We start from the raw sequence: 57671 nt of genomic DNA, 5'->3' as shown, positions 1-57671 counted from the left end.
TAATCTGCAGTTTTAAACAGATCTTTAGCCAGGCGGGTATGCAAGGAATCAACCCGATTGGTAAACAGCTCTTCAATAAAACCATTAGCTACCAATACCCTTGCGGTAAAGTTTGATGACAGCGGAATCTTTAAACCATTTTGATCCACATAAAAATCCATATCGTAATGGTTCATGATACGCAATATTGGCTGGCGCTGGCTTACTTCAACCCTCAGCACACCGTCCATCTCTGTGTAAACTTTGGCAAACTCAATAAATGGGTTAGCTTTCAGCTTATCCTCTAACTCCTGGATATTAATGTGCTCGATAGGCCTGCCTACCAATGAGTGACTGGTAACTTCAATAATGTGATCAACTTCCTGCTTGTCAATAAAATATTGCCCACCAGGAATGCTCACATTTACCGCAGTACACTTAACACCCGCTTTTTTTGCTTCAATAAAACTCATGAGCACCACAAGGCCACCCAGGCTTATTACCCAGGCACAACCTATCAGCAGGCGCTTCCAAATGAGTTTTTTATTCATTGCTTAATACTTGTTTTAATGGCTCCACCAGCGTATCAATATCACCGGCGCCTACCGTTAATAATAGTTCGGGCTTTTCGGCAGCTACTGCCGCTACCGCGGCCGCTTTACTCAGTATTTTTTTATTTTGCAATTGCATACGGTTAAGCAGCATCTGCGAGTTAACTCCTTCTATCGGCAATTCACGGGCCGGATAAATTTCCAGCAATATCAGCTCGTCTACCATATCCAGCACTTCGGCAAAACCATCGGCAAAGTCGCGGGTACGTGTAAATAAATGCGGCTGAAAAATGGCCGTTAACTTTTTACTCGGATATAACCTTTTAATTGATGATATACAGGCCCTCAGTTCTTCGGGGTGATGCGCGTAATCATCAATGTAGATATGCTCCGGCGTTTTAACAATGTATTCAAACCTGCGTTTAACCCCTTTAAAGGATGCAAGTGCCTCTTTAATATCGGCCGGGGCAATATCCAGTTTCAATACCGCTTCAATAGCAGCAACAGCATTCTCCACGTTGTGGGTACCCGCTATGCCCATTTTTATATCAGTGATGTTTACCGCCGCACTGTTGTAATCAAAATAAAAATCACCATCAATTATCCTCACGTTTGAAGCATGCGCATCGGCAGTTTCGTCTTCAAATGCGTAGGTATAACCCCTGTCCAATGGCAAGCCTTTTTTGTGCACCAGTGTACCGCCCGGTTTTATCTGCGAAGCAAAAAGCTTAAACGACTCCGTCAGATGTTCATGATCGCCATAAATATCCAGGTGATCGGCATCCATTGATGTGATGATGGCCACGTCAGGATACAGGGTAAGGAACGAGCGGTCATACTCATCAGCCTCAACTACCATTACGTTGTTTTTACCATAGAGCACATTAGTTTGGTAGTTTGATGAAATACCACCCAAAAATGCAGAGCAATCATTACCCGATGCTTTAAGCAAATGCGCCACCATAGTTGATGTGGTGGTTTTGCCATGTGTGCCTGCCACAGCTATGGTATATGAACTTTTGCTGATCAAGCCTAAAACCTGCGAACGCTTAAACAGCTCAAAGCCCTGATTTTTAAAATAGTTTAATATATGCGAATCCTTTGGTACAGCAGGCGTGTAAATAATCAGCGTATCGCTGCAAGGTTTCTGGAAACTCATGGGAATATAATCCGCATGATCTTCAAAAACAACCTGGATCCCCTCGTTGTGCAATTGGTTAGTTAAATCAGTCGACGTTTTATCATATCCGCAAACAATACAACCCAAATGATGGAAATAGCGTGCCAGGCCGCTCATACCGATGCCGCCTATGCCTATGAGATAAACTCTTTTTATGTCGTGCAGTTCCATTTTTAATTTGTTTAAAAAAGGCCCTCCTCCCTTTGGAAGAGGAGGACCATCATTCTAATTGTTACTTATTATTTGGATAAGTTCCTTTGCTATAACTTCATCGGCATTTGGCATGGCCATTTTACCAATGTTATTGCTCAATTTCTTTTGCAGGTCGCGGTCTTCCAATAATTCAAGCGCCCTGTTAACCAGTTTTGCTTCGGCATCACGGTCGGCCACAAAAACAGCCGCGTTTTCATGCACCAGGGCCAAAGCGTTTTTAGTTTGATGATCTTCGGCCACATTGGGCGAAGGCACCAGGATCACCGGCTTTTTAATGGCACACAGCTCGGCAATGGTGCCGGCCCCGGCCCTTGATATAATAATATCAGCAGCGGCATAAGCCAAATCCATCCGGGTTAAAAACTCCCTGATCTGCAAATCGGGGTGATAATTTTCACCCAGCTTTTCGATGATGCTTTTATAATAAAACTTGCCGGTTTGCCATATCACCTGTACATCGGCAGCCAGCAGTTTATCAATACCGTTCATGATACTGTTGTTCAGCGTACGTGCCCCAAGACTACCGCCGGTTATCAGTATCGTTTTTTTAAAGGCCGAAAGATGGTACAATTCCAAAGCCTGCATGTGTTTGCCGGCAATGTTCACTGCATCCTTGCGGATAGGGTTGCCCGTTTTGATGATTTTAGCAGCAGGGAAAAATTTCTCCATCCCGTCGAAAGCAACACAGATCTTTTTGGCATGTTTACCCAACCATTTATTGGTAATACCGGCATACGAGTTTTGCTCCTGTATGAGGTACGGAATATCTTTTAACGATGCCGCGTACAACAACGGCCCCGAAGCATACCCGCCAACACCTACAGCGGCGTCAGGTTTAAAATCTTTAATTATCTTGATAGCCTTGCGCACACTATTGGCAAGTTTAACAGGGAACATCAGGTTTTTAATGATAGAGCCGCGCTGGATACCCTGGATATCCAATCCGATGATCTTATAACCTGCCGCCGGAACTTTTTCCATTTCCATACGCCCGTTGGCGCCTACAAACAGGATCTCGGTATTGGGATCAATATTTTTTAAAGCATTGGCAATAGAGATAGCCGGGAAGATATGCCCTCCTGTTCCGCCACCGCTTATAATTATCCTTTTCGACATGCTTTTTATATTTAACTTAATCCTATTCTTAACTTCGATTATAACCGATCTCCAATCACCACTTACCCATCTACGCCACACTAATCTCCCCTACAATGATTTTATTAGGCCCGCTGTTATCTGTTTCCTTCTCTTTCTTCGCTTTAGGTTCTTCTATATCCTTGCTTACTGAAAGTATAATGCCAAAAGCCACACTGGTAAACAATATTGATGTACCACCCATACTCACAAAAGGCAGCGGCACACCCGTCACCGGGCCTAACCCTACAGCTACCGCCATATTTGCAAATGCCTGTATGGCCAAACTGAAGCTTAAGCCGCAAGCCAGCAAAGCCCCAAATGCCTTTGGTGCCTTAGTTACTATTTTAATACACCTGTATAGCAAGAACAGGTAAATACCCACCAATGCTACCCCTCCTACCAAACCGTACTCTTCAATAATAATGGCATAGATCTCATCTGAAAACGCTTCGGGCAAATAATTTTTTTCGGTACTGTTGCCCGGGCCTTTACCAAATACTCCGCCCGATGCTATGGCTATTTTTGCGTGATTGGCCTGGAAAAGCTGATCTTTATCTGCAAGCTCCGGATGAAGAAACACTTTCACCCTCGATGCATGCGTTCCTTTCCTGCCGCCGAAGGTTAACATACCTGCAAGTAATACCGCGCCTGCCAGGCACACTACCGCAATTTGTTTGATACTGATACGGCCTATAATAAGCAATAGGATACTTACACCAAACAACATTAACCCCGTTGATAAGTTGGCCGGGCCAATAAGCGCAAATACCAAGCACACCGCTCCCATGATTGGTATAAACGATTGCTTAACATCCTTTATATTTTCCTGCTTGCGCGATAATGAACGCGCCAGGTAAGTAATAAGCGCAAGTTTGGCCAAATCCGAAGTTTGAAAACTTAAGCCTGTTCCGGGTATGGGGATCCACCTGCTTGCGCCGTTGATGTGCGCGCCAAAAAACAAAGTATATAATAACAAGGGCACTGTAATGATCATCAGCAATTTTGAGATTCCCGCATAATAGCGGTAATCGAGCTTGTGCGAAAAGTACATGATGGCAATACCTCCAATCATCATAAATACGTGCTTCATCAAAATGATCTCCGCCCCCTTACCCTGCTTAAATGCCAGCGTACCAACCGAACTATATACTGCCAACAAGGATATAACAGAAAGCAATATGACAATGAGCCATATCCAGCGATCTCCTTTTGTATTGTTTAATATCCTATGCATTTTTTTGTGATTTCACCGATTTATTTTGATTTCACCGATTTATTTCTGCCGGATCAATCTTCAAATTTTCAAATTGACACATCTTCAAATCTCTACAATTCCTTCACAGCGTCCTTAAACTGCCTGCCGCGGTCTTCGTAGTTTTTGAACAGATCGAAGCTGGCACAGGCCGGAGATAATAATACTGTATCACCTTTGGTTGCCAGATGGTAGGCCACCTGGGCCGCCTCCTGGGCCGATGCTGTATTTACAATAAGGTCAACATCATCTTCAAAAGCATCATGGATCCGTTTGTTATCCTTGCCTAAGCACACAATAGCTTTTACTTTTTGCCTAACCAGGTCATTAAGTATACTATAATCATTCCCTTTATCAACTCCGCCTAAAATCAACACTACATCGCTTGTCATACTTTCTAAAGCGTACCAGGTTGAGTTGACATTGGTAGCCTTTGAATCATTAATGAAGCGAATGCCGGAGATATTGGCAACAAACTCCAGCCGGTGCTCAATGCTTTTAAAGTTGCCCATGCTCTCTCTCATCGTTTCGTTGCGTAGCTCCAACACTTTTGCTACAATACCCGATGCCATGGAGTTGTAAATGTTGTGTTTGCCTTGCAGGGCCAGTTCTTGAATTGACATTGTAAAATGTTCTTGTTTTGTGTTTATGACAATATTGTCGTTTTCATCGAGGTATGCGCCCGGTTCAATTTTTTGCTGTATGGAAAATGGCAGCAATTGCGCCCCGAACGTTCGTTCCCTCATACCTTTAATGGTTTCAGGATCATCGGCGCAATAAATAAAATAATCGGCCGCCGTTTGGTTCTGCGCTATCCTGAATTTGGATGCCGCATAGTTTTCCAGTTTATAATCATACCTGTCTAAATGGTCAGGCGTAATATTTAATAATACAGCTATGTCAACTTTAAATTTGAACATATCGTCCAGCATAAAGCTGCTCAACTCCAGCACATACCAGTCAAACTTCTCGGTAGCTACCTGGTAGGCAAAGCTTTTACCTATGTTACCTGCCAAACCAATATCCATCCCGGCATTTTTTAAAATGTGGTAGGTTAAGCTGGTAGTTGTGGTTTTACCGTTTGAACCGGTTATACCGATGATCTTTGCATCAGTATACCTCCCGGCAAACTCAATCTCCGATATTACCGGAACCTTTTTTTCGTGCAGCTTTTTGATTATCGGCGCCTTTTCGGGAATGCCGGGGCTTTTGATCACTTCGACAGCATTTAAAATCAGTTCTTCCGTATGTTGTTTCTCTTCAAAAGGAATCTTCCAATCTTCGAGCTGTTTCTTATAATTATCGGCAATGCTTCCAAAATCCGACACAAAAACATCAAAGCCCTGCTGTTGCGCAAGGTAGGCAGCACCAACGCCGCTTTCACCAGCACCCAACACCACAAGGCGAGCCCCCCCCGCCCCCTGAAGGGGGTGCTTTTGATTAGCGTCTTTGTTATTGTTGTGGTTCATTTTTATTTTCTTTTGGGATTTCATCGATTATTCGATGATTTCACCGATTTTTTCTCTTCCTTGCCTCTTTATTCTTGACTCTATTCGCTTCTTGTCTCCTGACTCTTGACTTCTTGCTTCTCGCCTTAACGCAGCTTTAATGTTATCACCGTCACTATGGCCAGTATGATACAAATGATCCAGAAGCGGGTAACTATCTTTGCTTCATGGAACCCTTTTTTCTGGTAGTGATGGTGTAGCGGCGCCATCAAAAATACCCGCCTGCCTTCGCCAAATCTCTTTTTGGTGTATTTAAACCATGATACCTGTACAATCACCGAAAAATTCTCTATCAGGAAAATACCGCATAGCAATGGGAGCATCAGTTCTTTGCGGATCATGATAGCGAACACCGCTATGATGCCGCCAATGGCCAAACTGCCGGTATCACCCATGAACACCTGTGCCGGGTATGAGTTGTACCATAAAAAGCCTACGCACGCCCCCACAAAGGCACCGGCAAAAATCACCAGCTCGCCCGAATTGGGGATATACATAATGTTCAGGTAATCGGCAATAACCGTGTTACCCGATACATAGGCCAGGATAGCCAATGTAATACCGATAATAGCCGAGGTGCCCGTCGCCAGGCCATCAATGCCATCCGTAATATTAGCCCCGTTGGATATGAACGTGATAATGAGTATTACAAAAAACAGGAATACCACCAGTGCGTATTGTTCGTAACCTTTCCCTAAAAACTTCAAAACCTTGGCATAATCAAACTCGTTATTTTTGTAGAATGGCATGGTTGTTTTGGTGGAGTGCACATCCTGGGTATAAACCGGGGTGCTACGCTTCATGTGAAACTCAACCGGGGCATCGTCCTTAACGGGTAATACAACCTCCTGCCGGATGATGATATTACTGTTGAAATACATTGTCCACCCAACAATGAGTGATAAACCTACCTGACCAATAATCTTGAATCTACCCGCTAAGCCTTCTTTATTCTTTTTAAATACTTTAATATAATCATCTAAAAAACCAATAGCGCCCAACCAAACGGTGGTAATGATCATCAGGATCACGTATACATTTTCCAGTTTAGCAAAAAGTAGCGTTGGTATTAAAATACCCAGCAAAATGATGATACCACCCATTGTTGGGGTACCTGATTTTTGCATCTGGCCTTCCAAACCCAAATTCCTTACGGTTTCGCCCACTTGCTTAAAGCGCAGATAATCTATCAGGCGCCGGCCGTAAACCGTAGTGACCAGCAATGATGTGATTACAGCCATCGCCATCCGGAAAGTGATGTATTGAAATACACCTATCCCAGGGATACTGTAATTTTTGCTTAAATAGTTAAACAGGTAATACAACATTGCTCTTCTCTTTTACTATATAGTATCTTCTATATCAAATCTTTGAACCGGTTTTCCAATTCTTCCATATCATCGAAGTGATTTTTCACTCCATTTATTTCCTGGTACTTTTCGTGGCCTTTGCCTGCTACCAGGATAATATCACCAGGATTAGCCAGCATACAAGCTGTTTTAATAGCCTCACGCCTGTCGATGATGCTTACCGTATGACGCTTAAATGCCGGGTCAACACCTTCTTCCATCTCTTTGATGATCTGCGCCGGATCTTCAGTACGCGGATTATCTGATGTCAAGATCACTTTATCGCTCCATTCGCAAGCTGTTTTGGCCATGATAGGGCGTTTGGTCTTGTCCCTGTCTCCACCACAGCCGATTACTGTGATCACCTTTTCGTTTCCTTTACGGATATCGTGGATAGTACTCAATACGTTTTGCACAGCATCTGGTGTGTGAGCATAGTCAACTATCCCTACTACTTTATTGGGTGCAGTTATATATTCAAAGCGACCTTCGGCACCGGTTAGCTTGCTGAGGCTGGTAAGCACCTTGGCTTTATCCTGTTCCAACAACATCGCGGTAGCATAAACCCCTAACAGGTTATAAGCATTGAATGTGCCCACCATTTTAAACCATACTTCCTCACCATCAATTTGCAGCAATAATCCACTGAATTGATTTTCGAGGATGCGGGCTTTATAATCGGCCATGGTTTTAAGGCCATAGCTTTTTTTATGTGCTGCTGTATTTTGCAGCATTACATTACCATTCTTATCATCACTGTTGGTAAGTGCGAAAGCATCTTTAGACAGGCCGTCAAAAAATTCCTTCTTGGCATTCAAATACCTCAGGAAAGTTTTATGATAATCTAAATGATCATGCGTTAAATTGGTAAATACTCCTCCCGCAAACATCAAACTTTCGATACGTTTTTGTGAAATAGCATGTGAGCTAACTTCCATAAAACAATAATCACAACCGCTGTCCACCATTTCGGCAAGCAGGCTGTTCAACTCCACCGGGTCGGGTGTGGTATGAGTTGATGGGATCACTTTGCCATTAATCTGATTTTCGACGGTTGACAGCAGACCGCATTTATAACCCAAATCGCGGAATAATTGGTAAAGCAACGTAGCAATAGTTGTTTTGCCATTAGTACCTGTTACACCTACCAACTTTAACTTAGCCGATGGGTTATCATAAAAATTGGCGGCTACAATGCCTAAGGCCACAGCCGAATCGGCAACCATCAGGAAATCAACTTCACCGGTTGTATGAGCCGGAAGATCTTCACAAATTACCGCTACCGCACCCTTTTTAATGGCCTGGTCAATATAATCGTGCCCGTCTACAAGAGTTCCCTTTACAGCAACAAACATCGACCCGGGAATCACCTTCCTCGAATCAAAAGCAATTGCCGTTATCTCCACATCAGCGCTTCCCTGCAACTCAGTGAAGGCCAGTCCATCAATTACATCGCTTAAATACCTCATTGCAGTTCTATTAAAATTCGTGATCCTTTTGGTATTGCACTTCCTCCGGTAACCGATTGATTGGTAACTATGCCGCTTCCGCGCACAGTTACTTTATAGCCGGCGTTACCTATTACATATAATGCATCGCTAAGTCCCATGCCTGTTACCGATGGCACGGTGCCGTTTTTATATTTTACTTCCTCAAACGGGATCCCGTTGCTGGTATCAACCGTGCTATTGGCCGATGCGTACAAAGGTTTAACACCCAGTTTTGAATAAACCTTTTTCAGGGCTTTCATATTGCCCTGTTTTACCTGCGGCATTACCGTATTACCTACATAATGCGCCTGCGAGGTTTGATTAATATCAAGGTCATTGGCATAAACCCTGTCTGCCACCTCTCTGAACACCGGACCGGCTACTTTGGCAGCCAAATAATCGCCTTGCGTCGGGTTATTGATCACCACAATCATCGAATACTTAGGACGGTCGGCCGGGAAATAACCGCAAAATGATGCCTGATATTTTTTATCCTTATAACCCTTGGTGCCGTTTGCTACCTGCGCCGTACCAGTTTTACCGGCCACGCTGTAAAGTTTATTTTTAATAACATTTTTGCCGGTACCATTAAGGACTACACCTTCAAGCATACCACGTACCTTACCCAGTGTAGCTTCCGAACACACCTGCTCATTGATCACCCGGGCCTGGAATTGCTCGATAGGGTTACCCAATCTTCTGATCTCACGAACCAGCAGCGGCGCAATCATTTTGCCATTGTTAGCCACCGAATTATAGTAAGCCAGCATCTGCAGTGGCGTAATATTCATTTCATAACCATAAGCCATCTCAGGCAAACTGTAATTTTTGTTCCAGCTGCGGTTTGATGGATTTTTGATCACCGGCCTGCCTTCCCCGGGAATTTGTAACTGAAGCTTTTCATTCAAATGATAGCTGTACAATTTATTGATATACTGCCATGGGTTATTATGGTAAAATTTATCAACCAATTTTGCCGCAGCCACATTTGATGATTCTTCAAAAGCACGCTTAACCGACATTTCATAATTATCATGCTCGGTATCGGTAATGGTTGGCCCTTTCGGAAATTTATACCTGCCGCCTTCGGCATTAATTATGGTGCTGGTGTCAATCTTATGCTGATCGAGCATGGTCATGTACGATGCCAGCTTAAAGGTCGACCCCGGGTCGATAGCGTTGCTGATAGCGTAGTTCATCTGTTCCCTGTAATCACCATCTTTAGTGCGGGTGTAATTAGCAATAGCCCTGATCTCGCCGGTAGATACCTCCATAAGCACAACGCAGCCATGATCGGCCGCGCTCTTAACCAGTTGTTTTTTTAATGCATCCTGAGCCACATCCTGGAAGTTTACGTTGATGGTTGAAATAATATCAGCACCATCTTTAGGCGCTATTTCATCATCATCGTCAACCGGCATCCAGATCCCGCCGGGGATCCGCTGCATCAAACGCCTGCCGCTTTCCCCATTAATGTACGATGCATAAGCGCCTTCCAAACCTACCGCGTTCTTCACGTTTTCGTTTTTGTAACCGATAGTACGGGCAGCCAGCGATTGGAACGGCAGGATCCGTTTATTTTTTTGAATAACGATTAAACCACCTTTGTATTTACCCATGTTAAATACCGGGAACTGGCGAATCTTTTTCAGGTCCTGGTATGATACTTTACGTCTGATCAGCAAATAACGTGAGCTATCCCTGCGGGCTTCACGCAAAATGCGCGAATATTCCCTTGCCGATCTGTCACCAAACATACCCGATAGCTTTGCAGCCAGCAGATCGATATTATTATTGAATGCCGTATCAGAAGCTATACCGCCGGCCAGCATATCCATGTGCAGCTCATATTCCGGTACCGAGGTAGCCAGCAAACTCCCATCAACAGAAAATATATTACCCCTTGCAGCCTCAACAGTTTGATATTGCGCCGAAAGATCAGAAGCCATAGCCTTCCATTTATCACCTTGTACAAACTGCAGGCGGCAAAGCTGAACCACAACGGCAATAGCCAAAAGCAAAACAAGCCCAAAGGCTAAATAAACCCTGGCGAGTATGTTGGTTCTAATTCCCATCTTCAACCTCCTTCACTGTTATTTTTCCGGGCGGGTCAACCGATTGACTCAGGCCCAATGTATCCGCACGCTTAGCCACTTCGGTAAGCGTACTTTTATATGCCATATCGGCCTTAGTCGATTTATAATCCCAGCCCAGCTCTTTAACCTCTTTGGTAAGCGCGTCAATTTCACGTACTGATTTTTCGGCATAGTGCATATTACCAATGTACACCATACCCAAAAAAGCCAAAAACAAAACAAAAGGCAAAGCGCTGGTAGCCCTCTCGGTAGTGAGAAAGCCTTTGGTAAAAAGCTGCGTAAAAAAGTTATCAGGCAATTCCCTTGCAGGCCTTTCCTCAATTACTTCCTCAACTTCTTCTTCCTCCTGAATTTCTGTACGTAAACGATTGGTCATTTTTTTACAGCTATTCTTAATTTAGCGCTCCGTGCCCTATTATTATTGGTTATCTCCTCTGCCGATGCTGTTATAGCCCCGCGGCTTACAGCATCAAGCGGTTTATTATCATTTCCATAAAGGTCTTTCTCCACCTCACCGCTAAACTTGCCTTTAGCGATGAAGTTTTTTACCAGCCTGTCTTCCAGCGAGTGGTATGACATGACCACCAGCCTGCCGCCAACACCTAAAACCTCGGCCGACTGTATCAAAAAATCTTTCAATGCCTCCAGCTCCTGGTTAACCTCTATTCTTAACGCCTGGAACACTTGTGCCAGGTATTTATTTTCTTTTCCTTTCGGGATGCGGTTACTGATCACATTTTTCAAATCAGCGATAGTCACTATCGATGTATTTAGCCTTGCCGTTGCAATGGTTTCGGCCAGCGATTTCGCATTTTGAATTTCTCCGTAAATGCCAAAAATCCGGTGCAGGTCGGCAACCGAATAGTTATTTACCACATCCTTTGCAGTTAGCTCGCCCAACTGGTTCATACGCATATCCAACTCGGCATCAAACCGGATCGAAAACCCCCTGTCGGCCTCATCAAACTGATGCGATGACACACCCAAATCGGCCAGGATCCCGCTTACCGGAATAGCCCCGTGTAAACGGCAAAAGTTTTTGAGATACCTGAAATTTTGATCTACAAAAATAAAACGCTCATCATCAATTATATTCCTTTGTGCATCAGCATCCTGATCAAAAGCAATTAGCCTTCCTTTAGGGCCTAAATGCTTCAAAATCTCGCGCGAATGCCCCCCACCGCCAAAAGTCACATCAACATAAGTACCGTCCGGATCAATATTCAGCCCATCAATGCATTCCTTCAGCATTACCGGTACATGGTACTCACTCATTCCTGCTCCTTATTTTTACCACCCATTACCTTTTTTGCCAGCGCACTAAAGCTTTTTGGCTCGTCATCCATCAGCTTACGGTGAGCTTCGGCATCCCAAACCTCAATTTTATTTAACTGGCAAGCCAGCACCACATCACCTTTTATACCCGCATACTCCAACAAGAATTTCGGCAATAATACCCGCCCGGCGGCATCAGGCATAAGCTCAGTGGCGCCACGGGTAAAATATCGTATAAAGGCTATATTATCCTCTTCGTATTCATTAAGTTTGCTCAGTTCTTCAAGCCGTTTATCCCATTCCTTTTTAGTGTATATGACAAGGTACTTTTCGAACCCGCGATTGATCACCAGGCCTTCAGCTTCCAGTTCAGGAAGCTTTTTTTTAAGGCCAGCCGGTATCATCATCCTAAATTTAGGATCAAGCTTACACTCAAATTCACCGGTTAAAAACGACATTGTATGACTTGGGCAATTTTGTAACGTAAAAGTAAATACTTTTACCACTTCTTACCACTTTCCCCCACTAAAAGTTTTCAACAATTTTTAGGTGGGTCTGTTTTATATTTTTTGAAGATTTTTCAGAATCGCAGCCCTACCAAAAACCTCTAACAAACAAGTAGTTACAACTCATTTCAACTATAAATTTTTAAATACTAAAAGCCAGAGGAAAAACCTTTTATTGCAAGGCATTGGCTTTGATAAACCACAATTATTCCACCAGTCGCAGGTACTAATATTTTGTATATTAAGCTGTTGAACTCCATAAACTTCATGTACACCTATAAATATAAAGACCTGGCTTTAGCGTTATATGAAGCCCTTATTCCCGGCCCTTTTTATGTAGAATTGTTACAGAACATCCCGGGCAGTAAGCGGGAAAAGCAGGGATATTGATGGGATATATTAAAGTATGGGAGCCTTTACCGGCCTTGGAGCAAGATTTGGGGGTGAGCGGTAAGATGAATAGTAAGTATTGATACCTCATCCATGATTGCAAGGTGCGAAAAATTCATCGACTTACATTACGAACTTGTAGCGCCCTCACCACCACGTCAGCGCTTTCTACTTATAATGACGTCGTAAAGAAGAGAATCCCTTTATAAGGCCGATGATAAATCCCTTATGACATTGTATTATACCGTTGCCTCAGCAGGTACCACTCTCATTCTGCCGCGAACCGGTTTTTCCTTCTTCCGGGTACGGTTAAGCCACATCATAACGCCCGTTACCGGAAAAATAAGCGAAACCAGCGTGATCAAAAAAGCTAAAACCTGGGTAGGCCAACCATAAATGGAGCCTGTATGAATTGGCTTGATAACCCCTCTGATGCGCTGACCAAGACTTTTATCAGCATATAAAACAACTCCGGTAATCTTACCGCTATACTGATCTATATAATAAGTATCGGTAGCCAGTTCAACAGAACCCTTTTTTAACACGTTAAAAGTGTAAACTGCTGCTGTATCGCGCGGATAACGGATAGTGTAATTTTCGACATCTGTTATTTTGTTGCCTAATGCGCTAACAGCAGCATCTGGCGAGATGGCGGTAATGCCCGGCTGATAAACCGAAAGCGGGGCTTTGAGATCTTCTTTGGCGACAACCTTTGAACCTGTAAGGAAAAACAAAGTGTTGTTTGCCCATTTAAAGGTCATTACCAAACCCGAGGCAGAAATGATGATCAAAAATATTGAGGTATAAAAACCTGTAACAATATGCAGGTCGTGTGTAAGGCGCTTGCCGCTTCCATCCCATTTTATTTTAAGCCGTTGCTTCATAATGGCTTTGGTTTTAGGCCACCAAAGTACCACACCTGTAATCAGTATTATCAGGAAAAACAGGGTTGAAATACTGATCACCCAGTCGCCTATACTATTCTTCCCGCCTAACAAAAAACGGTGAAACATTTCTACCGAGTACAGGAACGTCTGCCTGCGGTTAAACTGGTCAATTATTTGCCCGGTATATGGGTTTACAAAAGCAGTAAGGTTTGAACGCTCGACATCTTTCGGTTTAGCATCCTTTTTTGCATGCGCTCCGGCGTGCTTTTCTGTTTTAGGCGCATCCGCGGGTTTCTTTCCCTTTTTTTCGGGCACAATAAGTCCCACTTCTACCGCACGCGCAGGATCATCATAAACTATAACCGTTGTCAGCTTTGATTTAGGGATCTGTTTTAATACCCCTGCTGTTAAATCAGCCAGCGGCAACCTCTTTTCCTGCGGCTTTACGAAGTAGCGCTGAGGATAAAGCGCCTGCTGAATTTCCTTTTCAAAAACCAGCATTGTACCTGTTAAACACGAACAGAAAATAATCACCCCGGCTGCCAGGCTTAAATAAAGGTGTATGGTGCGGAAAAATGCTTTCATCGGTTGTTATAAGCATAAAAACCGGGTATGAAACATACCCGGTTAGTTTAATCAATTAAAATTTATAACTCAATGTGGTCAGGAACTGCCTTGGCGGTATAGGGTTAATGCTATAGTTTTCGTGCACATTGTAATTAAGCACGTTGCCAATATTAGAGATCTTACCAATGATAGAGATCTTTTTATAAGTATAACCTACCGAAGCATCAACCGTGGTAAAGCCCGGTACATTAACCAATCTTGATATAGTTTGGGTTTGGCCAACTGTATTGGCATTACCCGCGGTACGGTTGCCCAGGTAATAAACCGATGCACCTACCTTAAACCCTTTTAAATCGCCGGTATAAAAAGTGTAAAATACACTGGTGTTAGCGGTATGCTTTGGTGTATTTAATAGCGGCTGCCCTGCAATGTTGCTTCCAACTGCAGTACCTGTTTTGGTGTATTTGGCGTTGGTATAGCTATAGCCCGCCAATACATCCAAACCTTTTACCGGGTGACCCGCGATATCAAGCTCGACACCATCGCTTCTTGTTTCACCGCTTAGCACTTTGATATTGGTGTTGATATTAGGTGTAACCCCATCAGCCTGAAATGGCGCAGTTTGAGCCAGGTTATTATTTTTAATGCGGTAGGCCGTAATGTTTACCGACAAATTACCGTTCAGGAAATCGTTTTTAACGCCAACTTCATACTGGTCAATCAGCGAGGGATCAAGCGGGTTGTTATTTATATCAGTACCGGTATTAGTTACAAAAGAGTTGGAGTAACTTGCAAACAGGGCGGTATTGGCTATTGGCTTGTAAACTACACCCACACGTGGCGAAAATGCTTTATCTTCTTTACCTGCTGCCTGGGTTGCGGTAGCAAGTGTATTATAATTGCTAACCGATGTTGGTGATACATATTGATATGACCAGCGGATCCCGGCAAGTACTTTAACTTTTTCAGACAAACTAATAAGGTCATTAGCATAAGCGCCAAATCGATTGGTAGCCGTTAAAATGCTATAAAACGGGTTCATCTGCGGTTTATCGGTACGGAGCGTGTATTTATCCAGGTCGAAAATATTGATCTTATCATAAATAGCGTTTTGCACGGCGCCGTTTTGGTCAAGATAGCTTGATACTTTATTTACGGTAGCAACGTAGGTATAGGCATTATTACGATACCAATCTGCATCAACGCCGGCCAAAATATTATGCTTAATGACGCCGGTATTAAATTGGCCTGTAATATTAAATTGTCCTGTGTAATAATCTTCAAGCGTCCTGGCTCTGTTCAGGGTACGGCCCCAGTCGCCATTGGCATCTGGTAATACACGCTCGGTAGTTTGGTATGAACGGTTAAAATGTTGGTATGAAAAACCGCCGCTTAACTTCCAAAGGCTATTGAACTGATGGTTAATAGTTGCTGTGGCTGTAGTTTGTTTGGTATTACCGGTTGACCATGACGCGCCCAAATACCTGTTACGCGGAACTTTGGCAATAACGTTATTGATTTGACCGGTTCCGAAATCGGGGGTAAAATCATAGTTAAGGTAATCGCCTTCAACAATTAAAGTTGTTTTATCACTTATTTTGTACAGGAATGAAGGATTGATGTATTCTTTTTCTGATTTTACATTATCGCGGAAGCTTTTGGCATTTTCATAGGTACCATTTACGCGATATGCTAATTTGGAAGATATAGGGCCGTAAACGTCAAACGACGGACGGTAAAGATCATAGCTGCCGTAGATCATTGATACCTGGCCGCCCTGCGTAAATAAAGGTTTTTTAGTTACCATATTCAGGATACCGCCGGGTGCAACGTTTCCGTATAATAACGCGGCACTGCCTTTCAATATTTCAACACGCTCCAGTGAACTGATTTCCGGCACAACGCCCGAGTTAACCCTGAACCCGTTTTTAAAAATGTTATTGCTTCCAAAATTATAACCACGGGCGCCAAATGTTTCCTGGGTATTGCCCCTTCCACTGTACAGGTACACGCCATTTACGTTTTTGATAACATCGCTTAAACGCAATGACTGCTGCTGATCAAGCACATCGCGGCCTATTACAGTAACGCTTTGCGGCAAGTCCATTGGCGATACGTTCATTTTGCCGATGGTTAACTTTTTACGGTTGATAGTTTTTGTTGAAGAAACTACCACCTCATCTAACTGGGCCGAGCTTTCATTAAGTTTAAAGGATACTTCGGTTGTTTTATTTGCGAAAACTGTCACGGTTTGCTCTTCAGTTTTTGTACCAACATATGAAGTAACCAGGGTATATGTACCCGGTTTTACGTTATGGAAAGCAAATGATCCGTTATCGGTTGTGGTGGTACTTTTATTTAATCCTTTAATGGCAACATTTACAAATGAAGCCGGCTTATCATCGCTGGTTTTAACAACACCGGTAATTTTGCCGTTATTGCCTTCGTCATCAGCTTTCAGAATTAGGGTATTTGAAAACAAGAATAAAATTAAAAGAGTGAGTATACGCAGAGAAGAGTAAAGGTTGCTTGCCATTCTATTTAGATTAAGTCTAATTAAGCGCAAAAGTATAAAAAGACTTTCTTTCTGCAAGTTTTATTTATAATTAGTTTAAATAAGAAAGAAAATAAAAACTCACGCAAACCGAAGTTGCGTGAGTTTTTATTTGATGTGGAAAGTTCTAATTAAGCACTATTTGATTAGGGCCCAATACTTTAGATATATGGCAATTACATCCACCTGAAATTTTAAACAGCGCTGTTTGGGTGGCACCTGTTTGGATATTGGTTACAGTAAGTTCTACGTCATCGCCCTCGGTCGAGAACTCGTTTTTATTATTATCTGTAGCGATGGTGTACAAATGCGGCCCAACGGTTGTTGAAGGAGGCCCCGGGTCTCCTTTAGCTATTATGGTTTGTTTGGTACGTAGATTCACCACCTTTACATCTTTTCCAAACGCTATTTGGCCATCCTTATCAACAAAATTTACATATAGCGATGCGAAGTTCAGCGTGCAGGCCTGGCTTGGACAGCCGGTTTGCTGATTATGTTTTTTACAGCCCAATAAGACTGAAGCTATCATAAAAAGGATGATATATTTATACATGGCTATAGGTTTAATTAATAACCTTTACGACATTATGGTATAAAATGCGACAGCCCCATGTAAATACATGAGGCTGTCGTACTTGCATTGCAAGTATTTTATTCCATAACCCTAACCTTTAAGTAACTTGGGTTTGTTTTGGATGTATAAACTTTATGTGTAGCCTTTTTAAAATCGGTATCTTTTGCCTTCATAATATCCTGAAACTGCTGTGTGTTCCTATCAATAAGCGGGAACCAGGTACTTTGTACCTGAACCATCATGCGGTGCCCTTTTTTGAAGGTGTGCAGCACATCCTGTAATTCAAAATTTACCGGCGTTACTTTTCCAGGCACAAAAGGTTCGGGCTTATCAAAACCGTTGCGGAACTTGCCGCGCATGGCCTCGCTGCGTACCATTTGCTGGTAGCCACTCAGGTACACCTCCTTGCCCGCCCATTTGGTATTTTTGGTAGAGTCGGGATAAACATCAATCACTTTAACCACCCAATCAGCATCTGTGCTGGTAGTTGATACTTTAAGATTGGCCCAGATATTACCTGCGATGGTTACATCCTTATCTAAAATATCAGTTTCGTAAGTAAGCACATCAGGGCGTTGCGATGCAAAACGTTGATCGGCGGTCATGTATTCGCGCTTCATATCCATATCAATACTATTGATGAAAGGCACCGGTTTGTTAGGGTCGGATATAAACTCATCAAAAGTATTTGCAACTGCTACAGGGGTTGCGAAAGACAACTTGCCACCGGGAAGCAGGTATAGATTTTTTTCTGTAGCTTCTTTTGGAGGCCAGGTATTATAGGTTTTCCACTGATTAACACCGGTTTCAAACGTTGATACCGGCTTCAGGTCAAAGTCAGCAGTACCTTTTAAATAGTGGCTAAAAAAGGCGAACTCAATTTTTTCACGGTAGAAAGGGCCGGTAGGGCCGCCGAACCCCACATCGCCCAGATGATCCCCGTCACCTCGTGCCCAGCCCCCGTGCACCCAAGGGCCCATAGTAAAGTAAACCGGGGTTTTAGGGTTGTCTTTAACCAGCGTTTTATAGGTATTGATAGCTCCGTATAAATCTTCGGCATCGTACCAGCCGCCGGTTACCAGTACCGCTGTTTTTATATCATGAAGATGGTAAAGCACATTACGGTCTTTCCAATGCTGATCATAGTTAGGGTGATCAAGCATTTCGTTCCATAAACGGATAGTATCCTTATAGTATTTAGTGTTTGAATTTTTTACCGATCCCATCTTCAGGAAAAAGTCATATCCATCTTCGGTGCCTGCATCAAAACCTTTGCCGCGACGCTGGGTTGGTTTATCGTCCTGCCTGTTGGTAAAGCCCGGATAAAAACCAAAGTTTGCTACCAGCATAAAGGCACCGTTATGAAATGCGTCATCGCGATACAGGTCGGCAATTGGAGCCTGCGGCGATGCGGCTACCAGGGCCGGGTGACGGCTTAACAAAGCTGTTGTGGTATAAAAGCCCGGATACGAAATACCCCACACACCAACCTTGCCATTGTTATTGGGGATGTTTTTCAGTAACCAATCGATAGTATCGTAAGTATCCGTGCCTTCATCAACATCTTTATTGGTTTTATGATCTTCCTTTTCTGGGGTCATCTCTTCGTAAATCCCTTCGCTCATCCAACGGCCACGTACATCCTGGTAAACAAAGATGTAACCATCGTGAGCGAATAATGATGATGGCCCAAGGCTGCCTTTATACAGTTCCGTACCATAGGGCGCCACGCTATATGGGGTCCTGTCCATCATGAAAGGATATTTTTTTGACTGGTCCTTAGGTACATATACCGAGGTAAACAGCTTTTTACCATCCCTCATCGGGATCTGGTATTCATATTTCTGGTAATTGGCTTTAATGTAATCAGCATCGGGCGCTTTGGGCTGCGCATACAGGCCTGATGCCGAAAGCAAAAGGCAGAAAATGAAAAGTAAATTTTTCTTCATAAAATTTTTGTCAGTCAATCAAATGTAGCCGAATAAAATAAAAAGGACAACTAACCATACGGCAATTTACAAAAAGCCTCTTTTTTGTTACAGAACAAAGGTTTTTGCTATAGTTAAAATTAAGTGTAATAAGCACCTTTATTAACCATAATAATATTTTTATAAAATAATAATTAAAACCTGTAGGCAATTATACACGTTTAATGGTCTATTACTTTGAACCAAATAACACCGGAGCGAGGACCTAAACGCCCGGTAGCCTAAAAATATTTAAACAGTTTTTTTAAAAGATAGTGACTATCCCTTGGCTATGCCATGGGCCGCCTTTACGCAAACCAATTATGCTAAAACAATTTATCTTTTTATAACCATTTAACAAAAAACAACAATTATGAGAACAAACCTTAATCTGCCCTTTGCAAAAACGCTAACCGGCTTATTTGGCGTAGTCGTCCTCCTCACATCCGCCTGTAAAAAGGAAAAAGCGGCATTGCCTACTGATGCCGGCAACACTCCGTCAAAGTTAAGCACCAACGCCATAGGTGTAGCCGGACCTAAGGGTGTTTGCTATGTGGAGGTAAATAATAATGATATCCGCAATGTGGGTAACTATACCCTTTCAACCGGGGAGCAGCTTTTTGATATTGCTATTATATTTGCGGCCAACATCAACTATGACACGGGCACGCAAAAAGCAGTGTTGTACTTTAACCCGCAGGTAACCAACGTACTCAACAATAAAGCCACTTACATTCAAAGCCTGCAGGCTAAAGGTATTAAAGTATTGTTATCTATTTTGGGCAATCACCAGGGCGCAGGGATCTCTAATTTTCCTTCTCAGGCTGCCGCAAATGATTTTGCACAGCAATTAAGCAACGCCGTTACCACTTACGGCCTGGACGGTATTGACTTTGACGATGAATATGCCGATTATGGTACCAATGGTACCGGTCAGCCAAATGACAGCTCATTTGTTTACCTCGTTACTGCCTTACGCAACCTGATGCCTACTAAAATAATTTCGTTTTACTTTTATGGCCCGGCAGCGTCGCGCCTTAGCTACAATGGTGTAACCGTGGGCTCAAAAGTTAACTATAGCTGGAACGCTATTTATGGCACTTATTCTGTTCCAAATGTTCCGGGATTAACCGCAGCCAACCTCGGCCCGGCCGCTATTGATATTCAAAGCACCAGCTCATCAACCGCGGCGTCGCTGGCTACTCAAACAGTAAATAACAACTACGGTATTTATCTGTATTACAATTTGCCCAATAGCGACGTTCATACTTACCTTTCGAGCGTATCAAACGCGTTATACGGCAAATCTACAGTATATACAGGAACCAGTACTACGGGGGTAACTTTTTACCAGGACATCAATTACGGAGGCACAGTTACCAGCGCCATACCTAAAGGCACTTATACCCTGGCACAACTGCAGGCTTATGGCTTTGTAGATAACTGGGCTTCATCTGTAAAAATCCCAACCGGCTGGAAAGTGACCATGTATGCAAACGATAACTCTACCGGTACGTCCTGGACACGAACATCAAACACAGCTAATTTTACCACCCTATTTCCAAATGCAAATGATGTGGTAACTTCGGTTAAGATCCAATAAAACAACGGGGCGGGATATTATTGATGTCCCGCCCCCTCTTATATATTCTTCATTAAAAAATAATCACCTAACGCATCACTGCCTTCTTCCATAATTTCCCAACCCACTGCTTGATAAAATTGAAACGCCGCTTCATTTTTAACAAGACACTTTAACCTAAGCGGAGAGGGGTAATTTTGAGCGGCCAAAGCCAACAGGGCTTTTCCGATGCCTTTTCCTCTGTATGCAACGTGCACATATAAATGATGAACAAAAGCATCAGGAGGCCATACAGCCATAAACCCAACTGTCTCATCATCCCAGGTTGCTGCCCATATATCTTCATCGTGCGTATGAGCATCAAAATCATTTAATGTAAACAAATTGCTGTCCATCCAATAAAATGCCTGTCTGCGACAAAGCAGGTAGATTTCCCTAAGCTTATCACGATCTGCTTCATTAATTGGATGGATAAGTAAGTTAGTTGATTTCAATACAGTTACGATACGATTCATTAATTGTTTGACTTTGCGATTGCAAACAGTTCCTTTAAATTATCATTTTCGAAACCAATCGAAGCAAAATCATATGTTGTTTTTCCGCAATTCATCTGCCGCATAATTTGCAGCCCTTGCAGTGAGGGCCATGAAAGTTAAAGACGGGTTTTGCGTACCGGTAGATGTCATACAAGCCCCATCGGTCACAAATACATTGGGGCATGCATGCAGCTGGTTCCATTTATTTAGCAATGAGTTTTTAGGATCAGTTCCCATCCTTATCCCTCCTACTTCATGGATATCTAAACCAGGCGCTTGCTTGCTATCGTTAGGGACGATGTTTTTACACCCTGCCTTATCAAGCATCCCGACACCCTGCTGCAAAAAATCGTTCAGGGATTTTACATCGTTATCATCATAATCTACAGAAACGGATAATAGTGGTATTCCCCATTCATCTGTTCGGTCTTTACTCAGGCTTACCCTATTTTCGGCCTTGGGAATGGTTTCGCCCTGCATCATCATATATACATTCCAGTTGCCCGGTTCGGAGATATTTTCCTTATAGTTAGCCCCAATCTGATCGCCATCAACAGCATGCCCCCAACTGCTCCTTGTAGCGCTATAAAACGTCATATACCCTCTTAAAAAGTCGGTTTCCTGCTTATAAACATTTCTGAAATTCGGCATCATAACCGCGGCAGGCCTCCGGCCATAGTAATAGGTATCCAGGTAACCATCAATGGTTGCCGTTAACGACCCGCGATAATTATGAAATGCAATATACCTGCCAAGCAAATCATTATCGTTTCCTAAACCGTTTGGAAACCTGCCTGATTTTGAATTGAGTAAAATGAGGTTAGAGTTTAACGTAGCAGCGTTTACAAAAATAACGCGGGCATAATATTCTGTAACCGATTTAGTGTGTGCATCTATTACCCTGACACCTGTTGCCTTTCCCTTTTTTTCATCGTAAATAATTGAATGTACTACGGCATCGGGCCGGAGGGTAAGATTCCCCGTTTTGGCCGCCCATGGCAAGGTTGATGAATTAGAGCTAAAGTACCCTCCAAAAGGGCACCCCCGCTCACATAAACTCCTGGCCTGGCATTGCCCCCGGCCCTGTTGTAAATGAATTGGTTGCGGTTTGGTTAAATGCGCGCACCTGCCAATAACAACATGCCTGTCATGGTATGCATCCATGATTCTTTTTTGAATCTGCTTTTCAACCACATTCATTTCCCATGGCGGCAAAAACTCGCCATCGGGCAGCGTTTCCAGCCCATCCCTGTTGCCGGCAATCCCTGCAAACAGCTCTACATGGCTATACCAGGGTGCAATATCGTTGTAACTTACAGGCCACGCTGTTGCAAATCCATCCCTTGCCGGCCCTTCAAAATCAAACCTGCTCCAGCGCTGGGTTTGCCTGGCCCATAACAACGACTTACCGCCTACCTGGTACCCACGGATCCAGTCGAACGGTTTTTCCTGAACATATGGATGCTCTTTATCTTTAACAAAAAAATGAGTTGTGGCCTCGCTAAAAGCATAACACTTTTCGGCAATCGGATTTTCGCTTTTTATGGTATTAGGTAAATGTCCCCGATGGGGGAAATCCCAGGGATTTTTAGTAGCAGTTGGATAATCTTTTAAATGAGTAACATTCCGGCCACGTTCCAGCACCAATGTTTTCAGCCCTTTTTCGCACAGCTCTTTGGCAGCCCATCCGCCACTGATGCCCGATCCAATCACGATGGCGTCAAACGTGTGCTGAGCCTCTCCTCCTGAATTAATGTTGATCATATTTCATAATTGGCTTAAACAACAATGCAAAACTCAATTTGAAGTTAAGATAATTATCAGGGAATAAATTGATCAGCAACGGATTTAAACAAAAAAAGCCCCGTTACCGGAGCTTTTTTGTCTATTTTAATTCTTATTAGTCGTTGATTGCTTTTACACCTGGCAATTCTTTACCTTCCATGTATTCAAGCAAAGCACCGCCGCCGGTTGATACGTAGCTTACCTCATCGGTCATGCCAAATTTAGCTACGGCCGCAGCAGAGTCACCACCACCAATCAAGGAGAAAGCGCCGTTCTCTGTCGCTTTAGCTACAGCTTCGGCAATTGCTTTGGTACCGCCTAAAAATTTCTCCATTTCAAAAACCCCCATCGGGCCGTTCCATAAAATGGTTTTTGATTCTTCAACTACTTTGCTGAATAAAGCAACAGTTTCAGGGCCGATATCAAGGCCCATCCAGTTGTCTTTTATTTCGCCGGTTTTGGCAACATCAGTGTTAGCATCATTTGAAAATGCGTCAGCAATGATGTTATCTAAAGGCAATAACAGGTTTACGCCTTTTTCTTTAGCTTTTTGCCTTAGACTGATTGCCAGATCAAGCTTGTCCATCTCAACCAGAGAGGTACCAATGTTACCACCATCAGCTTTAGCAAATGTATAAGCCATACCGCCGCCGATGATCAGATTATCGACTTTCTCAAGCAATTTTTCAATAAGCTCAATTTTGTCAGAAACCTTTGAACCGCCCATAATAGCTGTGAAAGGCTTTGGCGCATTGTTCAGGATCTTTTCGGCATTGTTTAATTCGGCTGCCATCAGGTAGCCAAAGTATTTGGCGTCAGGGAAAAACTGAGCGATGATAGCGGTTGAAGCGTGTGCACGGTGAGCGGTACCGAATGCATCGTTCACATATACATCACCTAACTTTGAAAGCTTTTCTGCAAAGGCAACATCGCCTTTTTCTTCTTCTTTATAAAAACGAAGGTTTTCTAATAATAAAACTTCGCCATTGCCAAGTGCTTTTGCTTTTTCAACAGCCTGGTCGCCGATACAATCATCAGCAAACTGTACCTGCTGACCAAGCAGATCAGACAAATGAGATACGATATGTTTTAATGAATATTTTTCTGTAGGACCATCTTTCGGTCTGCCTAAGTGCGACATCAGAATAACTTTACCGCCATCTTTCAATATTTTTTTTATGGTTGGCAAAGCTGCCGTCATACGGTTATCGTCGGTAATATTATAATTTTCATCAAGAGGCACGTTAAAATCAACCCTGATGAGGGCTTTTTTACCTGCAAAACTAATTTGATCTACTGTTTTCATATCTATTAAAGGGTCATTTGTTATGAACGGCCGCAAATTGAGCATTTTAATTCAAAATACTGAACGAAAAACGAAAAAAGCTGTTTTAATCGGCCAAAATTTCATCTTATTTTAACATACATTACATAATGAGGACCAATACCCCGCACCTCAAATTCGGGCGAAACGACCTCAAAACCAAGGCTGTTATAAAAGTGCACTGCTTTTTTACGGGCATTGCACCACAGATAATCGGCCTTTTGCCCTCTCAGGCATACCAAAGCAAAGTTAACCAACTGATTGCCGAAGCCCTGCCCTCTATATTTTTCGATAGTGGCCATACCCCTGAGCTGGTATCCGGTACCGTTAAATTCGCCATAACTTTGCGGGTGAAATGAAGCAATACAAGCCAGCTCATCATTAACAAAATAGCCAAGGTGAAAATTGCCTTCATTATTATCTGATGGGAAACGGCATTCATCAAGGGTCAGCCTACCTTCGCGCAGTACCTCATTACGCACATGCAGCAGCTCATCAACTTTTATAAACTTGATCATACAACAGAATTGAAAAAATTCATGGAACAGGAAATTTTAATTCCACTAAAATTAAAGCAGCAACGCTTATTTTGCGTATACCGGGAGCTACTCAAATTATACAGAAAATACCTTTATGCTACCGCTTAGGCAGGCTGTTTTTTAAGTTCTGCTATTCGTACTACCAAATCGGCCAGCCGGCTGCTGTATCCCATTTCATTATCATACCAGCCAACAACTTTTACAAGGCCACCCACTATTGACGTTAGTTGGGCGTCAAAAATGCAGCTGTGCGGATTATCCAATATGTCGGTTGATACAACAGGATCTTCCGTATATTCCAGTACATTTTTCATTGGCCCGTTTGCAGCTTGTTTAAATGCTTCATTAATTTGAACTATGGTTGGTTGCTTTTTGAGGCTGCAGGTAAAATCAGTTAATGAACCATTAAGTACCGGTACACGAATCCCTGCTCCGCCCAAATGGCCGTCCAAATGAGGAAATATAGCTGTTATTGCTTTAGCAGCGCCCGTAGTGGTGGGTATAATAGAGGCCGATGCGGCCCTTGCCCGCCTAAGATCTTTATGAGGTGCGTCATGCAGGCTTTGATCGCCGGTCATGGAGTGAACGGTGGTAATGTAACCATCAATGATGCCCCAGTTTTCATCTAATATTTTTACCATTGCGGCAACATTATTAGTTGTACATGACGCGTTTGACAGCACAGAAGATTGTAGGTCAACCTCCCGGTCGTTAACGCCAAGCACTACAGTTGGTACATTTTTATCGGTTGATGGTGCAGATATGATAACCTGTCGTGCCCCGGCGGTTAAATGAGCTTCAGCACCAGTTTTGGAAGTGAATTTACCTGTAGATTCTATTACAATATCAATATCCAGCGTTTTCCAGGGCAGTTTAAGAGGGTCGCGCTCGGCAAATACCTGTATGTGGTTACCGTTAATAATAAGGCTGTTATCGTCAAAACTCACCGTACCTTTAAACCCCCGATGAACAGAGTCATACTTAAATAAATGCGCGAGGGTTTGCGTATCGGTAAGATCATTTATAGCTACCACCCGTATTTCGGGATGCAATAAAATATTCCTTAAAAATATGCGGCCAATGCGGCCAAACCCGTTTATAGCTATCTTCATGGTATGCTGATAAATAAAGCATCAAAGTTAATGAAGATGGATGGTTAATTTGTTTATTTACGGTATTACTACTTGCAGGTTACAATTGGTTATTAGTCGCTAAAATTCCGGACTACCAGAGCTTCGTCTTTTTTTGAACGGATAAAATAAGTGATCATCCCGTTAAAGGATATCGACAATAAAAATATAAGGACAATAAGCCAGGAGTTATTTAAATTATTAAACACCAGTACCATTACTATCGAAACAAGGTTCAGGCATCCTAAAACAAAAGTCGTTTGCAAATGCGTTAAACCCATTTTTAACATACGGTGGTGGATATGGTTGCGGTCTGCATCAAAAGGGGATTTTTTATTTAAGATCCGGATAGTGAAAACCCTGAGTGTATCAAAAACAGGGCCTATAAGTATCGCTACGATTAATGCCGGTGCTGTATATATGAAAGGCAGTTTGACCGTCGAAACTTTACTTAACTCAATAAATTTAATAGCCATTACTGCCGATACCAGGCCAATGAGCATGGCGCCCGTATCGCCCATAAATATTTTAGCAGGAGTTATGTTAAAACGCAAAAAACCAACCACAGCCCCAACCATAGCAAGCGAAATTGCTGCAAGCTCGTACTGGTTCATATAAATAAAAAGCGCCGCAAAAGCGCTGTTGGCAATAATCCCTGTAGTTGCAGCCAGCCCATCAATACCATCAATAAGGTTAAACGAATTAATGATAAGCATAATAACAAGTATTGACAATATTACACTGGGAATATATGGCAACGCTGCAATATCAAACACCCCATACATGCTGCTGATCCGGATATCTCCGGGGATAACAAGTATGGCTGCAACCACAAACTGGATCATAAACTTAGTACTTGAATTAACCCCCGAAAGGTCATCCTTCAGCCCCATTGCAAACAAAATAATACATGCGGTAAGCAGGTAACTAATCGGCAACGATTTGTCGATAATACTGAATAACAAAACTGTAATAGTAAAGCTCACAAAAATAGCAACACCTCCTAAGCGGGGAATACCATGATCATGCTGTTTCCTGAAATGACCAACATCATCATATAAATGGCGGGCACGTGCAACATGTAAAATCGAAGGGATACATAATAATGTTATAAGGGTTGAAAATACAACTATTAGCACATTATAAACAAAATGATAAGAGCGTAGAAATTCAAGCATATGCTACAAATATGTTAGTGACCGGCTTATTCATTTATGAGTACTTATACGAAGCGCAACCCAAAAGGTTAACTAAAAATTAAAGAAATTGAAAAATCTTCCTTATGGGCTTCAACACAATTGCCAAAACAGGTAAAAACACTTTATTTTTACGCATTGCTTTCAAATCAAATGACCACGCCTTAAACCTGTTCATTAAATTGCTGTTGCTTATACCCCCTACCTGCATTTTAACCATAACTTTGTTAAGATAAAAGCTCCTTACCTGCCCTTTATGCAGAAACCTCGCCATTAATTCATAATCGCCTGCAGAACCGTATTCAAGACTGTAAAAGCCGTGTTTTTCAAACAAATATCGTTTACAGTAAAAGGTAGGATGTGGGGGCATAAAACCACGGTTAAAGGAATTTTTTCCACAAGCGTGACTTTTCCATTTACGGGTAATTTTCCCTGCAGAATTTATATAATCAAGGTTTCCGTAAATGATTTCTGTATCACTGTTTGAAAAAGCCTGTGCCACTGCTGATAAAACTTCCTGGTCTGCAAAAAAATCATCGGCATTAAGCATACCTATTATTTCGCCTGTTGCTAAACGGATCCCCTTATTAATTGCATCATAAATGCCTTGGTCAGGCTCAGATATCAAAACTTTGATGTGCGATTTATATTGGTTAATTATTTGCAGGGAATTATCTGTTGAGCCGCCATCAATTATAATATACTCAATGTTGTTGTAATTCTGGCCGATAACAGATTCGATACATCTTTTAATAGTATCCTGGGCATTGTAAACAACAGTGATAACCGAGATCTTCAACCTTGCAACTTTGGGAAAAATACAACGTATTAATACCCCGAAATTATGTAATTTTGACTTTGAAGCCTAATTATATTAAATATAACTTGGAACTTTATAGCTGAACATGCGCAACTATACATTTATCTGCCTGATAACCGGGATACTTTTTTTGTTAACCTCCTGCTCAAGCAAACAATATCAATATCTTTTTGAACAAAAGAATAGTGTTACTGATACCATATCAAAAGCAAGCGATGTCGCAATAAGCCCGTACCGCATTAAAACACAGGACATACTGCAGATCAGGAACCTGCAAAGCATAAAATATATAGTAGATGAAGCGCCTTCCACTAATGCGGGAGGAGGGGGAGGAGGAGGCACTGCCGGACAAACGTTCCAGGTTGAAGACGACGGCACTGTTGCGCTGCCTGTTATTGGCCATGTAAAAGTTGCAGGCCTTACCAGGCCAGAAGCAGCAAAACAAATTGAGGGGCTTTACCGTACAAACCTGTTGAAAGACCCCATCATTGAACTAAAGATAATTAACCTAAAGGTTACCATGCTTGGCGAAATAAAAGGGCAGGGAAATTATACGTTAACAAAAGACAGGACCACTTTAGTTGAAATGATTGGAGAAGCAGGAGGCCTGACAGATAAGGCTAATGAAGCAAATGTAAAAATAATAAGAGGCGATCAAAAAAATCCCCAGGTTACTGAAATTAACCTGAGGGATATCCAATCAATAAATGATCCCCGTGCTATACTTCAAAGTGGAGATGTTATTTATATAGCACAAAACAAGCGCACCGTACGCAATGATAAATTGCAAAACCTTTCAGTAATAACGCAGCCGGTTTTACTGTTGCTTAATACTGCCTTAATTATTTTTACGCTTTCTCATCGGTAAATGGAAGAGTTAGAAAAAGTACAAAGAAAGCTGCCCAACCAGGAAATTGACTATTTTAAGATCGGCAAAATACTCCTCAGCCGCTGGTACTGGATATTGGCATCCGTTGTTATTACATCAGCTATCTCGTACACTTATTTATGGTATACACCTAAAACATATGCTACCGGGGGGACGCTTAAGGTAGAAGAAAAAAAATCAGAGATTTCTGACATTATCAGTGTAATGACCACGCCCGAACGCGGCCCGTCAAAAATTCAGAGTATAACTTCAGTATTAACCAGCCGTAGCCTCATCCTAACAGCAATAAAAGACCTCGACTATCGTATCAGCTTTTATATCTCGGGCAGGGTACGTACCTCCGAAACCTATCCGCAAAAGCCTCTCGGTATTACTCTGGTAAAGTTTGATAGCCTTAATTTTTTCCATAGCCTGATAACTTTTAAGCCGATCAGTGCTCAAAATTTCAATCTTACCTATAGCATAAACGGTAAGGAGATTCAAAACAACTACAAATACGGCGATATTGTAACCATTGGCAATACCAGTTTCAGAATTAAATACCCGGGGTTAATTCCATCCAAAACAATTTATTTATTTAAGTTCAATATCCCCGAAGATTTTATCGGCCGGGTACAGGGTAATTTATATGCTGGCGAAACAGCAAAAAACTCAAACATAATTGCCATTCAGCAAACAGATTCCAATCCGCAGTTTGCAGCAGATGTACTTAATGCGATCATGAACAATTATGTGATTTTTGACCGGAACCAAAAGGCGCAGTCAGCTTCACAAATGATCGATTTTATTGACAGTCAGCTGGATTATCTGTCGACTGAAGTAAAAGGCTCTGAAAACTCGATAGAAAAATACAGGAAAAAATCCAAGATCCTTGACGTTACATCCGCATCAACTACTTCTGTAACCAAGGCAACCGAGCTTGAATCAAACAAATCGTTACTAAAAATACAATTAATAGCACTCGACCAGCTTAGCAGCGAAATAGCCAAGGAAAAAAACAATGTAACATTAAACTTTAATGTAGGCAGCGCTAATCTACCCTCGTTAGAAGTTATGGTAAACCGCCTGGACAACCTGATTACAGAACGGGCAAGTTTATTAACTACCTATAATGCCGATTCACAGCCTATTCAAAACATTAACCAAAGCATTATTCAAATTAAAACCACCGCTTTAAACAATATAAAACAGATCCGGGCTGGCATTGAAAAAAACATTCAATATCTTGATAATCAACTTGGCCAGGTTAACTCAACTATAGCGGCACTGCCTGCCGCCCAGCGTGATATGGTAAGCCTACAGCGTGATTTTGATATTAATGATAAAGTATACTCTTTTCTGTCCGAAAAAAAACTTGAAGCGCAGATCAACCGTGCCGGGATTTTGCCAGGCGCAACTATTATTGAGCTGGCTCAGCCAAACTTTAATCCGGTTTCGCCCAATGAACATAATATCCACCGTACTGCTACTATATTAGGACTGGCTATAGGCCTGGGGCTTATCATTCTCATCAGGATATTAAACCCCTATATTTATGATAAGGAAACCATTGAAAGTCTAACCAGCATACCTATCCTGGGCGTTATCCGAAAATTTCCGTATGCCCTTGACGAAAGCAGCGAACAGATCCTTGCTGTTAGCAAACCCAAATCAATTTTTGCCGAATCGGTCCGTTCTGTACGTACTAACCTTAGTTTCCTTTCGTCAGAAAAAGCAAGCAAAGTTATTTGTATAACCTCCGAAGTAGCCGGCGAAGGCAAATCATTTGTTGCCGTAAATTTGTCAAGCACGCTTTCACTTATTGATAAAAAAGTGATATTAATAGGAGCAGATTTACGGCGTTCAAGGCTACATAAAACTTTTCATGTGGCAAATGATATTGGCTTGACCAATTACCTTGCCCACCAAACTGAAATTGATGATATCATTCATCACTCTGAACAGGAAAACCTTGATTTTATAGTGTCGGGGCCCGTACCGCCTAACCCATCAGAGCTATTACACAGCAAAAGGATGAACGCTTTAATTGAAACACTTAAAACAATGTATGATATAGTGCTGATTGATACCGCTCCGATTGGACTGGTATCAGATGCTATCCCGCTTATCAGGATAAGTGATATCAATGTTTTTGTGATCCGGTCGGGCAAATCAAAATATTATGCCGCAACTGTGCCACAGCGCATAGCGCAGGAATATCACCTGGATAATACCGTGATAATTTTAAATGCGTTCGAAGAAGATTTGCTTCATTCAAGATATTACACCACCAAGTTTACCGGCGAAAATGCAGGCACACGATATTATTATTATTCAGATTACAGCGGCTACGAAGGCTCGGGCTATTATCTTGATGATGAAAAGAAAAAATGGTGGAATTTAAAACGATGGTTTAAATAAGCTTGTTTATCTAAAAAGATTGTTACTAAAATCAATATGGCAGTAAACAAATGGTACCCGGTTTACACCAACCCACGAGCCGAAAAAAAGGCATATGAAGCATTAATGAGCAAAGGCATTAATGTTTACCTGCCCCTGCACCGTCAGCTTAAACAATGGAGCGACCGCAGAAAATGGGTTGAGGAACCATTTTTAAAATCATACCTGTTTGTAAATATCGCTGAACAAGACCAGGCCGAAGTGTTAATGACCAAAGGCATTGCGCGGTTCCTTTATTTTTCGGGCAAGCCTGCTGTTATGCCTGATAAGCAGATCCATGAACTTAAATTACTCTTGGCAAGTCCATATGAACTGGAGGTAACAGAAGAAGACCTGCAACCGGGCGAGAAGATTATCATCCGGGCAGGTGCGCTAAAGGGCATGACAGGCGAAGTTGTATCACGCAGATCGCAAAAACAACTGATATTACGCCTGGAAAGTATTGGTTATTCCATTATCGTTAATGTTGCTGCATCGCTCATTGAGCGGTTTTAAAATAGAAGGAATTGTTTTGGACAACAGATAATATTTCATTATTTGCGCCGAAAATTCAATAAATAAACAGCTTGTGCCTTGAAACACAAGTGACTAATAGTTAATTAGTTATAAGATACAAATGTAACTTACGGGGCGAAGCTATGAAATTTAATGAACAATGTGCCGTATAGCAGGTATCGTTTCTGAAAAAATATCCCAAGACGAGATCAGGAACAGCATAAAATTAATGTGCCGTGCGTTACAGCATGGCGGGCCGGATGATGAGGGCGTATTTGAAGATGAAAAAGCCTGCCTTGTTTTCGGCCACCGCAGGTTATCAATTATTGACCTTGGCAGCAACGGGCATCAGCCTATGGCAGATGTGGGCCAAAATGCCTGGATCACCTTCAATGGCGAAATTTACAACTATCCTGAATTAAAACAGGAATTGCTGAGATCGGGAGCACAATTTAAATCAGGCACTGATACCGAAGTTATCCTCCAGGCCTATCTTAATTGGGGCACTGCAGCTTTTGAAAGGTTCAGAGGCATGTTTGCTTTTGCCTTGTATGATGTTGGCAAAGCCCTTACCTACCTTGTACGTGACACCACCGGTATAAAACCGCTATATTATTCGACTGTAAACAACGGGCTTTTTTTTGCATCTGAAGTACGGGCATTTAAACAATCGGGACTGAATATCGAAAAAGATCCAGACTGGCCAATAAGGCTATTGGCATTTGGCCATATTCCTGAACCCTATACCACATTAAAAAATGTATTTAGCTTGCCCAAAGGACATTTTTTATGTTGGGATCACCGGAGTGCAGATTATACTTTAAGCAAATATCACGTTGATGGTTTGCAAGATATAATAACTGATAAAAACGAAGCCCATCGGATAATCTACAATGCACTTAGCATGGGCGTGAAAAGGCAATTGATTGCCGATGCACCCATAGGTGTATTTTTAAGCGGGGGGATTGATTCAAGCCTGCTCACAATGCTGGCCAATCAGCAAAAAAAAGAGCAACTTAAAACCATTTCTATATTTTTTGATGAAAAAAGTTATGATGAACGGAGCTATCAAAACATCATCAACAATAAAATAAACGGCCAAAACTTTTCACACCTGGTAAAACAATCAGATTTTGAAGCGTTTTTTTTGCAAATCATAAGTGCTATGGATATGCCTACCACCGATGGCATTAACAGCTGGTTTATAAGCAAATATGCCCATGACGATGGTTTGAAGGCCGTATTATCAGGTGTGGGCGCCGATGAGCTTTTTGGAGGTTATCCCTCATTTAACCGCATAAAATATCTTGGCTATCTGCGTAAACTGCCATCATGGATGTTAAAAATATCCGGTCATTTTTTGCCTGATCATTATAAGAGATTGGCATTCCTCGCTGTTAACCATCCCGTAGCTGATTACCTAGCTTTGCGTGGATTGTTTTCATTGGCTGATGTTTCTGCTTTACTGGATACAAGCATTGATCATATTAATGATGTGTTGTTCGGCACAGCTTTGCCGCCAGCACCACACGGATATAATAAGGAGCACGCAGAATGGTTTGAAACGCATTTCTATATGCAAAACCAATTGCTTAGGGATACCGACATAATGAGCATGAACCATGGACTTGAAGTCAGGGTCCCGTTTTTGGATGAAGATTTTAACCGTGCAGCCCGAAATATCGCACCAGGCATCAGATTTAATAAGCACCAGCCGAAAAAACTTCTTATTGAAAGTTTCGACAACCTTATTCCGCCTGAAGTTTGGAACAGGCCTAAAATGGGTTTCACATTCCCCTTACAAAAATGGATGAAGGGGCACCAGCTAATTAGCGATACTGATAATTACAAAGGGAAAGCGGCACAAAATGTTATAAAACAGTTTAAAAACGATGCCGTCCATTGGTCAAAAGCTTTTGCCTTGTACCAGGTTCAAAATGATGGCTAAAAATGTAATTCTTTTTACTTTACAAACATTTAGCACTACCGGTGGCATCCAGAAAATGACGCGCACACTTGGTCATTCCTTGCATCGTGCGGCCCTAAAAAACAATTGGAATTTTAAGCTTTGGTCGGCCTATGATAAGCAGGATGACCTGATGACGCAATATCTGCCTTCTGCAAATTTCAAAGGATTTGGCGTACACCGGGCAAGTTTTGTTTTAGAAACCATCGGCCATTCCGCAACGCCCCATGTTGCTATATTAAGTCATATTAACCTGGCTATCATTGGTCTGGTAATTAAACTGATTAATCCTAAATGCCGGTTATGGCTTGTAGCACACGGTATTGAGGTTTGGCGTCCGCTTTCGTTTTTAAAGCGCGTGATGCTTAAACATTGCGACAGCGTAATTTGTGTAAGCAATTATACCAAACAGCAAATGATAAAACGGCATAACCTCAATGCAGATAAATGTATTGTGCTGAATAATGCCGTTGACCCTTTTATGCATTTGCCCGAGACCTTCGCGAAGCCCCAAAAACTGTTACGGCGTTATGGTTTAAATAACGATGATTTTATCATATTTTCGTTAACCCGCATGGCATCTACCGAGCTATACAAAGGATATGACCAGGTGATTAATGTGCTGGGCAGCCTTAAGTCAAAATTCCCGCAAATAAAATATATACTTTCGGGCAAATATGATGATCACGAATATATCCGTATAAAAGAATTAATTGCGGAGCATGATGTAAGTGAACAGGTAATTTTAACCGGGTTTATTGATGAAGCCGAACTTACCGACCATTTCCTGCTGGCCGACCTGTTTGTTTTACCAAGCAAAAAGGAGGGCTTTGGTATTGTATTTATTGAAGCCCTTGCATGCGGCTTACCTGTTATTTGCGGCAATGCCGATGGTAGTATTGATGCCATCCGGAACGGCGAATTGGGAGAAGCCATTGATCCGGACGACCTTACCGAACTTAACAGGGCAATAACAAAACATTTGCAAAAACACTTAGCTGCTGATACCCGCAAAAGCTTACAGAAAAAATGTATAAGTCATTTTAACGAGCACGATTATATGACCAAACTTGAGCAGCTAATAAATGACTGATTTGCATCCGGAAAAGTGGGACATCGAAATAAATGCCAAAGGCAGCCTGCTCGACCTTAAGCTTAAAGAGGTGTGGCATTATCGTGACCTGCTTGTGCTACTCGTTAGGCGCGATTTTATTTCCTTTTATAAGCAAACCATTTTGGGCCCAATATGGTTTTTTGTTCAGCCGGTTATTACTATCCTGTTTTATACCCTGATATTTGGCAATTTGGCCGGTATCCCGGTTGATGGCCTGCCCAAGCCCCTCTTTTACCTGGCCGGCACCATCATTTGGAACTATTTTGCCGATTGCCTGAACAAAACGTCAACTGTTTTTAAAGATAATGCCGGTATACTTGGCAAGGTATATTTTCCAAGACTTATTATGCCCTTAAGTATTGTGCTTTCAAACTTGATCCGTTTCGCGGTTCAGTTCCTACTTTTCATAATCCTGTACATCATATTTATCTTAAAGGGCGAACATATTGTTCCCAATATAGTAGCCTTGCTGCTGCCATTACTCATTATCATGATAGCATCACTTGGTTTAGGCTTAGGTATGATCATATCAGCTGTTACCACAAAATACAGGGATATAGCGTTTATCGTGGCCTTTGGCGTACCACTTTTAATGTATGCAACAACTGTTATATACCCTTTATCGGTGGCACAGGCTAAATATCCTAAATACAGCTGGCTTATTAAGTTTAACCCCATTACAGCCATAATTGAAACGTTCAGATACGGCTGTTTAGGCAAGGGCAGCTTTAACTGGGAGCTGTTAACTTACAGCATTATCAGCACTGTTTTAATACTGTTGGCAGGTATAGTAATATTTAATAAGGTTGAAAAAACTTTTGTTGATACCGTATAAATGAGCAGGGCAATAAAAGTTGAAAACTTATCAAAAGCCTATCAATTAGGCGATTTTGGCACGGGCACTATCTCCCGCGACCTGGAGCGCTTTTGGGCACGTCTGCGGGGTAAGGAAGATCCTTTTTTAAAAATAGGCGAAGTGAATGATCGTACCATCAAAGGCGAAAGTGATGTGGTATGGAGCTTGAACGATATTAATTTTGAAGTTGAACAGGGCGATGCTGTTGGCATTGTAGGCCGCAACGGAGCGGGTAAAAGTACCCTGCTTAAAATTTTAAGCCGTGTTACCTCTCCTACCACCGGCTCAATAAAACTAAGAGGCCGGATAGCCAGTTTACTTGAAGTGGGCACAGGTTTCCACCCGGAACTGAGCGGACGGGAAAATATTTATCTCAATGGGGCCATCCTGGGGATGCGCAAGGCCGAGATCAAACAGAAGTTTGATGAGATCGTGAGTTTCTCGGGGGTTGAAAGGTATATCGATACGCCGGTTAAGCGTTACTCGTCGGGAATGTATGTACGGTTGGCCTTTGCGGTGGCTGCGCACCTTGAAAGCGAAATTTTGATAGTAGATGAAGTACTAGCAGTTGGCGATGCCGAGTTTCAGAAAAAATGCCTCGGTAAAATGGGACAGGTAAGCATGAACGAAGGGCGCACGGTTTTGTTTGTAAGCCACAACATGGCCGCTGTGAAAACATTATGTAACCGGGGCATTGTGCTTGCAAACGGGCAGCTGATATATGACAACAAACAGCTCGAAGCAGTTAACTTTTATCAAACTAATAACAATACCCGGTCAACGTTTGAACACCAGGGCGATTTGAGCTCAGCACCAGGGAATGAAAATATAAGAGTGCTTAAATTTGTCATCCGACCGCTTACCGGCGACAGCATCGCCATTTCGACAGGCGTTAGCTTTGAGATGATCTTTTTTAATCAAAAAACGGGCATTAATCTCGATGCAACGTTTGAGTTAAAAAATAGCGACGAAATCCCAGTATTTCATAACGGCGTACTTATATCAACCGATAATGATTCAAAAACCGGGTTTTATACAGTTAAGTGTACTATCCCGCCTAACCTGTTGAATGCTGGCAATTATTCATTCAAGTTAATTTTTGGCGAAAATCAACGTTACCAACTATTTGGTGCTGATGATTTTATCGGGTTTGAGGTTGAAAACGAAAGTAAAGGAAGTAACAGCGCTTTAGCTCCGGGTGTAATTCATCCCAAACTTGATTTTAATATTAGTTACCAGGCATAACAGCATATGGAAACCCCGCACATCATACAATTGCCCAAGCTTTTAGACGATCGGGGGAACCTTTCTTTCATTGAAGAAAACAACCATATCCCCTTTAAAATTGAGCGTACCTATTGGATTTATGATGTACCCGGCGGCGAACGGCGGGGCGGTCACGCTTATTTACACCTGCAGGAATTTATTGTCGCTATTAGTGGCAGCTTCGACGTTGTGCTTCATGATGGCGCAAAGGAAATGCGATATAGCCTTAACCGTTCATATTACGGGCTGTATGTACCAAAAATGATGTGGCGCGAAATCGAAAATTTCTCGACCAATTCGTTGGCCCTGATCCTTACCAACGGCAAATACGATGTAAACGAGTATATCAGGGACTTTGATCAATTTATAAACAGCAAACATGGAAGGTAAATCGTCAACTGTTTTTGACTGTAACATCATCCACCTTAACCGAATCCACAACCGCGCAGGTAATATTACACCTGTTGAAAACAATGTCCATATTCCGTTTGCTGTTAAACGGGTATATTATTTATATGATATCCCGGGCGGCGAATCACGCGCGGCGCACGGACATAAGGAGCTTGAACAATTTATCGTAGCAGCCAGTGGCAGCTTTGATATCACTATTGACGACGGTATCAACAAAAAAACGGTACAGTTAAACCGCCCGTACATAGGGTTGCATGTCCAGCCTGGCATCTGGCGCGATATTTCAAATTTTTCGTCGGGGGCTATTTGCCTTGTATTAGCTTCCATGTTGTATACAGAGGCCGATTATCTAAGAGAGTACAAACAGTTTAAAAATTACAAATCATTATAAGTGGAGTCTCCTTTTTATAAATTTGACCTAATGTTTAGATTGGTTGAGGAAAGCGATGCCGAATTTATTTTAAGTTTAAGAACTGACCCGGTACACGCCCGGTACCTGACACATACCGACAATAATTTGCAAAAGCAAATTGAATGGATCAGGACATATAAAAAGCGGGAAAAAAAACGGCAGGAATATTACTTTTTATTTTCTGACCATAACCATCAGCCACTCGGAGTTATAAGATTGTATAACATAACGGCTGATACCTACACCAGTGGCAGCTGGATTGTAAAACCCGGATGCGACGAATTTGTAAGCATAAAATCAGATCTGTTTATTTCTGAATTTGCAGCCAGTGAATTAAAAAATAAAAGATGTGTATTTGATGTAAGGAAAGACAATAAAAAAGTGTTGCGGTTTCATAAAATGTTTGCAAAAATAACAGGTGAAGATGAGCTCAACTATTATTTTACAATAGATGAAGAGAGCGCTAAACAAAAGATCAAATTTTTAACAAGCATAATACAACCTAATATTTAAGCTATGAATATTGAAAAATTTGTAAGGGAATTTGCTGATCAGTTTGATGACTTAGATACAAGTGCTTTTGCTGCCGAAACATTATTTAAAGAGAACGATGAGTGGAGCTCCATGACAGCACTTTCAGTAATTGCCATGGTAGATGACGTTTACGCAGTCAGACTAACAGGCGATGACATCCGCAACTCAAAAGTTATTCAGGACATCTACGATATTGTATTGAAAAAATCAAATTCGTAAACCCAAGCACTGACGTTAATATCCTATGGATAACCCTTTCTCTTTAAAAGGTAAAAAAATTTTGGTTACCGGCGCCTCATCAGGTATAGGCAGGCAAATTGCTATAAGCGTTTCAGGAATGGGAGCCGAAACTTTTATTACCGGCAGAAACGAGCAAAGACTGTCAAACGTTTTTAACTTGCTGGAGGTACCCGGCACACAATATGCTGCCGATCTTGATATTGAGAAGGAACAGGACAGCCTGATTGAGTTAATGCCGAATTTAGATGGCGTCGTGCTATCTGCCGGGATTGTAAAAACTTTGCCTTTTAAATTTATAAACAGGAAAGACTTGGATTCGATCTTCGAAACAAATTTTTTCTCACCCGCTATTTTGATCAATAAGTTGTTAAAAACTAAAAAGCTAAACAAAAATGGATCGGTAGTATTTATATCATCCATTGCCGGCAACTTTGTTGGAACCGTTGGTAACGCGATGTACAGTGCCTCAAAAGGCGCCATAAATGCTATGCAAAAGGTATTAGCTATTGAACTTTCCGCCCAAAGGATCAGGGTCAATAATATCTCTCCGGGCATGATAAAAACCGAACTCATCTACGACCCCATATTTACAGAGGAGCAGCTGAAAGACGATGAAAAAAAATACCCCTTAGGATTTGGCGAACCAATTGATGTTGCCAACGCGGTTATTTACCTGTTATCTGATGCCAGTAAGTGGGTAACCGGAAGCACCCTGATAATAGACGGGGGATTCACCATACAGTAAATGCAGGCCTTTATAAAAGCTATTTCATACCACTTACCTCAAAATCAGCTTACCAATGCTGATCTTTCGGCCCTGTTTCCCGAATGGGGAGTAGAGAAGATAGCCAACAAAATAGGTATCAGCACCCGTCACATTGCCGCCGAGGATGAGTTTGCGTCAGATATGGCGATAGCCGCGGCACAAAAACTTTTTTCCTCGCATAACATCAATCCAACTGAAATAGATTTTATATTATACTGCACCCAAAGCCCAGACTATTTTTTGCCTTCAACAGCCTGTATCATACAGGATAAGCTGGGTATCCCGGTTAAAGCAGGCGCACTTGATTTTAACCTGGGCTGTTCGGGCTACGTGTACGGCCTTGCTTTAGCCAAGGGCCTTATAGCGGCAGGCATAGCCACCAATATCTTGCTGCTCACGGCCGAAACCTATTCAAAATTCGTACATCCTAAAGACAAGGGAAACCGTACCATTTTTGGTGATGCCGCCGCCGCTACCCTCATCAGCACCGAAGGCTTTGCAGCCATAGGCGACTTTGAATTAGGTACGGATGGTAAGGGTGCTGAAAATCTGATGGTAAAGCAGGGAGCCATCCGTTACCCTGAAAAAAGTGTTGATACCGTACATGATGACTATGGGAATGAGCAATCACCAGGAAATTTATATATGAATGGGCCCGAAATATTTGCTTTTACATCTAAAGAGATTCCTGCTTTAATAACAGATACCCTAAAAAAAAACGGTGTGCGCAAAGACGAAATCGGGCAGTTTATCCTGCACCAGGCCAACCGGTACATGCTGGAGCACCTGCGTAAAAAGATGGATATAGCTTCCGAAAACTTTTATATCTATATGGCCGCTATTGGTAACACGGTATCATCATCGGTACCCATTGCACTTGATGAAGCCATGAAAGAAAAACAGGTTACTCCGCAAACAAAATGGCTTTTGGCCGGCTTTGGTGTTGGCTACTCATGGGCCGGAACCGTAATAACATTTATATAAAAGCAAAAAGCCTAAGGCTCAAAGTTGAACCCGATGAATATTCCGTTTTTATCTTTAACCAGTCAGAATAATTTAGTTGAAGCAGAGATTCGCGCGGCGTTTGAGCGTGTTTTTCAAAATAAATGGTACATACTTGGTAAAGAAGTAAGCGATTTCGAAAATGCTTACGCTGCCTTCAATAACGTACAACACTGCATTGGGGTAGGCAACGGACTTGATGCCCTGTGCATTGCGCTACGGGTGCTTGAAGTTGGTGAAGGCGATGAAGTCATCGTACCTTCAAATACCTTTATAGCCACCTGGCTCGCCATATCGCAGGCAAGGGCTACCATTGTACCGGTTGAGCCCGATAAGGATACTTATAATTTAGACCCACGTTTGATTGAGGCAGCCATCACCCCAAAAACAAAAGTGATCATACCCGTACACCTTTACGGGCAAGCCTGCCAAATGGACGCTATTATGCAGATAGCCCATAAGCATAATATTTTTGTGATAGAAGATAACGCACAGGCGCAGGGCAGCACATACAACAACAAGCTTACCGGCAGCTTCGGCCACATTAACGCTACCAGTTTTTATCCAACAAAAAACCTGGGCGCGTATGGCGATGCAGGGGCTTTAACCACCAACGATACCGGCCTCGCACAAAAAGCAAGCCTGCTGCGTAATTATGGCTCGGAAAGAAAATATTACAATGAGGTTATCGGTGTAAACTCAAGGCTTGATGAACTGCAGGCTGCTTTTCTTTCGGTAAAGTTGAAATATCTGAATGGATGGGCAACTGAACGGCAGACCATAGCTTCTGCCTATACCCGCCAACTTAACGGAATCGACGGCCTTATCTTACCAGCCACCGCCTCAGGATCATCACATGTATACCATTTATATGTAATCCGTACTGCAAAACGAAATGAGCTGGAGCAACATTTAAACAACAATGGAATAGGCACCGGGATCCATTATCCTGTACCTGCCCATTTACAAAAAGCGTATAAGCACCTCGGTTACCAAAAAGATGACTTCACCATAGCGGAGGAATTGGCAGAAACCAGCCTGAGCCTTCCGCTAAACCCGGGCATGGACGACGAGGAAATTGAGTATACATGCAAAATCATCCGCCGGTTTTATGAATAAGGTTTTAATAGTTGGCAATAAGCTAAGCATAGGCGGTGCCGAAAAATTACTGGTTGAACTGGCTGTATTTGCTAAAAAAAACAATATGCAGCCAATAGTGCTCATCCTTGATAATTACGATTATGAGTATTACGACGAAATATTAAAAAATAAAGATATTGAAGTGGTACACACCCGTATCAGGCATATCAAACATTTGAGGGCGCCACGTAAAATGATACGTTCAGTTTGGTGGGTTATCAAACTTAAGTATTTTGCGCAGAAATATTTTAAGAGTGTGCATACCATTGGTTTGTACAATGTGGAGAAGGTTTATGATACTATCATTCACCCCAATCGCTTTTTTTGGAATGTAAACAACAGCATTCAATACTTTAACATGGAATACACCTACAGCCAGGGTATCTTCAGCAACAGCAGTGATACCATTGTTAATATCAATAAATACCAGGAAACTGAACTTTACCAGCAATACGGTGAAGCGATAAAAGCAAAAATGGTTCTTTCAAAATTGTTCACCAATGATTAGGATTAATTTGGTTGCCCGCATTGCCGGCGATAAAAATTCATTTCTTGACCTGGTTTATGTTGCCCATAAACTCAAACAAAGCAACATTGAAGATTTCATGATAACTTTTATCGGTGTTATCGATAATGTATCTATATACCAGAATATCACGCGCATGGCCGAACTGCTTGGTGTTGCTAATAAAATTGACTTCACCAGGAAATCTATCCCTATGGCAAATTTGCCCGACGATATTAAAAACGGGTATTTTTTCAATTTTACAGTAGGTAGTTTCATGGGGTATTCATCAGTTGATAGTATTAATCTTGGGTTTAAAACCATATTCTGCAATGCCGATAATCGTCTGAAAAATGAGCTGTATCCTTATTGTAATGTTTGCCCTGATCTTGACTCGGCCATTAATTTTATCACGCTTATTCATGAAGATGCTGGAGCTGTTGACAAACAAATTGTAGTTAATAACCAGCTTATGAAAGCTTCATTTTTATTGAATACGCACGAAGCCTCATTGCTACGATCATTAATGAAACCCGGTGAATAAACAGGAAAATTCTGGAATTTCAGTTTTAGTATGTTGTTATAACAGTGCCGGTCGCCTGCCCGAAACACTCCGTCATCTCGCATTACAGGCGGTTCCACATGATCTTAATTGGGAAATCATTGTGATCAACAACGCCTCAACAGATGACACGCTTAAGGTTGCTAATACAGAATGGCAGCAATATAATATCAGCAACACAGGTTTTAAAGTTTTAAACGAGGAAAAGCCAGGGAAAAACTTTGCCTTCAAAACCGGGATGGCCAATGCCGAATATAATTACATTTTAACTTGTGACGATGACAACTGGCTTTCTTCCGATTATATTGCAACAGCCTATTCAATTATGCAGGCTGATAATAAAATAGGTGCGCTTGGAGGTTATGCTATTTTTGAACCCGAGCAGCCTTTTAATACCGAGCTGAATAATCTAACCGGATACTTTGTACATGGCCCTCAAACATGGGTTGAAAGTCAGCATTGGGTTTACGGTGCAGGATCAATTTATAAAAAGGCTGTTATTGTTAACCTGTTTGACAATGGCTGGCAACAAATTACTTCAGGCCGCACTGGTACCAGTTTAATTTGCGGTGAAGATGTTGAAATTTGCCTGGCAATATATTTAAGCGGATACAAAGTAATTGCAAATGATGATCTGAAGTTTAAACATTTTGCACCCCTTAAAAGACAAACTATAAGTTATATTACCAACCTTTCGTATTGGCTTGGCTATTCAGAGTTTTTACTCAACAGTTATTTTACAATTTTGAGCAATGACCAACGCAATTTGCAAATCGTATTCACAAAATGGATGCTCAGGTTAGGATTATCATTAAGCAAACAACGAATAAGATTATTTTATCAAAAACTGTCGGGAAAACCGGTTGATTTAAACCAGCAGCTGGCTTTGCAATCAAGGCTTGGTATCTTTAACTCGCTAAGGCAAAACATGTTTAAGGTGCTTGCTCATCACAAAAAACTTAAAGCAATGCTGGTGCAAACTGCAGCTTCAAACTCAAATAAAACTTATCAGCCTGTATCCTGACTAAATGAGCGCTAAGTTGGCCCCTATTATATTATTTATTTACAACAGGCCTTTACATACGCGCAATACATTGGAAGCCCTTGCCAAAAATGAACATGCCAAACAATCAGATCTGTTTGTATTTGCGGATGGCGCCAAACCCAAGGCAACTCCCGGTGAACTGCAGAAAGTAACCGAAACCCGGGCGGTGATCGGCGAAAAGCAATGGTGCAAAAAAGTGGAACTGATTGCCCGCGAAAAAAACATGAACCTGGAGGATAATGTTATTGATGGCATTACTGAAATTATCAGCAAATATGGCAGGGCAATTATACTGGAGGATGACCTTATCACTTCTCCATATTTTTTAAAGTACTGTAATGAAGCACTCGAAGTTTACGCTGATGATAAACGGGTGTTCTCCATTAACGGGTTCATGCACAATATGGATTCCTATACTGAACCCGATACTTTTTTATGCCCCCTCGCTACAAGCTCATGGGGATGGGCAACCTGGGCCGATAGATGGAGCAAGCTGGAGATAAACCCAGAACAGATCAATATCATAGCCGACAACCCCTTTTTAACCAATCGTTTCAATTTTGCAGGTGTCGACTATTCCCACATGTTAAAAAACATGAACACATGGGATATAAGGTGGTATTATACAGCTTTTATTAATAACGCCTTGGGCCTTTTCCCTACCCGTTCACTGATAAAGAATATAGGCTTTGATAACAGCGGTACCCATGTTGGAAACGAAAATTTAAACCAGGAGCTTTATTTATCGCCAATACCGGTTGTGCAGCAAGTCTCCATCAATATGACATATTATGCTAATCTGCTTAATTACTTTGCTCCTGTTCCGCGCCCACCTGTTATAAAAAGAATTGGGTTAAGGTTAAAAAAGATATTATTGAACCGCTAATGAAAGGGATAATAAAAAACTTGCTGGTACGGCTTATTAATTTAACCAATATGCCGCATTATATTGAGCAGGTTAAACAGGATAAAAAGCTCAAACACATCAATGCTTCCATAACTAATAATGGCGGTCTGTTTTACCATGAAGCCGAAGTTTCAAATCTTACTAATGATAAAAGTAAACTTATCATCGGCAAAAATACCCATTGCCGCGCTGAGCTATTTGTTTATCCTTATGCCCGCAAGTTACAAATAGGCAGTGATTGTTACATCGGCAAAAATACTATTATTCGTGCTGGCGATGAACTTATCATCGGTGACAATGTACTTATATCACATAATGTAACTATTATGGATACCGATAGCCATGAAATTGATAACGGGGAACGTGCAGCATCATTTAAAAAATTGACTCAATATGGCCACCCTGCCAAAATTGGCAATGTAAAGATTAAGCCTGTTTACATTCATGATCATGTTTGGATAAGTTATAATTGCTGTATTTTAAAAGGCGTTACCATTGGCAAAGGCGCTATTGTTGCAGCAGGCTCGGTAGTTACCAAGGACGTTGAACCATTTACCATGGTTGCCGGCAACCCGGCACAATTCATAAAAGCATTACCACAGCAATGAAAATACTTGTCATAGGCTCCAAAGGATTTATCGGTTCAGCCTGTTACAACTATTTTAAAAATCAGCCAGGCTATGAAGTTTATGGCGCTGATGTGGTGGTAGAATATGACGATCCCAACTACTTTTTAATTGATGCTATCAACGCCGATTTTAAGAAGGTATTTCATAAGCAACAGTTCAATTGGTGTATTAACTGTGCAGGGGCTGCGTCAGTGCCCGAATCATTCAATAACCCTGAGCGCGATTACCTGCTAAACGTTCATCACGTCGTGAGCATCCTCAATGCCATAAAAGAAGGTAATGGCAATTGCAAGCTCATCCAGTTGTCGAGCGCAGCAGTTTACGGTAATCCGCAAATGCTACCTATTGCAGAATCTCATGCGCTTAATCCGCTTTCACCCTATGGTGTACATAAAAAACAAGCCGAAGAGCTCTGCCAGCTATATCACGATCATTTTAGCTTAAATGTTCATATCTTCCGTGTGTTTTCCGCATATGGAGCCGGTTTGAAAAAGCAGTTGTTTTGGGATCTTTACAAAAAATCGCAGACTCAAACAAATATCACATTGTTTGGTACCGGTAACGAAACACGCGAATTTATTCATGTTATCGATATTGTAAACGCCATGAACCTGTTTATCAATGCCGACAAGCCCGGGTTCAGCATTACAAACATTGCTAATAATAATACCATCACTATAACAACAGCAGCCGAAATTTTTTTGAAATATATAGGCTTTAGCGGCCGTTTGTCATTTACAGGCACCAACCGCGTTGGCGATCCGTTATACTGGCAAGCCGATAACAGCCTGCTAATTAGCCTGGGCTACCAACAAAAAGTAAATTTTGAGGATGGTGTTAATACCTATTGTAAATGGCTAAAAGGAAAAGAATAGGACTAAGCTACATCTATAACGAAAACTGGATAGGCGGCACTTACTATATCGAAAACCTGGTAAATGCGTTAAACGTCCTTAATGATGAGGAAAAGCCGCATATTGTTTTACTTACTGATAGTTACGAAAGCTTCAGGGCTGCGCAGCAAAAATTCAACTATCCTTATATCAGCTTTCAGCTTGGTTCGGGTGAAGCAAACAAAGGTTTCCAATTACTAAACAGGATAACAAACCGGCTGTTTAAAATCCGTCTGTTTAGCCAGAAAATTAAAGCCCTTGATGCTGTTTTTCCTTATTATAAAAGTGAGCAACAATCGGCTGCTAAAAAGAAAATATATTGGGTAGCTGATTTCCAGGAACATTTTGCCCCTGAATTTTTCAGTAAAGACGATATTGCCTCGCGCCTGCAAAACCAGCAGGAAATTCAAGCCTCGGCCGGGCATTTAATTGTGAGCAGCAATACTGCGCTCGGACATTTCAAATCCATTTTCCCTCAGCATACGGTTAACGTAAACGTTCTGCCTTTCGCAGTAGCGCATCCTCCGTATCAGGATATTAACATCAAATTACTGCTTGAAAAATATCAGTTGTCCGCACGTTATTTTATCTGCCCTAACCAGTTCTGGAAACATAAAAATCAGCTGGCAGTTTTAAAAGCAGTTAAAGAACTAAAGGCGAAAGGCATTGAAATTACTGTAGCTTTTACCGGTAATACCACCGACTACCGAAACCCACATTATTTTACAGAGATGAAAGCGTTTGTTGAAGACAATAACATCGGTAACAACATTAAATTCCTGGGTTTTATCGACCGGCGTGATCAGCTTCAATTGATAAATAATGCCATCGCCATTATACAGCCATCATTGTTTGAAGGCTGGAGCACTGTTGTGGAGGATGCTAAGCTAATGAATAAATTTTTACTGGTTTCGGATATTGAGATCCACAGGGAGCAGTTGGTTAACAGTTCGGCACACTTTTTTGATCCATATAATGTTAACCAGTTAGCGCAACTGCTTCAGCAGTTCAGTGAACATCAAACCTCTCCCCTGCTCTTTGAAAACAACACTTATCATGAAAGCGTTAAAAAATTTGGCCGAACATTTCTACAGATAATTGGCTGACCAAAACATGAACCTTCCCGATCTTCAGTCATACCGTTCAAACTTTATAAATAAAGGCGTTCAATTACCCCTGCCCATAGTAGCCGGTACCGAAAACGGATTATTGCACCAGTTACCCCTACCTCCGTCCGGCAAAACCGGCTGGCCCTGGGACGAGCAGGTTGCACAAACGGTTTATGATAATAAAATAAGCTGGCCTAAGCTTACCATCGTAACCCCGTCATATAACCAGGCCGGTTTTCTGGAGCAAACCATCAGAGCTGTGCTTCTGCAAAACTATCCCAACCTGGAGTATATCATCATCGATGGCGGCAGCACCGACCAATCCAAACAGATTATTGAAAAGTATGCCCCGTGGCTTAGCTATTATCAAAGCGAAAAAGATAATGGCCAAAGCAATGCCATTAATCAGGGGTTCAGTCTTTCATCGGGCCGGTACCACGCCTGGATCAATAGTGATGATTACTATCTTAAAGGCGTTTTCCATAAGGTGTTAAATAAATTTATGAGCACCAATGCAGATTTTATATACGGTTACGGGAACGACTACAATGTGGTGTCCGGCAAAACAACCACAACGCGGGTATTGCCTTTTATTGATTATTTTATCAAGATTCCGAGTCTCGTACAGCCCTCCACTTTTTGGAGTGCCTCCATTCATGAACCCGTTTGGGAGGAGCTTCATTGCTCCCTTGATTTTGAATTATGGCTCAGGCTGGTAAAAGGACACAGCAGGGCATTGATCAAAGAGCCGCTTTCCGTTGCCAACGTGCATGACCAGGCCAAAACCCATTCGCCAAAAATGAAGGCGCAATGGGAGGCCGATCATCAGAAAATATGGGCGGCAGATGCTCACGGCACTGTTTATGAATGGAAGAAAATTATTTTTTTTAACAGGATTAGGATCAAATTATATAAGGTATTTGGATATTATTCATGATGTTGCTAAAAAGAAGTATAAACAAGATCCGGAGGATCTTATTCCATTTCTTTAACCAAACGTCCCTTCCTTTTAAAAGTAACCGGATTTTAATTGTAAGACTTGATGCTCTTGGAGATTACATTCTTTTCAGAAACTATATAAAATGTATCAAACAAGCACCAAAATTTAAAGGCTATAAACTGACGCTCCTTGGGAATATAGCATTTAAAGATATAGCCGAGGCATATGATAAAAATGTCATCGATGAATTTATCTGGATAACGCCATCAATAATTTATGATATAAACAAAAAAATAAGGTTATCATTAGCCATTAAAAAAAAGGCATTTGATATCTTAATCAATCCGGTTCATTCAAGGGTTTTTCACACTGACGAGTTTATATCCCAACTTGGAGCCAAACAAAAGATTTGCAGCAGCGGCGATTATACTAATATGGAATCATTCGAAGAATTAAAACGCTCTTATAAATTTTATGACAGTATTATAGATGTGCCCGGAACTGATTATTTTGAATACCTGAGAAATCGCAAATTTATTGAAACCCTTACAGGTCAAAGAATTGACACCTCCTTAAATTTGCCAACCAAAAGTAAGCTAATCGAAAAAGGGGCTTTGCAATTGGTAATATTTCCCGGTGCGGGCCAGGAGTATAGACGATGGGGAACAAATTTATTTGCAACAGCAATTGATTCCATAATGGCAAATTCAACATTTAAAATTACTGTTACAATTGCGGGCTCATCTGCAGATTCATGCCTGGCTGCTGAAATAATATCACAATCAAAAAACAAAGAAAAAATTGAAGATAAAACCGGTAAAACTAACCTTGTTGAATTAATTGAACTGATTAACAATGCAGATTTACTAATTTCAAATGATACCAGTGCTATACATATTGCTGCATGTACACAAACTACCGCAATTTGTATCTCCAATGGCAACCATTTCGGTCGTTTTGTTCCCTATCCCTTAAGCATAGCAAACAATATACACACGTTTTATCCTTCTGAAGAGTTTAACAATAAAGATAATTATGCGTTACTGAACGATTTGTACAAGTGCGGCTCCAACCTGAATATCAATAATGTCGATCCTATAATCATCAGTAATAAGGCGATATCAATTCTTAATAATGCAGCTAAATCAGGTGCTGACGTCAAAATTATTGCAAACTAAATTATATATCTGCTTTTTTTAAATGCTTTTTAACTCCCTGTTGTTCCTTGTATTTTTTGTAATTGTAACCATTACATATTACCTGCTGCCGCATAAATTAAGATGGTTGTGGCTTTTAGCCGCAAGCAGCTATTTTTACATGTACTTTAAGCCGGTATACATCCTCATCATTCTTTTCACCATTATTGTTGACTATTGTGCCGGCATCCTGATAGAAAAATCCACAGGCAAAACCCGCAGGTTTTATCTCATTTTAAGCCTGGTCACGAATATTGGTGTACTGGCTTTTTATAAATATTTCAACTTTTTGGCCGCGAACCTGAATTTGCTATCTGACACATTCCATGGCCCGCAATTACCATTGCTTGATTTTATATTGCCCATTGGCTTATCGTTCCATACATTCCAAGCTATGAGTTATACCATTGAGGTTTACCGGGGCAATCAACCCGCCGAGCGTCACTTTGGCCTTTATGCCTTGTATGTAATGTTTTACCCGCAAATGGTAGCAGGCCCAATTGAACGGCCCCAGCATATTTTGCCTCAGTTAAACAGGGTGAACAATTTCCGAAGCAGTAACTTGATAACTGGTTTATTTTTTATGGCGATGGGCCTGTTTAAAAAAGTGGTGATTGCCGATAGACTGGGCCTTTACGTCGACCCTGTTTTCAACAATCCGCATGGTCATTCGGCACTTGAACTGCTCGTAGCTACCTATTTTTTTGCATTCCAGATCTATTGCGACTTTAGCGGGTATTCGGATATCGCCATTGGCACGGCTCTCGTTTTGGGTATCGAGCTAATGCAGAATTTTAACTTTCCCTATCTTGCCTCCAATGTTTCTGATTTTTGGAAACGCTGGCATATCTCACTTTCCACCTGGTTTCGTGATTATTTGTATATCCCGTTGGGAGGCAGCAAGATTAATTTCCGGGTAACCTGCATTAACCTGCTTATTGTATTTATGATAAGCGGCCTGTGGCATGGCGCCAACTGGAAATATCTTGTTTGGGGCCTGATTCATGGTTTACTGCTCGTTGTTTACCAGTTGTTCAACAAGTACATTATCGGCATCAAAGGCTTTACCTTCCTGAAATGGCTTTTCACCTTTAACCTGGTTTGCCTTGCCTGGGTATTTTTCAGGGCCGGTACGGTAACCGATGCTTTTTATATCTTAAATAAAATATTCAGGGGCAATGGTTTTACCTATTCAGCAAGTAATCTGATGTCTGTCCATGAGCTTTGGTATTGTACTTTTATTATCATTACCCTGCTTTTAGGCGAACGTTATTTGCGAAAGGCGAAAGATTATTCAAACACCAGCAAGCTATTACTCATATGTGGTTTAGTATTTGTCTGCTACTTTTTAGGAATCTTTAACGAAGCCCAATTTATTTATTTCCAGTTTTGATGCGTAAAGTTACCGGTTTGTTCATTTTGTTTATTAGTGTTGTGTTGCTGCTTAGTTCCATGAACCAGGCGTTCATAAATAAAATAAAATTTGAAAAATATTTTGATCACCTGAATCCACAAATGATACAGGAAAACGCTTTGTACAAAGCCGCATTGGTACATTCAGATAGGTGGCGCTACGGTGACTTGTATGGTGTTTGCTATCTGCCACAGTACAAACTTGAACTCGAACCGTTTAAACAATACGGCCACAAACCCGGCAGGCAAAACACCAATAGAGTATTATACATAATAGGAGATAGCTTTTTGGCTGATAAAATACTTTCCGGTGCTTTTGATGCATTTGATAACGTGGTTTTCCTCGATCGTCGGTTCTCTTTCGGCCCGATTAAACTGGATAGTACTAAAAAAAATTACATGGTGATGGAGTTTGCCGAGCGCAACCTTAACAACTATGATATTAATAAAACCTTTGAAAATCGCTGGACAACCGACAATATTAAAAACGGTGTAAACTTCAGTAATGCGCCGCTTCCCGGAGGTATCCCGTTTGTCCCCGAATCTATCTTTGCTCGGTTAGGCAGAATCATCTTTCATAAAGACTTAAGCCGTAACCTCGAGCTCATGCTTTTTGATAACAAACTGACAACCCCGTTTAAAGAGGCAAAAGCATCATTAAATTATACGCTTTTTGATCGTATAGCAAATGAGGTAGTCATAAGCTCTGATAAAAAAAGGCTACTTTTTTATACCACCGTCGACACCAATAATATACAATCGGCCTTTAGATATAAGACTGAGCATGCCTTAGATTCTATAGTCCGCAACCTGGATATTGCACGTGATTATTATCGGGCTATTGGCTTTAAAAAAGTTTTTCTTTCAGTGATCCCCAATGCGGTATCTGTTTATGATGATAAACGAATGCCTTACAATCACTTGTTGGAAAGAGTTGAACAAAAAACTGATCTTCCTGTAATACCATTATATAAAGCTTTCAAAGCCGACAAACGCAATCTATTCTATCGCAGCGATTCGCACTGGAACCCCCAGGGCTTGGATACCTGGGTAAATGAAGCCAACAAGGTGTTAACAGCAAACCTTAATTGAAGCCATTCTTTTCCATCATTATGCCGCTGTATAACTGTGAAAGCACTTTACAGCAAGCTCTTGATAGCATCACAGGCCAATTTTTCAAAAGCTACGAGCTGGTTTTGGTTGATGGCGGCTCAAATGATAATACACAGTATATTGTCAACAATTTTAAAAAAACAGGTGAGGTTAATGTCCAGTTCATTTCTGAACCCGACAGGGGCATTTATGATGCTATGAACAAAGGAATTGATATGGCGAGCGGTCAATGGCTTTACTTTATGGGTGGCGATGACACTTTCAGCAGTTCCACAGTGTTGGGTCAGGTTTATCAGGCCATCCAAAATGAACCTGCCGATCTTGTATATGGTAATGTAACAGGTGCTACATCAAAAACAAAATATGCGGATGATACTATTAATAAGGTATTATCACGCGGCATCCATCACCAGGGCATTTTTTATAACCTCGGGATATTTAATTACACCGGTAAATACAACATAAAGTTTAAGGTGGCTGCTGACTACCATTTAACGTTGAAAGTATTTTGCAACCCCGCATTTAAAATCAAATACATCGATCTGGATATCGCGCGTTTTGGCGAGACTGGTTTAAGCTCATCAACTTATGATTATCGTTTTTTCAGTTATCATTATAAGTTTCTGTCAACCCATAAGGCCCTCGGCAAAATCAATGATAAAGCTACATGCCTGCAGCAATCAATTTACTGCTGCCTGTGGCTGGCGAAGGAAAAACAAAGCATAACTTTTGCCTGGCTCAACATTTTATACTACATAACCGGCTTAAACGGACTCAGTATCTCATTCAGGGTTAAAACTTTTTTAAGGATGATATACTGGAGCCTGAAAAAGTGAGATGATAATAAACCGAATTAAAACTATAAAATCAACGCTGTTTTACTTTTATAAATACGGTATACCATCCTATATCATTGCTTTTGGCGAATCGCTGGGCGATAATCTACTGCTCACTGTATTAAGCCGGGAGCTCTACGGGCGCAGACATAAAAATATCTGGGTAAAAAGTAACCAACAACAACTCTTTGAGCATAATCCGGATATCAAACTTATTTTACCTTTTGGGGCATTACTATCCGGTTTGCTTCTTAAAGCCTTCAACGTAAAAACTGTTTTTCCAAAATACACAGTTTATCATCCCGAAACCGACGGCGACGAAATACCCCAAAAGCATATCGTTTTAAAAATGGCTGATGATTTACAGCTCAAAGGGCAAATAAACCTTAAGCCTGTTTTAGTTTTAACGGATAATGAACGGGAAGCAGCGAAATGGGCAAAAAACCATATCGTAGTAACAACATCCAGCTCAGCAGCATTGTATCCAATGGGTAACAAAGAATGGGACGTTAAAAAATATCAACAGGTTGTTGATTTGCTTTGTCAAACCCACAAATTCATCCAGTTAGGCTCTCAAACAGATGCGCCGCTGAAAACCGTTATCGACCTGCGCGGGAAAACTACTATCCGGCAAACAGCAGCCATATTAAGTAATGCTGCTCTTTTGGTATCGCACGTAGGATTTATGATGCATTTGGCGCGCTCAGTCGACTGCCGGTCGGTAATCATATATGGTGGGCGCGAAAGGCCAGACCAATCGGGGTATATCAGTTTTAAAAACGTATATTCTGCAGTTGAATGCTCACCATGCTGGTTACATAATACCTGTCATTACGATAAAAAGTGCATGCAAATGATTTTGCCCGGCACAGTTGAGGCGGCTGTAATAGAACAACTTGCTTTAATTAACGAACCTTTGCCTGCCGATATCTTATATAATGACTAAGTTAAGTGTAATCATCCCTACTCATAATCCGGATACGGTAAAACTGGGGCAAACACTTTCAGCCTTAAAAAACCAATCGTTGCCTACTGGCAAATGGGAATTAATTATCATCGATAATAATTCATCAAACAAATTTGAGCAGCAACTTAACTTAAGCTGGCATCCCGCTGCTGAAGTTTTAAGGGAAACAAAACAGGGCCTCACCTATGCACGACTTAAGGGCTTTAATGAATCAACAGGTGATATCATTATAATGGTTGATGATGATAATATCCTTGAGGCCGGTTATCTTGAAAAGGCTTTGCACATATTCGAAAAAAACTCTAAAATGGGGGCTATAGGCGGAAAATCTGTACCCTTGTTTGAAACCACTCCGCCCGAATGGTTGAACGAATTTTACGGAAGCCTGGCCCTGCGCAACCTGGGCGATAAAACGCTCACCGCGATATGGAATAATCAATACCCGGCCTGTTCTCCCATTGGTGCAGGAATGGCAATAAAGCGGGAAGCGCTTACATCCTATATTAAAAAAATAACATCGGGTAAAAGTAACATCAGCGACCGCACAGGTAACTCCTTAAGTTCTGGCGGTGATAATGATATGGTGATCGAGGTCCTTAAAAGTGGCTGGCAGGTTGGTTACTTTCCGGAACTGATGTTACAGCATATTATCCCAGTTCAGCGCATGCAAACAGCATATCTTGCCCGCCTGCTTAATAATACCAATAAGTCATGGGTGCAGCTGCTGCAAAGCCATGACATAAACCCCTGGCAACAGATAACAAAATCAGGGGCCGCATTTAGAAAAGCTAAAGCCTGGTTTACCTATAAAGCCTGGAAAAACGCTGCGACATATATAAAATGGCAGGGCGCCTGCGGTATGTATGACGGGCTTATAAAGAACAACCGTGATCAATAAAATAAGCAACTCACTGGCTTATCGCTTACCATTACTTTACAGGAGCTTACTTAAATATAAGCCGCTTGCTGTAGGGCAGCCCAAAGCATCATCGGCTTATACTGTACTTATGATGACCGGCAAAAGCATTATAGATATGACGCGCCTGGCCGTATATTCTATTGCAAAATATTGGGAAGAGATTCCTAAATTGATCATCGCATCCGACGGATCACTATCTCCGGAAGAAATCAGAAGTAAATTCAAGTTTTGGCCGGGTGAGCTTATTGTTAACCACTGGCAACAAAGCGCGGTATATCATCAGGATAAAAACAGGATCAATCTTTTAAACTATGCCGAGAGCCATGTGCTTGGCAAAAAATTGGCTGTGATACTTCACCAGGCCGAGATCCAACCTGTAATATGGATAGACAGTGACATACTTTTTTACGAGGATTTTAAAAAATATATTCCCCAACATAACGGGTTTGTTTGCGGCGGAAGCCAGGAGGGACACTCAACTTATGATGACCGCGTTTTGAATTTCTATGGTAATAACCTCTATGATACTTATACCTTCAGTTCGGGCTTATTAATTATTTATGGACCCAGAATTTACGAAGACTTTCGGCTGGAGGAATTATTGTTTCACGTAAGTAACTATGTGCATTATTTTACCGAACAAACTATTTTTGCTCATATAGCAAGTTCATCAATTGGAATACCCTGGACAACCGAGATTATAAAAAATGATCACCAGGATAGCCAACAGATTAAACCTATGAAAAAAAAAGGCATCGTGGGCCGGCACTATACTGCAAACGTCCGACATTTATTCTGGCGCGACTCGTTGTTTAATTTATAGCTTTCCTTGTTACAACAAGTCATTAATTTTTTATACCGCAATCCGCGTTCACAATTACAAAAATTCAGGCGTTTTGGTGGCTATTTCAATTACCGAAACATAATGAACGGGCGTAGGGAGATGGAACAGCGTTCGGTTGAGTTGCCCCCCGTAGTTTCACATACCAATGGGTTGCCAATTTACTTTTTAACAGGTAAAAACTACCTGTACCAAACGCTTTACTGCATCCAATCGTTAATTAAGTCATCTGCTGCGCAATTTAAATTCATATTGGTTGATGACGGCAGTTTTAATGCTGCACTGATGGAAAGGGTAGCAAAACAGCTGCCCGGCGCACAGGTAATTACAGTGGAGCAAATCAGCGAAAACCTGCAAAACACGTTGCCCCAAGCACGTTATCCGTACCTGCATAAAAAAAGGGCAGTATATCCTCACATTAAAAAACTAACCGATGTGCACACCATTCCAGGCGATGACTGGAAACTGGTACTGGATTCGGACATGCTTTTTTGGCACGAACCCAAGGACATAATTACCTGGCTTTACGCCCCGCAACAACCTTTGCACATGATTGATTGTACAGAAGCTTATGGATATTCGCAGCAATTGATGGATCAACTGACCGGTGCACCTGTAAAACCCTTGCTTAATGTAGGGGCTATCGGTTTAAAAAGCGAGGCTGTTGACTGGAACAAGCTGGAAAACTGGGTTAAAGCACTGGAGGAGCAGGAAGGAACTTCTTACTATTTAGAGCAGGCGTTATCGGCCATGATGATAGCCGACACTGATGCTGCTGTTTTAAAAGCCGGAGATTATATTGTTAACCCCGGCCCGGATCAGATAAAAAACAAAACAGGCATCCTTCATCACTATGTAGACCTTTCAAAAGAAGGTTATCTTAAACAAGCCTGGAAACATTTTTTATAGCCCGTGTCATTAGGTAAAATAGCATACAAGTATTTTTTTAAACCAACCTTTTCGATAAGGTATCATATCAGTCATTTTGGGCTAAAGGGCTGGCTGAATATGCATCGGCGCGAGAAGCAAATGAAAAAAGCTGCCTTAAAGTTACCGCCGCTTAATCTGTCAAAACACAAAATCCTGAACGTAAGTTTCCTCACAGGGGCAAACTACTGGCACCAAACCATTTTTTGTGCTTACACACTTGCTCGCTTTTCGGATGGCGAGATAGGGATCAGGTTATATTCAGACGGAACACTTACCGACGGGCATATCGGTTTTATCAACCATGTATTGCCAGGTATTGAAACCATATCAGAGCAACAGGTGTTACAACATCTCAACCTTGTTTTACCACAACACACATTTCCAACGTTACGGCATTTGCGTAACTGGCATCCGTTTTTTCGCCGGTTGATTGATATTCATACTTCACCCTCATGGACAATCCACATGGATAGCGATATGATTTTTTTCGGCAAACCTGTTCAAATCATGGAGGCCTATCAACACAAAACGGCGGTTTACATGAAAGAGCAGCTGGCAGACTCCTATTTTGTAGACAGCGAGGATGTGTTGCGTGATAAATATGGTATTAACTGTATTAAAAAAGTAAACGGCGGCATTGTTGCTTATGACAATAACAAGGTTGACTATGCCGATCTTGAAGAAAAAGCCAAACTGTTGCTGTTGCATTATCCTAATGCAGGCCCGGCACAAGTTGAACAAACACTCATGAGTTATGTGTTGTATCATCAAACCGCCGTGGCACTTGATGAAAAATTATACTGCATCTTTTACGACGACAAGCCCAACCTTGACAGGCCCGATGTAGTTCGCCATTATATTTTCAAAGCCAAACTGCCCTATTTTACTTCAGAGTGGAAAAAAGCAATCCTTTAGTTTCTGTTTGCATGCCGGCATATAACGCGGGCAA

56 protein-coding genes (2 of these 56 cut by a window edge) are annotated in these 57671 nt (G+C 41.6%); 34 read left to right on the top strand and 22 right to left on the bottom strand.

What is annotated here, in order from left to right:
• The 11 genes from ABIC84_RS09910 to ABIC84_RS09860 all read right to left on the bottom strand — a co-directional run.
• Positions 1 to 530, bottom strand: the 5' portion of a protein-coding gene (locus ABIC84_RS09910; RefSeq protein WP_429263482.1) for a cell division protein FtsQ/DivIB. 334 nt of this gene lie to the left of the window's left edge; the window shows 530 of its 864 coding nt (coding positions 1-530); its start codon is at positions 528 to 530; the stop codon falls past the left edge of the window.
• Positions 523 to 1881 (bottom strand): UDP-N-acetylmuramate--L-alanine ligase, encoded by a 1359-nt coding sequence (gene murC, locus ABIC84_RS09905; RefSeq protein WP_426584604.1) that lies wholly within the window; start codon positions 1879 to 1881, stop codon positions 523 to 525. The genes ABIC84_RS09910 and murC overlap by 8 nt, the downstream gene beginning before the upstream one ends.
• Positions 1882 to 1935: 54 nt before the next feature.
• The gene (gene murG / locus ABIC84_RS09900) at positions 1936 to 3039 is read right to left on the bottom strand and encodes an undecaprenyldiphospho-muramoylpentapeptide beta-N-acetylglucosaminyltransferase (RefSeq protein ID WP_429263481.1); all 1104 of its coding nucleotides are present in this window, start codon (positions 3037 to 3039) and stop codon (positions 1936 to 1938) included.
• 70 nt (positions 3040 to 3109) lie between these two features.
• On the bottom strand, positions 3110 to 4294 hold the full coding sequence (locus tag ABIC84_RS09895; protein WP_429263480.1) for an FtsW/RodA/SpoVE family cell cycle protein: 1185 nt from the start codon (positions 4292 to 4294) through the stop codon (positions 3110 to 3112).
• A gap of 92 nt (positions 4295 to 4386) precedes the next feature.
• Positions 4387 to 5781 carry a UDP-N-acetylmuramoyl-L-alanine--D-glutamate ligase gene (gene murD, locus ABIC84_RS09890; protein WP_429263479.1) on the bottom strand — a complete coding sequence of 465 codons (1395 nt, stop codon included), beginning with the start codon at positions 5779 to 5781 and terminating at the stop codon, positions 4387 to 4389.
• Between the two features lie 125 nt (positions 5782 to 5906).
• Positions 5907 to 7148, bottom strand: coding sequence for a phospho-N-acetylmuramoyl-pentapeptide-transferase (gene mraY, locus ABIC84_RS09885; RefSeq protein ID WP_426584596.1), 1242 nt, complete (start codon positions 7146 to 7148; stop codon positions 5907 to 5909).
• A gap of 29 nt (positions 7149 to 7177) precedes the next feature.
• On the bottom strand, positions 7178 to 8638 hold the full coding sequence (locus ABIC84_RS09880) for a UDP-N-acetylmuramoyl-L-alanyl-D-glutamate--2,6-diaminopimelate ligase (protein ID WP_429263478.1): 1461 nt from the start codon (positions 8636 to 8638) through the stop codon (positions 7178 to 7180).
• Entirely contained in the window at positions 8635 to 10734 is a 2100-nt protein-coding gene (locus tag ABIC84_RS09875) for a penicillin-binding protein (RefSeq protein ID WP_429263477.1), read from the bottom strand. Before ABIC84_RS09875 ends, ABIC84_RS09880 begins: the two co-directional genes overlap by 4 nt.
• Positions 10724 to 11131, bottom strand: a complete 408-nt coding sequence (locus ABIC84_RS09870) for an FtsL-like putative cell division protein (protein WP_274986496.1) — start codon at positions 11129 to 11131, stop codon at positions 10724 to 10726. Before ABIC84_RS09870 ends, ABIC84_RS09875 begins: the two co-directional genes overlap by 11 nt.
• Complete coding sequence (rsmH, locus tag ABIC84_RS09865) at positions 11128 to 12030, bottom strand: 16S rRNA (cytosine(1402)-N(4))-methyltransferase RsmH (RefSeq protein ID WP_426584590.1); 903 nt, start codon at positions 12028 to 12030, stop codon at positions 11128 to 11130. Before rsmH ends, ABIC84_RS09870 begins: the two co-directional genes overlap by 4 nt.
• Positions 12027 to 12488, bottom strand: coding sequence for a division/cell wall cluster transcriptional repressor MraZ (locus tag ABIC84_RS09860; RefSeq protein ID WP_426584588.1), 462 nt, complete (start codon positions 12486 to 12488; stop codon positions 12027 to 12029). The genes rsmH and ABIC84_RS09860 overlap by 4 nt, the downstream gene beginning before the upstream one ends.
• Positions 12489 to 12803: 315 nt before the next feature.
• On the opposite strand from ABIC84_RS09860, the gene ABIC84_RS09855 reads away from it, so the two are divergent.
• Complete coding sequence (locus tag ABIC84_RS09855; RefSeq protein ID WP_255485283.1) at positions 12804 to 12926, top strand: hypothetical protein; 123 nt, start codon at positions 12804 to 12806, stop codon at positions 12924 to 12926.
• Positions 12927 to 13165: 239 nt separating this feature from the next.
• Here the strand turns inward: ABIC84_RS09855 and ABIC84_RS09850 are convergent, their stop codons facing one another.
• The 4 genes from ABIC84_RS09850 to ABIC84_RS09835 form a co-directional block, all read right to left on the bottom strand.
• Complete coding sequence (locus ABIC84_RS09850; RefSeq protein ID WP_426584587.1) at positions 13166 to 14398, bottom strand: PepSY-associated TM helix domain-containing protein; 1233 nt, start codon at positions 14396 to 14398, stop codon at positions 13166 to 13168.
• Between the two features lie 55 nt (positions 14399 to 14453).
• A complete protein-coding gene (locus ABIC84_RS09845; protein WP_429263476.1) occupies positions 14454 to 16916 on the bottom strand; it encodes a TonB-dependent siderophore receptor in 2463 nt (820 codons plus the stop codon).
• Between the two features lie 145 nt (positions 16917 to 17061).
• Positions 17062 to 17487, bottom strand: a complete 426-nt coding sequence (locus ABIC84_RS09840) for a hypothetical protein (RefSeq protein ID WP_429263475.1) — start codon at positions 17485 to 17487, stop codon at positions 17062 to 17064.
• 98 nt (positions 17488 to 17585) lie between these two features.
• Entirely contained in the window at positions 17586 to 19457 is a 1872-nt protein-coding gene (locus ABIC84_RS09835) for a CocE/NonD family hydrolase (protein ID WP_429263474.1), read from the bottom strand.
• A 391-nt stretch (positions 19458 to 19848) separates the two neighbouring features.
• Between ABIC84_RS09835 and ABIC84_RS09830 the strand changes: the two genes are divergently transcribed.
• Positions 19849 to 21078: an endo-beta-N-acetylglucosaminidase H gene (locus ABIC84_RS09830; protein ID WP_429263473.1), complete on the top strand. Its 1230-nt coding sequence runs from the start codon at positions 19849 to 19851 to the stop codon at positions 21076 to 21078.
• A gap of 38 nt (positions 21079 to 21116) precedes the next feature.
• Here ABIC84_RS09830 and ABIC84_RS09825 read toward each other — a convergent pair whose 3' ends face one another.
• The 7 genes from ABIC84_RS09825 to ABIC84_RS09795 form a co-directional block, all read right to left on the bottom strand.
• Positions 21117 to 21572 carry a GNAT family N-acetyltransferase gene (locus tag ABIC84_RS09825; RefSeq protein ID WP_429263472.1) on the bottom strand — a complete coding sequence of 152 codons (456 nt, stop codon included), beginning with the start codon at positions 21570 to 21572 and terminating at the stop codon, positions 21117 to 21119.
• Positions 21573 to 21641: 69 nt separating this feature from the next.
• Entirely contained in the window at positions 21642 to 23357 is a 1716-nt protein-coding gene (locus tag ABIC84_RS09820; RefSeq protein ID WP_429263471.1) for a GMC oxidoreductase, read from the bottom strand.
• A gap of 136 nt (positions 23358 to 23493) precedes the next feature.
• Positions 23494 to 24684 carry a phosphoglycerate kinase gene (locus ABIC84_RS09815; RefSeq protein ID WP_429263470.1) on the bottom strand — a complete coding sequence of 397 codons (1191 nt, stop codon included), beginning with the start codon at positions 24682 to 24684 and terminating at the stop codon, positions 23494 to 23496.
• 101 nt (positions 24685 to 24785) lie between these two features.
• Positions 24786 to 25220 (bottom strand): GNAT family N-acetyltransferase, encoded by a 435-nt coding sequence (locus ABIC84_RS09810; protein ID WP_429263469.1) that lies wholly within the window; start codon positions 25218 to 25220, stop codon positions 24786 to 24788.
• A gap of 125 nt (positions 25221 to 25345) precedes the next feature.
• Positions 25346 to 26353 (bottom strand): type I glyceraldehyde-3-phosphate dehydrogenase, encoded by a 1008-nt coding sequence (gene gap, locus ABIC84_RS09805; RefSeq protein WP_429263468.1) that lies wholly within the window; start codon positions 26351 to 26353, stop codon positions 25346 to 25348.
• Between the two features lie 92 nt (positions 26354 to 26445).
• Positions 26446 to 27549, bottom strand: a complete 1104-nt coding sequence (locus ABIC84_RS09800) for an MraY family glycosyltransferase (RefSeq protein ID WP_426584568.1) — start codon at positions 27547 to 27549, stop codon at positions 26446 to 26448.
• A gap of 79 nt (positions 27550 to 27628) precedes the next feature.
• Positions 27629 to 28366, bottom strand: coding sequence for a glycosyltransferase family 2 protein (locus ABIC84_RS09795; RefSeq protein ID WP_426584566.1), 738 nt, complete (start codon positions 28364 to 28366; stop codon positions 27629 to 27631).
• A 106-nt stretch (positions 28367 to 28472) separates the two neighbouring features.
• Between ABIC84_RS09795 and ABIC84_RS09790 the strand changes: the two genes are divergently transcribed.
• From ABIC84_RS09790 to ABIC84_RS09635, 32 genes are all read left to right on the top strand, one after another.
• Entirely contained in the window at positions 28473 to 29255 is a 783-nt protein-coding gene (locus ABIC84_RS09790; RefSeq protein ID WP_429263467.1) for a polysaccharide biosynthesis/export family protein, read from the top strand.
• Positions 29256 to 31676, top strand: coding sequence for a GumC family protein (locus ABIC84_RS09785; protein ID WP_426584563.1), 2421 nt, complete (start codon positions 29256 to 29258; stop codon positions 31674 to 31676).
• A gap of 36 nt (positions 31677 to 31712) precedes the next feature.
• Positions 31713 to 32210 carry a UpxY family transcription antiterminator gene (locus ABIC84_RS09780; protein ID WP_426584561.1) on the top strand — a complete coding sequence of 166 codons (498 nt, stop codon included), beginning with the start codon at positions 31713 to 31715 and terminating at the stop codon, positions 32208 to 32210.
• Between the two features lie 160 nt (positions 32211 to 32370).
• Positions 32371 to 34158, top strand: a complete 1788-nt coding sequence (asnB, locus tag ABIC84_RS09775; protein ID WP_426584559.1) for an asparagine synthase (glutamine-hydrolyzing) — start codon at positions 32371 to 32373, stop codon at positions 34156 to 34158.
• Positions 34148 to 35269 carry a glycosyltransferase family 4 protein gene (locus ABIC84_RS09770; protein WP_429263466.1) on the top strand — a complete coding sequence of 374 codons (1122 nt, stop codon included), beginning with the start codon at positions 34148 to 34150 and terminating at the stop codon, positions 35267 to 35269. Before asnB ends, ABIC84_RS09770 begins: the two co-directional genes overlap by 11 nt.
• On the top strand, positions 35262 to 36125 hold the full coding sequence (locus tag ABIC84_RS09765) for an ABC transporter permease (RefSeq protein ID WP_426584555.1): 864 nt from the start codon (positions 35262 to 35264) through the stop codon (positions 36123 to 36125). Before ABIC84_RS09770 ends, ABIC84_RS09765 begins: the two co-directional genes overlap by 8 nt.
• Complete coding sequence (locus ABIC84_RS09760; RefSeq protein WP_426584553.1) at positions 36126 to 37391, top strand: polysaccharide ABC transporter ATP-binding protein; 1266 nt, start codon at positions 36126 to 36128, stop codon at positions 37389 to 37391.
• A gap of 6 nt (positions 37392 to 37397) precedes the next feature.
• Positions 37398 to 37802, top strand: coding sequence for a sugar 3,4-ketoisomerase (locus ABIC84_RS09755; protein WP_426584551.1), 405 nt, complete (start codon positions 37398 to 37400; stop codon positions 37800 to 37802).
• On the top strand, positions 37792 to 38214 hold the full coding sequence (locus ABIC84_RS09750) for a sugar 3,4-ketoisomerase (protein WP_429263465.1): 423 nt from the start codon (positions 37792 to 37794) through the stop codon (positions 38212 to 38214). The genes ABIC84_RS09755 and ABIC84_RS09750 overlap by 11 nt, the downstream gene beginning before the upstream one ends.
• A gap of 30 nt (positions 38215 to 38244) precedes the next feature.
• A complete protein-coding gene (locus ABIC84_RS09745; RefSeq protein ID WP_429263464.1) occupies positions 38245 to 38748 on the top strand; it encodes a GNAT family N-acetyltransferase in 504 nt (167 codons plus the stop codon).
• A gap of 3 nt (positions 38749 to 38751) precedes the next feature.
• On the top strand, positions 38752 to 38988 hold the full coding sequence (locus tag ABIC84_RS09740) for a hypothetical protein (RefSeq protein WP_426584545.1): 237 nt from the start codon (positions 38752 to 38754) through the stop codon (positions 38986 to 38988).
• A 25-nt stretch (positions 38989 to 39013) separates the two neighbouring features.
• Positions 39014 to 39754 (top strand): SDR family NAD(P)-dependent oxidoreductase, encoded by a 741-nt coding sequence (locus tag ABIC84_RS09735; protein WP_426584543.1) that lies wholly within the window; start codon positions 39014 to 39016, stop codon positions 39752 to 39754.
• Positions 39755 to 40759 carry a 3-oxoacyl-ACP synthase III family protein gene (locus tag ABIC84_RS09730; protein WP_429263463.1) on the top strand — a complete coding sequence of 335 codons (1005 nt, stop codon included), beginning with the start codon at positions 39755 to 39757 and terminating at the stop codon, positions 40757 to 40759.
• Positions 40760 to 40792: 33 nt separating this feature from the next.
• Entirely contained in the window at positions 40793 to 41896 is a 1104-nt protein-coding gene (locus tag ABIC84_RS09725; RefSeq protein WP_429263462.1) for a DegT/DnrJ/EryC1/StrS family aminotransferase, read from the top strand.
• Positions 41889 to 42425, top strand: coding sequence for a hypothetical protein (locus tag ABIC84_RS09720; protein WP_426584537.1), 537 nt, complete (start codon positions 41889 to 41891; stop codon positions 42423 to 42425). The genes ABIC84_RS09725 and ABIC84_RS09720 overlap by 8 nt, the downstream gene beginning before the upstream one ends.
• A complete protein-coding gene (locus ABIC84_RS09715) occupies positions 42418 to 42966 on the top strand; it encodes a hypothetical protein (RefSeq protein ID WP_429263461.1) in 549 nt (182 codons plus the stop codon). The genes ABIC84_RS09720 and ABIC84_RS09715 overlap by 8 nt, the downstream gene beginning before the upstream one ends.
• A complete protein-coding gene (locus tag ABIC84_RS09710; protein WP_429263460.1) occupies positions 42959 to 44008 on the top strand; it encodes a glycosyltransferase family 2 protein in 1050 nt (349 codons plus the stop codon). Before ABIC84_RS09715 ends, ABIC84_RS09710 begins: the two co-directional genes overlap by 8 nt.
• Positions 44009 to 44012: 4 nt before the next feature.
• Positions 44013 to 44915, top strand: coding sequence for a sugar transferase (locus tag ABIC84_RS09705; RefSeq protein WP_429263459.1), 903 nt, complete (start codon positions 44013 to 44015; stop codon positions 44913 to 44915).
• Positions 44915 to 45544 carry an acyltransferase gene (locus ABIC84_RS09700; RefSeq protein ID WP_429263458.1) on the top strand — a complete coding sequence of 210 codons (630 nt, stop codon included), beginning with the start codon at positions 44915 to 44917 and terminating at the stop codon, positions 45542 to 45544. Before ABIC84_RS09705 ends, ABIC84_RS09700 begins: the two co-directional genes overlap by 1 nt.
• Complete coding sequence (locus ABIC84_RS09695; RefSeq protein WP_429263457.1) at positions 45541 to 46440, top strand: NAD-dependent epimerase/dehydratase family protein; 900 nt, start codon at positions 45541 to 45543, stop codon at positions 46438 to 46440. Before ABIC84_RS09700 ends, ABIC84_RS09695 begins: the two co-directional genes overlap by 4 nt.
• Positions 46419 to 47564 (top strand): glycosyltransferase, encoded by a 1146-nt coding sequence (locus tag ABIC84_RS09690; RefSeq protein WP_429263456.1) that lies wholly within the window; start codon positions 46419 to 46421, stop codon positions 47562 to 47564. The genes ABIC84_RS09695 and ABIC84_RS09690 overlap by 22 nt, the downstream gene beginning before the upstream one ends.
• Entirely contained in the window at positions 47557 to 48504 is a 948-nt protein-coding gene (locus ABIC84_RS09685) for a glycosyltransferase family 2 protein (protein ID WP_429263455.1), read from the top strand. The genes ABIC84_RS09690 and ABIC84_RS09685 overlap by 8 nt, the downstream gene beginning before the upstream one ends.
• Complete coding sequence (locus ABIC84_RS09680; protein WP_429263454.1) at positions 48501 to 49685, top strand: glycosyltransferase family 9 protein; 1185 nt, start codon at positions 48501 to 48503, stop codon at positions 49683 to 49685. Before ABIC84_RS09685 ends, ABIC84_RS09680 begins: the two co-directional genes overlap by 4 nt.
• A gap of 22 nt (positions 49686 to 49707) precedes the next feature.
• Entirely contained in the window at positions 49708 to 51096 is a 1389-nt protein-coding gene (locus ABIC84_RS09675; RefSeq protein WP_429263453.1) for an MBOAT family O-acyltransferase, read from the top strand.
• Positions 51096 to 52208, top strand: coding sequence for a hypothetical protein (locus ABIC84_RS09670; protein WP_426584517.1), 1113 nt, complete (start codon positions 51096 to 51098; stop codon positions 52206 to 52208). Before ABIC84_RS09675 ends, ABIC84_RS09670 begins: the two co-directional genes overlap by 1 nt.
• Positions 52205 to 53065, top strand: coding sequence for a glycosyltransferase family 2 protein (locus tag ABIC84_RS09665; RefSeq protein ID WP_429263452.1), 861 nt, complete (start codon positions 52205 to 52207; stop codon positions 53063 to 53065). Before ABIC84_RS09670 ends, ABIC84_RS09665 begins: the two co-directional genes overlap by 4 nt.
• Position 53066: 1 nt before the next feature.
• Positions 53067 to 54011 carry a glycosyltransferase family 9 protein gene (locus tag ABIC84_RS09660; protein WP_429263451.1) on the top strand — a complete coding sequence of 315 codons (945 nt, stop codon included), beginning with the start codon at positions 53067 to 53069 and terminating at the stop codon, positions 54009 to 54011.
• The gene (locus tag ABIC84_RS09655) at positions 54004 to 54930 is read left to right on the top strand and encodes a glycosyltransferase (RefSeq protein WP_429263450.1); all 927 of its coding nucleotides are present in this window, start codon (positions 54004 to 54006) and stop codon (positions 54928 to 54930) included. The genes ABIC84_RS09660 and ABIC84_RS09655 overlap by 8 nt, the downstream gene beginning before the upstream one ends.
• The gene (locus ABIC84_RS09650) at positions 54920 to 55774 is read left to right on the top strand and encodes a hypothetical protein (protein WP_429263449.1); all 855 of its coding nucleotides are present in this window, start codon (positions 54920 to 54922) and stop codon (positions 55772 to 55774) included. Before ABIC84_RS09655 ends, ABIC84_RS09650 begins: the two co-directional genes overlap by 11 nt.
• A 102-nt stretch (positions 55775 to 55876) precedes the next feature.
• Complete coding sequence (locus ABIC84_RS09645) at positions 55877 to 56701, top strand: hypothetical protein (protein WP_426584507.1); 825 nt, start codon at positions 55877 to 55879, stop codon at positions 56699 to 56701.
• Positions 56702 to 56821: 120 nt separating this feature from the next.
• Entirely contained in the window at positions 56822 to 57637 is an 816-nt protein-coding gene (locus tag ABIC84_RS09640; RefSeq protein ID WP_426584505.1) for a hypothetical protein, read from the top strand.
• A gap of 11 nt (positions 57638 to 57648) precedes the next feature.
• On the top strand, positions 57649 to 57671 hold the beginning of the coding sequence (locus ABIC84_RS09635) for a glycosyltransferase family 2 protein (RefSeq protein WP_426584503.1). Its footprint extends 898 nt past the window's final position; only the first 23 of its 921 coding nucleotides appear in the window; it begins with the start codon at positions 57649 to 57651; its stop codon lies beyond the right edge, outside the window.

The sequence above is a fragment of the Mucilaginibacter sp. 3215 genome (assembly GCF_050433785.1).
In the GTDB taxonomy this organism is placed as follows: Bacteria; Bacteroidota; Bacteroidia; order Sphingobacteriales; family Sphingobacteriaceae; genus Mucilaginibacter.
The sequence above is the reverse complement of the archived record's forward strand: the minus strand, read 5'-3'. Positions and strand labels throughout refer to the sequence as shown.

Excerpts from the sequence above, each read along its gene's own strand:
- ABIC84_RS09840 (WP_429263475.1), bottom strand. The coding sequence starts at position 17,487 with ATGTATAAATATATCATCCTTTTTATGATAGCTTCAGTCTTATTGGGC.
- ABIC84_RS09765 (WP_426584555.1), top strand. The coding sequence starts at position 35,262 with ATGACTGATTTGCATCCGGAAAAGTGGGACATCGAAATAAATGCCAAA.
- ABIC84_RS09810 (WP_429263469.1), bottom strand. The coding sequence starts at position 25,220 with ATGATCAAGTTTATAAAAGTTGATGAGCTGCTGCATGTGCGTAATGAG.
- ABIC84_RS09770 (WP_429263466.1), top strand. The coding sequence starts at position 34,148 with ATGATGGCTAAAAATGTAATTCTTTTTACTTTACAAACATTTAGCACT.
- ABIC84_RS09785 (WP_426584563.1), top strand. The coding sequence starts at position 29,256 with ATGGAAGAGTTAGAAAAAGTACAAAGAAAGCTGCCCAACCAGGAAATT.
- mraY (WP_426584596.1), bottom strand. The coding sequence starts at position 7,148 with ATGTTGTATTACCTGTTTAACTATTTAAGCAAAAATTACAGTATCCCT.
- ABIC84_RS09720 (WP_426584537.1), top strand. The coding sequence starts at position 41,889 with ATGAATAAGGTTTTAATAGTTGGCAATAAGCTAAGCATAGGCGGTGCC.
- ABIC84_RS09660 (WP_429263451.1), top strand. The coding sequence starts at position 53,067 with ATGATAATAAACCGAATTAAAACTATAAAATCAACGCTGTTTTACTTT.
- murC (WP_426584604.1), bottom strand. The coding sequence starts at position 1,881 with ATGGAACTGCACGACATAAAAAGAGTTTATCTCATAGGCATAGGCGGC.
- ABIC84_RS09835 (WP_429263474.1), bottom strand. The coding sequence starts at position 19,457 with ATGAAGAAAAATTTACTTTTCATTTTCTGCCTTTTGCTTTCGGCATCA.
- ABIC84_RS09760 (WP_426584553.1), top strand. The coding sequence starts at position 36,126 with ATGAGCAGGGCAATAAAAGTTGAAAACTTATCAAAAGCCTATCAATTA.
- ABIC84_RS09745 (WP_429263464.1), top strand. The coding sequence starts at position 38,245 with ATGTTTAGATTGGTTGAGGAAAGCGATGCCGAATTTATTTTAAGTTTA.
- ABIC84_RS09755 (WP_426584551.1), top strand. The coding sequence starts at position 37,398 with ATGGAAACCCCGCACATCATACAATTGCCCAAGCTTTTAGACGATCGG.
- ABIC84_RS09640 (WP_426584505.1), top strand. The coding sequence starts at position 56,822 with ATGAAAAAAGCTGCCTTAAAGTTACCGCCGCTTAATCTGTCAAAACAC.
- ABIC84_RS09645 (WP_426584507.1), top strand. The coding sequence starts at position 55,877 with ATGAACGGGCGTAGGGAGATGGAACAGCGTTCGGTTGAGTTGCCCCCC.
- ABIC84_RS09675 (WP_429263453.1), top strand. The coding sequence starts at position 49,708 with ATGCTTTTTAACTCCCTGTTGTTCCTTGTATTTTTTGTAATTGTAACC.
- murG (WP_429263481.1), bottom strand. The coding sequence starts at position 3,039 with ATGTCGAAAAGGATAATTATAAGCGGTGGCGGAACAGGAGGGCATATC.
- ABIC84_RS09790 (WP_429263467.1), top strand. The coding sequence starts at position 28,473 with ATGCGCAACTATACATTTATCTGCCTGATAACCGGGATACTTTTTTTG.
- ABIC84_RS09700 (WP_429263458.1), top strand. The coding sequence starts at position 44,915 with ATGAAAGGGATAATAAAAAACTTGCTGGTACGGCTTATTAATTTAACC.
- ABIC84_RS09820 (WP_429263471.1), bottom strand. The coding sequence starts at position 23,357 with ATGATCAACATTAATTCAGGAGGAGAGGCTCAGCACACGTTTGACGCC.
- ABIC84_RS09780 (WP_426584561.1), top strand. The coding sequence starts at position 31,713 with ATGGCAGTAAACAAATGGTACCCGGTTTACACCAACCCACGAGCCGAA.
- ABIC84_RS09855 (WP_255485283.1), top strand. The coding sequence starts at position 12,804 with ATGTACACCTATAAATATAAAGACCTGGCTTTAGCGTTATATGAAGCC.
- ABIC84_RS09800 (WP_426584568.1), bottom strand. The coding sequence starts at position 27,549 with ATGCTTGAATTTCTACGCTCTTATCATTTTGTTTATAATGTGCTAATA.
- ABIC84_RS09670 (WP_426584517.1), top strand. The coding sequence starts at position 51,096 with ATGCGTAAAGTTACCGGTTTGTTCATTTTGTTTATTAGTGTTGTGTTG.
- ABIC84_RS09715 (WP_429263461.1), top strand. The coding sequence starts at position 42,418 with ATGATTAGGATTAATTTGGTTGCCCGCATTGCCGGCGATAAAAATTCA.
- ABIC84_RS09825 (WP_429263472.1), bottom strand. The coding sequence starts at position 21,572 with ATGAATCGTATCGTAACTGTATTGAAATCAACTAACTTACTTATCCAT.
- ABIC84_RS09655 (WP_429263450.1), top strand. The coding sequence starts at position 54,004 with ATGACTAAGTTAAGTGTAATCATCCCTACTCATAATCCGGATACGGTA.
- ABIC84_RS09850 (WP_426584587.1), bottom strand. The coding sequence starts at position 14,398 with ATGAAAGCATTTTTCCGCACCATACACCTTTATTTAAGCCTGGCAGCC.
- ABIC84_RS09895 (WP_429263480.1), bottom strand. The coding sequence starts at position 4,294 with ATGCATAGGATATTAAACAATACAAAAGGAGATCGCTGGATATGGCTC.
- ABIC84_RS09860 (WP_426584588.1), bottom strand. The coding sequence starts at position 12,488 with ATGTCGTTTTTAACCGGTGAATTTGAGTGTAAGCTTGATCCTAAATTT.
- ABIC84_RS09830 (WP_429263473.1), top strand. The coding sequence starts at position 19,849 with ATGAGAACAAACCTTAATCTGCCCTTTGCAAAAACGCTAACCGGCTTA.
- ABIC84_RS09705 (WP_429263459.1), top strand. The coding sequence starts at position 44,013 with ATGAGCGCTAAGTTGGCCCCTATTATATTATTTATTTACAACAGGCCT.
- ABIC84_RS09875 (WP_429263477.1), bottom strand. The coding sequence starts at position 10,734 with ATGGGAATTAGAACCAACATACTCGCCAGGGTTTATTTAGCCTTTGGG.
- ABIC84_RS09730 (WP_429263463.1), top strand. The coding sequence starts at position 39,755 with ATGCAGGCCTTTATAAAAGCTATTTCATACCACTTACCTCAAAATCAG.
- ABIC84_RS09815 (WP_429263470.1), bottom strand. The coding sequence starts at position 24,684 with ATGAAAACAGTAGATCAAATTAGTTTTGCAGGTAAAAAAGCCCTCATC.
- ABIC84_RS09870 (WP_274986496.1), bottom strand. The coding sequence starts at position 11,131 with ATGACCAATCGTTTACGTACAGAAATTCAGGAGGAAGAAGAAGTTGAG.
- ABIC84_RS09845 (WP_429263476.1), bottom strand. The coding sequence starts at position 16,916 with ATGGCAAGCAACCTTTACTCTTCTCTGCGTATACTCACTCTTTTAATT.
- ABIC84_RS09750 (WP_429263465.1), top strand. The coding sequence starts at position 37,792 with ATGGAAGGTAAATCGTCAACTGTTTTTGACTGTAACATCATCCACCTT.
- rsmH (WP_426584590.1), bottom strand. The coding sequence starts at position 12,030 with ATGAGTGAGTACCATGTACCGGTAATGCTGAAGGAATGCATTGATGGG.
- ABIC84_RS09695 (WP_429263457.1), top strand. The coding sequence starts at position 45,541 with ATGAAAATACTTGTCATAGGCTCCAAAGGATTTATCGGTTCAGCCTGT.
- ABIC84_RS09735 (WP_426584543.1), top strand. The coding sequence starts at position 39,014 with ATGGATAACCCTTTCTCTTTAAAAGGTAAAAAAATTTTGGTTACCGGC.
- murD (WP_429263479.1), bottom strand. The coding sequence starts at position 5,781 with ATGAACCACAACAATAACAAAGACGCTAATCAAAAGCACCCCCTTCAG.
- gap (WP_429263468.1), bottom strand. The coding sequence starts at position 26,353 with ATGAAGATAGCTATAAACGGGTTTGGCCGCATTGGCCGCATATTTTTA.
- ABIC84_RS09690 (WP_429263456.1), top strand. The coding sequence starts at position 46,419 with ATGGCTAAAAGGAAAAGAATAGGACTAAGCTACATCTATAACGAAAAC.
- ABIC84_RS09725 (WP_429263462.1), top strand. The coding sequence starts at position 40,793 with ATGAATATTCCGTTTTTATCTTTAACCAGTCAGAATAATTTAGTTGAA.
- ABIC84_RS09740 (WP_426584545.1), top strand. The coding sequence starts at position 38,752 with ATGAATATTGAAAAATTTGTAAGGGAATTTGCTGATCAGTTTGATGAC.
- ABIC84_RS09880 (WP_429263478.1), bottom strand. The coding sequence starts at position 8,638 with ATGAGGTATTTAAGCGATGTAATTGATGGACTGGCCTTCACTGAGTTG.
- asnB (WP_426584559.1), top strand. The coding sequence starts at position 32,371 with ATGTGCCGTATAGCAGGTATCGTTTCTGAAAAAATATCCCAAGACGAG.
- ABIC84_RS09680 (WP_429263454.1), top strand. The coding sequence starts at position 48,501 with ATGATGTTGCTAAAAAGAAGTATAAACAAGATCCGGAGGATCTTATTC.